This is a genomic window from Candidatus Thiodiazotropha sp. AKIB8 (assembly GCF_058244675.1).
The window spans coordinates 115344-173014 of sequence record NZ_JBSYOO010000049.1; the positions used below are offsets into that span (position 1 = coordinate 115344).

Here is a 57671-nt window from a genome sequence, read left to right on the forward strand (position 1 = left end):
TATCAAATGATAACTATTTTAAGGGATAACCCTTATACAATGTTGTTATTGCAATTAATATCGATATTTATATTTTCAATCGTTATTTTATACTGTTATTTTATGACTATACTGAAACAAAAGAAGATATTGTGATCATATGATAACTTTCTAACGATATCGTGATATCTTTATCTCACCAAATAATCAGTTTGGAAAATCTCCTAGGCCCGAGGCGACCCTATGACCATCAAAATCGACCTGAGCTCCCAATTCGATCTCCCCTCTGAACTGAACCTCTCCCTGGAGGAGGGTCGCATACTACTGAGTGACCAACGCATGATCATGCTCCACGTTGGCGCCATGGGCTCCCTGCGTAAAGAGTTAATTGAGACTCTGGGCATCGAACGGGCACGGGGACTACTCACACGGTTGGGTTATGCTTCCGGGGTTCGCGATGCCAAACTCGCGCGCAAAATGATGCCAAACGCCTCCGACGAAGAGCTGATGCTGATGGGCCCCAAGCTCCATATGCTGGAGGGTATCGTCAAAGTCTCTCCCATCAAAATCGACATCGACATCACCAATGGTAAATATTTCGGCGACCTGATCTGGGAGAACTCCTACGAGGCGGATGTACACATCGAACAGTTTGGCGTACATACCGAATCGGTCTGCTGGACCCAGGTCGGCTACGCCACTGGCTACACCAGTGAGATTGTCGGTCGCTTCATCCTCTACCGCGAACCTGAGTGCTGCGGCATGGGAGATCGTCATTGCCGCAACGTGGGCAAACCGATCGACGACTGGGATGGCGACGTGGAAGGAGATCTCAAATACTTCAATCCCGACCATATTGCAGATCAACTACTGAAGCTGCAGGAGGAGGTGGCACATCTCCGCTACTCGCTGGATGAGGAGACAGCCCCCGGAGACATGGTAGGCAGTGCTCCAGCCTTTCTGAAGACCTGCGAAATGCTGAAGAAGGCCGGGGAGAGCAATGTTACGGTATTGCTGCTTGGTGAGACTGGTGTCGGCAAGGAGATGTTCGCCCGCGCACTACACGGCATCAGTTCCCGCGCAGAACGCAACTTCATCGCCATCAACTGTGCAGCAATTCCGGAGTCGCTGATCGAGTCTGAGCTCTTTGGTGTCGAAAAGGGAGCCTATACCGGCGCTCAACACTCAAGACCAGGACGCTTCGAGCGAGCCCACGGCGGCACACTTTTTCTCGACGAGGTGGGAGAACTCTCCCCCGCCGCCCAGGTCAAATTGCTGCGGGTACTGCAAGAGGGGGAGTTTGAGCGCATCGGCGACAGCCGAACCCGAAAAGTGAATGTGAGACTGATAGCGGCCACCAATGTCGAACTCCAACAGGCCGTGGACGAAGGTAAGTTCCGCGCAGACCTCTACTATCGCCTTAACATCTTCCCTATTCTGATCCCCGCTTTACGGGAGCGCGATGAGGATATACCAGCCCTGGTCAACCGTTTCCTGGAGAAGTACACGGCGCTGCATGGTAAGCGCATCCCTGGCATTACCGAGCGGGCACTACACTCCCTCAGGAACTATAACTGGCCAGGTAATATCCGTGAGCTGGAGAACATCATAGAGCGTGGCGTGATCATTGCCACCAACGACACTCATATCGATCTTCCAAACCTATTTCCAGGCATCAACATCGACTCCTCTTCAGCAATCACAGCAGAAAGCAGACAGACCACAGACTCCCCTACCCCACAGACAGCTGGCCTGCCCCTTGATCAAATGCTGGATCAACTGTTAGACCAGAACATACCTCTGGCATTGCTGGAAAACAGTTTACTCGACAGGGCAGTTGATCGGGCGAGGGGTAATCTTGCTTCCGCTGGTCGCATGCTCGGCCTTACCCGACCGCAGATAGCCTATCGTCTTAAGAAGTATGGTGCATGATGTAAAGGGCACCCGATAAAAAACCGACATATGGGCACCTCTATTAACTGCTTGTGCCCATATAAATAACCGGGGCCACTTAAAGACTAAACATTCCATCCAGGCGCACAACCCCGCCTTTATAGTTATTTAAACATTCGCAGCCTTTGTTACATGCTCTCCTTTCAACTGGAACATCAAAGCCACCTTCTCTCATGGAAAGCTTTATCGCACCGTAAGCCATACTGAAATAATCTACCTGGTGTTGATCTGTTTGCAGCTTCGGATCATCGATTACAACCCTGTTCAGATAGCTAAGAAGTGGTAATTTTCCAGCGCAATGGCGAAAAACCACCATATGATCAAAGCTCCCGTATGAAAAATTACTCTCCAAGTCATTGGCAGAGACAAACCATCTATTCTCATGGTGAGTACTATTGTCCCATTCCATAGGATTGCTTTTTGTAACCCAGACCTTTCCTGTAAATGTGTTTTTGATGATTTCTATATCAAGCTCGAATAACACAGGACCATGACTATGTGCTTTGTTAGCACTTTTGTGTATATCCAAGGAATCAGCAAATATATCATTCCTATCGCTATAACTATTACTGCTATGACTTGGCTTCAGCATCGTCCTTTGTGAATCAAGTTTTTCAATATAGTCACGTGACATCAAGCAGCGATGCTTAAGGAAAAGGCATGTATTCTCAACACTATCTGCATGCCATATTGATGAAACGCCTTTATCTTTTAGAGTCTCATAGATCCTCTTAGGTAGAATTTCCATTGCAATGTTCCAGCCTGATAATAGTAGTTACCAAGGAAATCTATAAATGATCATGTACGAACAAATATGTTAAAGAGTTCCCTAAACCGCAAATCTATTTGCAGTTGCTATTCATTAGCATCCAATATGATATCTTGTCATTGTCCAACATGGTTAGACACTAATCACAAGTTAAGGGAACCTCTGCGTGACCTGAAACAGAATGTTTGTTCCATTCTCAAGCATCACAACGCAGCAGATGCGTGCTACAGGGCTTTAACATTCAGTGAGTCACAACAGGAAGAGAGCATTGATTAGAGATTCTGTTTTCCCTGAACCATCCCCATGATCAGGTAGTTTTAAGCGACAGACCACCATACATATTCATATCTGAATTCATGCAAATCTTGAACCTAAAAAAATCAGTTGAACGTTTCAGGTCTCTAGGCTGGCACGGTGCGGTTTGCCGCCCAGCTTCTCAGATAGGCGATCTTCTCCGCCATCAATATCGAGAGAGGCTTGGTCTGTTTGATCTCTTGCAGAATAAGATCTGTATCTAGCGGCTCCTTGGTGGCGTGTGAGGCGTAGAGGGCGGCCACCACCGCCTGTTCAATCTCAGCCCCGGCGAACCCCTCGCTGGCAGCCTGTAGCAGAGTAAGATCAAAGGCGGCAGGGTCCTGTCCACGTATATCCAGATGGATGCGAAAGATCTCCTCGCGCACCGCTGCGTCCGGCAGATCGACAAAGAAGATCTCATCGAAACGTCCTTTGCGCAGCAGCTCCGGCGGCAGCATCTCGATATCGTTGGCCGTGGCGACCAGGAAGACCCGGGATTTTCGCTCTGCCATCCAGGTGAGCAGGGTGCCGAGCACGCGCTTGGAGGGGCCGCTGTCACCGTCACCCGAGATACCTTTTTCGATCTCGTCGATCCACATCACACAGGGTGACATCGACTCGGCTGTCCGCAGGGAGTCGCGTAGATTGCGCTCGGTCTCACCATAGTACTTGTTGTAAAGGGTGCCGAAATCGAGACGCAGCAGGGGTACGCCCCAGCTGCCGGCGACCGACTTGGCTGCCAGGCTCTTGCCACCTCCCTGCACCCCCAGTAGCAGCACTCCCTTGGGGGGATCGAGTCCCACCGGAGGCTGCTCCGCGAGGAAAACACCCCGCCGCTGCTCGAGCCAGCGTTTCATGTTATGCAGACCGGCCACATGGTTGAATTTAGCGGTGTCGAGCTCCAGGGAGAGCACCCCTTCGCCATCGAGTAGCCGATATTTTGTCTTCGCCAGTGTGTCCAGATCCTGCTCGGTGAGCATGCCATCGTCGTAGATAGCGTTGCGAATCAGCTGCCTCGCATCATTGAGGGTGAGCCCGGTGAGGTTGCCCAGTAGGGTGTCGACCACTTCCTGCCGCGCCTTGACGCTGCGCTTGTTTTGTCGGCCCCAGGCCTGACTCTCTTCCTGCAGAAGCTCTTCCAGGGCTTCCCGGCCAGGCAGAGAGAGCTGGAATTTGGCGGCAAGGGAACGTAACTCGTCGGGTATCTCGGCGGCATGACTGACCAGAACAAGGGCTTGGTTGGGGTTGCCGAGAGCGATCTCTTTGAGCTGTCGCAGAGTCAGAGGATCGTCGAGCCAGTGATGAATATCCATCAACAGGTAGATAGCGCTCACTGTGCGGCCTGCCACCTCTCCAAGAACCTTGGAAGGTTCCCGTATGTCGAGATGGCTGGTCTGATTGTTATGCAAGTTCTTCAGGCCGCTCGCGACGGACCAACGCCAAAGCTGTCGTCCCAGCCGGGTGGCGAGACGTTCGAACAGGGCTTCAACCTGCTTTTCGTCGTCGGTTTCAATGAAGAGTAGAGATGTTCCGGAACTGATAATCAGTTCTATGTCCTGTAAGTCGCTCATTTGGGTCGAGGTTTGTCTGCGTTGGTTTAGATCATTACAATGCCAGTTCAGTCCGGCCAATCTATCCGCTCCTCTGCGTTGGTTCAACCTTGAACCGAAATAGAGACGGATTGCAGGCCATCTTGTTGCGTCACTTCAGGGATTCGATAATGAAGAAAATGCTTGCGCTAATGACCTGTCTCTCGCTCATGCTGAGCCTGCCGCTGCTCGCTGCACCGCAAACGGTCAGATTCGAGGCGATGAAAAAGCAACTTGCAGGGACTCCTGTAGGTGACATCCGGGCAGGATCGACCATCAAACTGCCTCTAATCACTTGGGGGGGCGATATTGCCACCATTCTGGCAAACGGCGATGCTCGCAAGACTCGCCAAGGTAGTATCTTTGCCAAGGCCGGGCTTAATTTCGAACTGGTTCGAGAGGATGTCTTCGCCAACCAGGTCAAGTCCTATATGCGAGGTGAGTCGCCCTATCTGCGCGGCACATTGGGCATGATCAATATGGCCAGTGAACTGCTTGCAGCCGATCCCCGCACCAAGCCAGTAGTGGTCTATCAGCTAACCTGGTCCGCTGGCGGCGATGCTCTGGCGGTCAACAGTAAGATCCGCACCGCCGCTGACCTCAAGGGTAAGACCATCGGTGTGCAGGCCTACGGCCCCCATGTCTACTACATGAGCCGGCTGTTGGCTGATGCTGGATTGAGCCTGAAGGATGTCAAACTGAAGTGGTATCCCGACCTGACCGGCACCGACAACACCCCGATGGCAGCGATGCAGACAGGAGAAGTGGACGCAGCCTTCGCCATCACGCCGGATGCCATGCTGCTGACCTCGGGAGGTACCGTCGGTACCGGTGCGGAAGGATCTGTACGTGGCGCCCGGATTCTGCTCTCCACACGAACCGCTAACCGGGTGATCTCTGACGTCTATGTGGTACGTAGTGACTATTTCAAACAGCACCGTAAACAGGTGGAGGCCTTTGTCGGCGGACTGATGCAGGGGGCCGAAGAGCTGCGTGAATTGGCTGCCAGTAAAGGCAGTAGCGGCTACAAGAAGACCTTCACCACATCCGCCGAGTTACTGCTCGACAGCTCGCTGGCTCTGGCCGATGCAGAGGGTCTCTATGGTGACTGTCAGTTTGTGGAGTGGAAGGGTAATACGGATTTCTTCGCCAACCCCAACTATCCTCGTTCCCTGGAGCAGCTCTCCTCTGAGATTCAGACCAGCCTGATAGGCTTGGGCCTGTTGAACGGGCGTGTGAATCTTGCTCAGGCGGGATGGGACTACAACCTTTTTAAACAGAAACTGCGGTTTACTGATCGCAGTGAGTCACCCCGTTTCGATAGCTCCCAGGTGACCTCAGTGATCGCCCGCAAGCAGCAGCAGGGAACACTGCAGGAGGGTGAGCTCTTCTCCTTCGAGATTTTCTTTGAGCCGAATCAGAATACCTTCGCAGTCGACCTCTATCAGAGTGCCTTCGATAAGGTGATTCAGTTTTCCGCCACCTATGGCGGCGCCCTGATCACAGTGGAGGGCAACAGCGATCCCCTGGGTTATCTGCGCAAGAAAAAGTCTGGTGAGTCCTCCATCGTACTCGGCAGGGTCAAACAGGCGGCGAAGAACCTCAGCCTCTCACGCGCCATGGCGGTACGCGACAATATCACTCACTATGCGGGGCAGAAGGGTATCACCCTCGACCCGAGTCAGTTTGCGGTGGTGGGTCACGGCATCTCCAAACCCAGGAATGGCGTCTGTGGTCAGGATCCCTGCCCACCGAAGACAGAGAAGGAGTGGCGCGACAACATGCGTGTTGAGTTTCGCATCCTCCAGGTCGAGGCGGAATCCTCGGTCTTCAATCCACTCTAATCCGCTAGCCAAGGGACAATATCAATGGCAACAAAGAAAAAGGGAAACTGGGGCGGCACTCTGATTGTTGCCGCTGCCGTACTGGCTTACATCTATTTTTCTGAAGAGAACAGCCCAACAAATACCGTGGCAAATCAGGCGCCAGTCCCTAGCGGTCTCGACAAAGTCGAACTGAACTCCTACGGACTCAACGCAGTGCGAGATGACTGGCCCAAACTGGCCGACACCAGCGTACAGGATCAGCAGGACAAGCTTGCAAAAAATTACTATGTCATCCTTGATGACTCAGGCAGTATGAAGAGTAATGTCTGCGCCACCGGCCATGCCTCCCGATTGAGTGCGGCCATAGACGCCTTGTCGGCTTTTGCCGAGGGACTGCCGCAGCAGGCGAATCTGGGTGTAATGTCCTTTGACGGTGGGCGCTTCACTGAGTTGCTACCCATCGGCAGACAGAATCCCATGGCAATCGGTGGTCTCTCTCGGCGTATGGTGGTTGGTGGCAACACGCCTCTGGCGACGGCGATCACCCGCGGATATGAGGCCCTAAACCGACAGGCTTCGATACAGCTTGGCTACGGAGAGTATCACCTGGTGGTGATTACCGACGGCGAGGCCAGCGAAGGGGAGTATCCAGACAAGATCATTAAGAGGATCCTCACCGAATCACCTGTCGATGTGCACACCATCGGCTTTTGCATCGGCAGGCAGCATGTGCTCAACCAGCCCCGCTATCTCTCCTATCAGGCAGCAGACAACGTGCAGGCCCTGCGACAGGGTCTGCAGGACGTGCTGGCGGAGTCCCCAGCTTTCACTGTCTCCAGTTTTGAATGAGCGGCCTGTCGGCTGGGTAACGGAGGCATAGAGCGGGCATGAACAAACACCTCAAGATCTTTCTTGGCCTACTGGTTGTGGGCATAGTGGTCATTGGGGCACTGCGGCTGTTGCTGCCCTACTGGACCGCCTTGCAACAGCGCTCCACCTCAGATGCCGCCGCCACCCGTGGGGTATTGCGTATCGGTGTCGACAACTGGATCGGCTACTTTCCCCTCTGTTCACCAGAGATGAGGCGCAATCTACGCAGCCACGGCTATACCCTGCAGTGTATCGATGATGCGGCGAACTACGCTGAACGATTTGACAAGTTGGCGGATGGCAAACTTGATTTTGCTGTCGCCACAGTCGACTCCTGGCTGTTGAACGGCTCCAACAGAGGTTACCCGGGGGTCATCGTCGCCGTCATTGACGAGTCCAAGGGGGGTGATGCCATCATCGCCCGCAGCGAGCGGATCGCCGACCTCAACGCCCTCACCCAAAGCAAAGGTTTGAAGATTGCTTTCACTCCGGCTTCTCCGAGTGAGCATCTGCTGAAGTCCGTGAACGCCCATTTCGATCTCGGTCTTTACAACCGTGGCAATGACAAGTGGCAGTCCCCAAGCGACGGTTCCGCCGCCGCCCTGGATCAGCTACTCAATAATAAGGTTGATGCAGCCGTACTCTGGGAGCCTGATGTCTCCAGAGCACTGGCCAAGAGGGGCATGGTTAAGTTGGTCGGTACAGAGGATACCGATAAACTGATCGTCGACATCCTGATCGCCGGTCGGCGTCAGGTCTCTCAGGACGCGGACGCGGTTCAGGCCCTGCTGGATGCCTGGTTCAAAACACTTGAGAGCTATAGTGCCAGCCGGGGCACATTGATTCAGGATATCCTTGACGAGACGGATCTGAAGAGGAATCAGGTCGATCCCATGTTGGAGGGGGTGGCCTGGGCCGGGTTGGCTGAGAATGGCACCCTCTGGTTTGATGTGCTGCAACGTCAGACATTCGGTAATGACGGTCTTATCGAGGCGATTCAGGCAGCTGCCCAGGTATTGGTGGAGAATGGGGATTTTGACCATTCGCCGGTGCCAGGAGACGATCCCTACCGGTTGACCAGCAAGCAGTTCATTCAGTATCTCTATCAGCAGACCTACCCCAACGGCGCCAGCGTTTCCCGGGAAAACTCCCTCAGCAACGATTTCAAACCGCTCAGCGATGAGGCCTGGGCGGCGATGCGCCGGGTGGGTACCCTCAAGGTGGAGCCGATCAGCTTTCGGCGTGGCACCGGGCTGCTCGATCTGGAGGGGAAACGAACCATCGACCTGATCGTGGAGCGGTTACGCCGTTATCCCAGCTTTCGCATCCTGGTCGAGGGTCATACTGGCCTGGCTGGAGAGCCGCAACAGAATCTCAAGCTCTCACTCTCCAGGGCCGAGGCAGTCACCCGTTATCTAAAGGTAACCTATAGTATCGACGATGACCGCTTGCGAGCGATCGGCTATGGGGCATCTAAACCCCTGTCCAGGCAACCGGGAGAGTCGAACCGAGCCTATTCCTACCGTCTGCCACGGGTTGAGGTTTCGCTGTTGAGCGGAGGCCGCTGATGCCGGGAGAGTTTAAGAAAGCGCAAAAAAACAGCCGCTCCCTGCCCGACTTCTCCCGCCGCGCCATCACCCGCCAGGTAGTCACTACCACAGCGCAGAAGCCCTATGTGCTCTACCCACTGGCGGCAGGCTTATTGGGTGGTCTCTCGGCCCTGCTGCTGGGTACACCCTTATTACCTGCCCTGATTGGAGGCGGTGTCGGACTCTTTGCCTGGATTCTAGACAATACCCTGCGCCGGGAACATCATGCCAACGATTATGTCAGCAAACTACATGAGATACTGGAGCGACGAACCCACGCTTCCCTTGCCTCCCTGGAGGCGGAACTGAAAGAGGTCGGTGAAACCGACGGGTATGAACAACTTAAGCGCCTCAAGCAAAAATACGAGACCTTTGACACTCTGCTACGACGCAAGCTGAAACCGTCTGAGCTAACCTTTGGACGCTACTTGGGCATGGCTGAACAGCTCTATTTGGGGGGGCTCGACAACTTGAACATTGTCGCCCATATCCGGCGGGGTCTGAACGCAATTAATCTTTCGCATATCCAGCGACGGGTCGATAAGATCGTTCGCGACGGAGAGGTCGATGCCGCCGAGAAGCAGGAGATGGAGGCACTCTCCCAGCGTCAGGCGCTGATGTTGCAACAGAACGAGCAGATTGCTTCCCTGTTGGCGCAGAATGAGACGGCGATGACCAAGCTGGATGAAGTGATGGCAGCAATCGCTCCCCTCAATCTGGGTGACCGGCGGGCCACTATGGATATAGAAGAGGCGATGTTGGAACTTGAAGAGCTGGCGCTCCGCAGTGGCGATTATGAAACCGATAGCTGAATGATCTGTCGGGCATCTCCAGCACAGACATTTAAATTGCCCGCAATGGGGGCGTGTTACAATCAGCACGACTATGCTGAGGAGGAAGTTAATCCATGAGCGGACAGGACAACGAATTGGTCTTCGCAGATAAGGAACGACTAAAGACGGAGTTGGATCTCAAGGATCCATTTGCCGTACCGCAGGATACAGGCAGCGACGTGGACAGCAAACTCGAGGCCCAGGCGGAGGATGTGGTGGCACGTATCATCTCCACCGATCTCAACGACAATGCTGGTCAGGAGCAGGTGAAGGCGGCAGTTGAAACTATCGGCATGAATCTGCAGAGAGAGGCCGCTCGGCGCAGCGCCATGCTTAAGCAGCCCTTGTCGAAAATGATGAAGGACAGCGAAGAGGGCAGTACGGTTGCCAGTTCGCTGATCGATCTGAAAATGCAGGTCGAGGATCTCGACCCAGCCCAGATCAACCTCGAGGCAGGCTGGGTGACCCGCGTGTTGGGTTACATCCCAGGTGTGGGTACCCCAGTCAAACGCTACTTTTCCCGCTTCGAGAGTGCTACTACCACCATTGATGCCATTATTAACTCACTGGAAGCAGGACGGGAGCAGCTCAAACGGGACAATGTGACGCTGACTGCCGATCAGCAGGCCATGCGCGAGCTGACCCACAAGCTGGATCGCACCATCCAACTGGCTCAGCTGATCGACCGACAACTGCAGAACAGACTTGATACCGAAATCCTGCAGGACGATCCACGACATAGGTTTTTCTCCGAAGAGGTGCTCTTCCCCCTGCGTCAGCGTACCCAGGACCTGCAACAGCAGTTGTTGGTAAATCAGCAGGGTTTCCTAACTACCGAGATGATCATCCGCAACAACAAGGAGCTGATGCGGGGTGTGAATCGGGCGCTCAATACCACGGTCAGCGCGCTGCAAGTCGGGGCGACCCTAGCCATGGCATTGGCCAATCAGCGTATCGTGCTGGAGAAGGTGGAGGCGATCAACACCACCACCGAGAATCTTATAGCCTCAACGGCGGAACGCTTGAAGACACAAGGGGCACAGATTCAAAAGCAGGCCTCCAGTTCTCAAATCAAGGTGGAAGTTCTGAAACAGGCCTTCGCCGATATCAAAACCGCCCTGGATGATATCAGTAGCTACCGGCAGAAAGCACTGCCTGAGATGGCCGCCAATATTCTCGAAATGGATAAGCTGTCGAAAGAGTCCGAGGAGCAGATCCGGAAGATCGAAAATGCGGAAGAGACCATGGGTGACTTCCCACTGGAAATCATTGAATAGGAGATGAAGATGATTAAACGAGTACTGCCCCTGTTGCTGGCCCTGATGGTGCTGGCGCCCTACTCGCTGCAAGCCAAGGAGAGTTTTCGAGTCGCCTGGTCCCACTACACCGGTTGGGAACCATGGGGTTATGCCAATCATGCCGGCATTCTGAAAAAGTGGGCTGATAAATATGACATCGATATCGAGCTGACACTGGTGAATGACTATATCGAGTCGATCAATCTCTATACTGCCGGTAAATTTGACGCCTGCGCCATGACCAATATGGATGCGCTGACCATCCCGGCAGTGGGTGGTATCGACAGCGAAGCGGTGGTGGTCGGTGACTTCTCCAACGGCAACGACGGGATTGTGATAAAGGGTGGCAATACAGTGGCTGATCTCAAGGGTCGTACCGTCAATCTGGTCGAGCTGTCTGTCTCTCACTATTTACTGGCCAGAGCACTCGACATGAACGGCCTCTCCGAGCGTGATGTCAAGCTGGTCAATACCAGTGATGCCGACATCGCCGCACTGTTTGTCTCCGATAAGAACGGTGCTGCTGTAACTTGGAATCCACCACTGATGCAGGCGCGCAACGCTGAGGGGGCGAAACTGGTATTCGACTCTTCCAATATTCCAGGTGAGATCATCGACCTGATGGTAGTGCGCAGCAATGCACCAGATAGTCTTAAGTTGGCACTGAGTGGTGCTTGGTACGAGACCCTGGCTGTGATTACCGGGAAGGATGCTGCCGCTGAACAGGCCATGGAATATATGGCCACAGCCTCAGGTGCCACTTTGGCCGAATTCAAAGCCCAGCTGGCAACTACTGCCATGTTCTACAAGCCCGCCGATGCAGTCGCCTTTGTCGCTTCCAGCAAACCCATGGAGACCATGGAACATGTCCGCCAATTCTCCTTCGCCAAGGGGCTTTATGGCGACACTGCCGAATCGCCCGATTTTGTCGGCATCCAGTTCGATGATGGTAAACTGCTGGGTGATGACGGCAATATCAAACTGCGCTTTAGCAGCAAGTGGATGAAGGTTCAGCAGTAGCGGAGATAATAATGGGCTTGGAAACAACATGAGCAACCTTTTCGGGATCCATGCAAAGCCTACAGGTTGGCTGAAGTGGCTGCTTGCGATTTTACCTTTTGCTCTGATGCTCGGGGTATACCTTACCGCATCTGAAATACGTCACCGGGAGAATCCCAGCGACAAGCTGTTACCGAGTATCAGTCAGATGACCAACGCAGTAGAGCGCATGGCCTTCCAGGAGAATAAGCGAAACGGTAAATACCTGATGGTTGCGGATACTCTAGCCAGTTTGAAAAGGCTGCTTATCGGCCTCTCTATGTCGGCGGTGACCGGTTTGCTACTTGGCCTCAATATGGGGCTTTTCCCTGGTTTGGACCGTGGTTTCAACCCTTTTCTCACATTCATCTCCATGATTCCGCCGCTGGCGATACTGCCTGTCCTCTTTATCAGTTTTGGTGTCGATGAGTTGGCCAAGGTGATGCTGATCTTTATCGGTACCTTTCCGCTCATCAGCCGGGATATTCGTTTGGCGGTGAGGCAGATTCCTCGGGAGCAGATCACCAAAGCGTTGACACTGGGTGCCTCCCAGCTGGAGATCGCCTATCGGATTATGCTGCCCCAGGTGATGCCCAGACTACTGATCGCAGTGCGCCTCTCGCTCGGTGCGGCCTGGCTCTTTCTCATCGCCGCAGAAGCCATCGCCGCGGATGAGGGGCTGGGTTACCGGGTCTTTTTGGTGCGTCGCTATCTGGCGATGGACGTCATTCTGCCCTACGTGCTCTGGATTACCTTCCTCGGTTTCCTCTTTGATTGGTTGTTACGCATGGCCGAACGACGCTTCTTCCCTTGGCATGTAGGGGAGGAGAATTAATTCTAAGATCATGAACACCAGCAATCGCTATCTTATTATCGAGGATCTCTACAAGCGCTACGGCAACAAGTTGGTGCTAGACAATATTGACCTGTCGGTGGATCAGGGTGAGCTTTGTACCCTCGTCGGTCCCAGCGGCTGCGGTAAATCGACTCTACTGCGCATTTTGGTGGGTGAGGAGCAACAGAGCGAGGGCCGGGTTCTGCTTGACGGAGAATCGATCAGCACCCCCGATGAGAAGCGTGGCATCGTCTTCCAACGATACTCTCTCTTTCCCCATCTAAGTGTGCTCGACAACGTCACGCTGGGCTTGCGTCTGGGCGGACGGGCCGGCTCCGACAAGTTGAGTAACAAACAGATTGAGGAGGAAGCCCGCAGCTACCTGAAGCGGGTACGACTGGAAGCCCACGGTCATAAGTATCCCCATGAACTCTCTGGTGGTATGCAACAGCGGGTCGCCATAGCACAATCATTGATTATGAAGCCCAAACTGTTACTGATGGATGAACCCTTCGGTGCGCTCGACCCCGATACCCGTGAGGATCTGCAGCTGTTTCTAATCGAGCTCTGGGAAGAACAACAGATGACCATCTTTTTCATCACCCATGATCTGGAAGAGGCAGCCTTTCTAGGTACCCGTCTACTGGTACTGTCCCAATACTATCGAGACGATCGTGGTGATGGCCAGGAGATCAATCGCGGTTCCAAGGTGGTTGCCGATCATGCACTACCCCGCTACATGAGCAGTACTGCGGTTAAACATAGCACTGAGTTTGGTGATCTGATACAACAAGTGAGAGAAGAGGGGTTCAACCCGGAATATCTTCAACATGCCAAGGCATTCAATTTGACCCATCCCAACGCCTACCAGACACTGACCGAAGAGGAGTTGAGAGAGAGTAATGAACGAAGTAAAAAACAGTGAAGTAAGCTGGCGCGATTGGATAGTACCGCTCAGTGAAGAGAGTAAGACATTACGCCAGATATTGAAGGAATCATCCCATCTCAAGGCGGGTCAGGACGATATTCCTTTGATTATCCAATTGGTAGAGAATCCTAAATTCGATATTCCGGGTATCGATCTTTTCAATGGTGCTGTTGATCTTGAAACCCATGATTGCATCCATGTGTTACTTGGTCGGGGAATGCTACCCAAGGATGAGGCTTTCGTGATTGGTTTTACCATGGGCAGTACCAATCGAGTCAGCTCCACAGAGGAGCGACTCTTTTCCCTCGCAGCAAAGTATCTCTACCCTGGGCCGTATAAATTCAACGAGGAAGAGATTGAGGTCTTCAAGGACGCCACCAGACTTGGCTTTATTTCGGATTGCCACCCGCTTTCTGCGGTAAATTATGATCAGTACATGGATATGCCAGTCGCACAGATCCGCGAGCGAATCGGATTGGAGCCGGATCTGCTCAAAGCCTACTATAGAATCGAGAAGAGTAGATATCCGACGGACAAAGCGAGTAACCGGCTTATAAGTTTTTAACCCTGCACCTTAATAGCCATGTTCAGCCGAAGTATGTGCCTGCCAAAAGTTCGTCAGCAATAAAAAACTACTCAGACTTTGCGCCAGGCAGTGGACACTCCGCCATCTCCGACATCCGTGCTGCGATACCTTGTATGGTGACAATACCCATATATTGGCCTGCATCCACAACGAAGAGATAACTGGTATCGTTCTTCTCCATAAATGCCAGTGCCTTGATAGCAGGGGCTTCGGAATTGATAAACCGGCCGGCATCACGAACATACTTATCGACTGAAGAACAAAGCACCTCCTTAACCTTCTCCTCCGCATTATTCACACAGGAGAGAAAACTACCCAGAAGTGGCGCCATATCCACCATATGCTCCGGCAGACATGAAAATTCCATAATATTCTTCAACGTCACCCGACCGCTGATCGCTCCTTTACTATCAATGAACGGCAATGCCTGAACATGTGCACGGCCACACTCCGCAAATACATCACGCACGAGCATTCCGCTTTTGACAACCTTGGTTTGAATCATGACATCACTTACCAGCATATTACTAATCAGACCATAAGTGTTATGACACTCAGCCGTAGCGTATTGGCTGACAGCATCAAAGATATCGAATATAGAGATAGATACTTGCTATTGCAACGCTCAGCAACATCAATGGGAAAGCCATCGCCATGAAAGGCAAAAAGCGGATTCTATGACCTGCCCGTTCAGCAAAACCAGCCACAATCAGATTCGCACTGGCACCAATCAAAGAGCCATTGCCACCCAGGCATGCCCCAAGGGCCAGTGACCACCACAACGGCATAAGATTCTCAGCACCACCAAAGGTTGACGCCATCGATTCGATCATCGGGATCATGGTCGCCACAAAGGGGATATTATCGACCACGGCTGAGGCGACGGCAGACACCCAGATAATCGAGATCGCTGTCACTGCCATGTCGCCACCAGTCAGACTAATAACATAATTTGCCAGCATACCCAGCAAACCAGCATGCTCAATTCCGCTGACTACGATAAATAGACCGATAAAGAAGAATATGGTCACCCATTCCACTTCGCCAAATGAGTGGTGCACATCTTCAGTCTGCTCCTCTGCCTTTTTACCAATATTCACCAAAAACATCAGCATACCAGCACCAAACATAGCTATGGTCGCAGGTTCAAGCTGTAGTGGATGCGCAAATACAAAACCGGTAACGACCAGGGATAAAACGACCAGCGACTGTTTTAGTAACAGGCTATCTGTAATGGCATCGCGCTCTCTGAACTGCATTATCCGATGGCGCGCCTCATCCGTTGCCTGCAGATCCTTCCCCCATAGAAAGTAAAATAGAACCAGCATCACAACCAGAATCAACAATGAAATCGGACCAAGGTTCAGTAGAAAATCATTGAAGCTAAGGCCGACAGCAGAACCGATCATGATGTTCGGTGGGTCACCAATCAGTGTTGCCGTTCCACCGATATTGGAAGCGAAGATTTCGGCAAACAAATAGGGATAGGGACTAACATCCAGCTCTTCGGTGATCAGCAGAGTAACCGGCGCAATCAGCAGGACGGTAGTCACATTGTCGAGGATTGCTGAAAAAAATGCCGTTACCACGGACAACATCAGCATGATACCCCAGGGACTCGCCTCCACTTTCTTCGCCGACCAGACCGCGACAAACTGAAAAACCCCACAACGCCGGGTAATCGCCACAATCACCATCATGCCGGTTAACAGCCCCAGGGTATTAAAGTCCACACCAGCAATCGCCTGCTGTTGATTCAATACACCAAGGCTAATCATCAGTCCTGCACCAAGCCCTGCAACAATCGCACGATTGATCTGCTCGGTCACAATGACGGCATAGGTGACGAAAAAGATTATGGTTGAGACCCACAACGGGTCCCATCCAAAAACAACCTGGGAAACGATTTCTAGCTCTTCATGCATTAGCGATCAGGTCTCGCTCTCAGAACTTTTATCGACGTTCTCTTCTGCCTCTGCATTCACAGAATCTCCACATATATGTTGCAGTTCTCCATCCTGACTCCCTGAAACCATATTCATGACCAATTTATCCAGTACATCCCAAGAAGATATCATTCCAACCAACTTTCTATTTTTACCTTTCACAATAATCACTGGCAAGCTGGTATCCATATTTTGATCTAACAATTCCAGTACCTCGGGAAAGGTCGCAGATGGTTTACAAAACACCAACTTTTTCTTTTTCTCAAGATATTCCGTAACTGGCTTTTGCCCGATATCACCCAGCCGCTTGTATAACTCTTCCACCTCATCAGGCATAAAACTCAAGTCTTTCAGGCCGTGGTCAATCTGAGCCGCTTTCGGTAGCAACAGTGAGATGATCCGGCGGATGCCGAACAGGCCGATAAACTGGCCTTCGTCATCCACCACAGGGAGATTACGTATCTGATGGGTATGCATTATCTGCAGAGCATCGCACACCTTATCATTCGGACTGAGCTTTCTCAGCCGAAAGCTCATTATATTTTCTGCTGTCACGAATCTGAGTCCTCATAAAGTATGCGGTAGAAGGGGACCTCTGATAAAGCCTGAACTGAAGGGATTAGTGATCAGAACCTGTCAATCCGAGGTTCAATTACACCTATCCGCCGACTATTGCGACGAAATTGAACAGTAAAAGGCAGACGGCGCCCCAAGATGCGAGTTCGTGATTCGTTCAGAGGATCCCTAGGCACAGTATAGACTGCGATCGTAATACTGAACACCATATAGAAAGTACCCGCTAAGGAAACGAATAAAATACTAGGGTTATTGCTTATATCCCTTTTCGAAATTCGACTATATGATGCCGCGACGGAAGAAATCTATTATCAACTCTTAAATTGTTAAAGTAATTTTATAGGGATATTTATGAACAAAGGGACACTGCTTCGCTTATCATTTCTACTGCCACTTGCACTTATATTCGCTCTTCAAGGTTGTGGAGGAGGTGGCGGTGGTGGCGGTGATGATGATAATGACAACTCAAACAATACTGATGTCGAGGATACCACTGATGTCGACGATTCCACTGATGACAACAGTGTTAGTGATCTCAGTTCAAAAATTTGGATGTCTTCAAATTGTATCCAGGATAGTGCTGGCGTCTATTTTAAAACATTGTATAAATTTACGGCTAATGGTGAGGTTCTAGAGGGCTACCAAGACTTTCAAGACACCAGCTGCACAACACGTAAAGATGAAACTTTCTTACCGTCCAGCCTCATGACAACCTACACAAAAGGGGCGAGTGAAACGCTACAAGATGGCGCAAATGGCTACTTGATTACAATCGCTTTCAATAACGTCACTGTTGATGGTTACTACACGATTACCAGTCAAGACAACCTCTGTTTTACAAGTAATTTTTCAATCAACACGGCAGATTTTTCGTATGAGATCATTCCCTCTGCTCCGATAGACTACAATAACTGCCTGACCATCCACAGCGATGCAAATGGTCAAGACCCTAATCCAAACCCCAACCCAAATCCCAATCCTCAAAACAGTGATTTGCTTGGCATGTGGTGGTTACAGACATTATGTTATGCCTTTGACACCGGTGGTACTTATAACATTATCTTAAAATTTACCGAGGACAATAAAGTACTCTATGCAACCCTTCCCTATGAGAGTAATGATTGTTCTGGAAATCCTTCCACCTCATCAACCTTTATGGAATTTAATTCGCCAACAACTTACTCAGATCTCGGAGAAACGACACTTGCTAATGGAACGCTTGGTCATAATCTAAGGTTCAGTTACGCTTCTGCGGGCACTGATGATGGATATTATATATTCAATGCCCAAAACTACCTTTGTTTATCCTATAATTTATCGGGATTCAGTAATAATTACACTACCGATATCGATTATGATAACTGCATGAAAAAGCTAAACACAGATAACTAGTTTTAGTGGACTGATATCTATGGCATGAGGCAGCCACAATAACCATTCAATCGATGGTCATTTGGTTGCCTCAATCTTAGCTACTATTACCAGGTGATTATTGTAACGGGAATTTATAGCAAATTATGGATCTACCCGGTTGATCCCGTTTACTTGCAACGCTACCGGAAAGTCACATGCACGAATAAGAATGGAACCATCCTCTTCATAAACCCCGTTTTCTATCAGTGTTCTAGCCGCATTTTGAATATCGACTCGATGCTGAGCTACAAACTGCATAGGTTTCAAATCTGAGGGGCCGAATTGTTCTTTTAAAATCTCCAACGAGATCCGGCAAAGCACGCGTGTTTTGTCAACATCTGCTGCAATAGTTGCCACTTTGGAAGTGGTATTCCAACATTCTAGCCTCGGGAATAAAATCACTTTGTCTCCTTAAACAGGGCAACCGTATAGTGAATCCTGCTTACTAGGGCCTGTTAACACTAATCGAATAGGCCCTAGTGCATCACAATTCAAATGCAGTTACAGCAAGATACAAAACAGTCTGTTTCAAAGTCATGCATACGACCTATCAGCCCAAAAAATAATCGACTTGCCCGATCCTTCCCAATGGTGATTGGGTTTGGCTTTTCAACTTCTCTACATCCTTGGGGGGCGCATTTTGCAGCGGTTAGTCGATCCAGGTAGAACCATAGTACTCCTTACCCGACTGATTGAGAACATAGTGACGAGAACCAACTGTATCACTGGCAGCTCCACATGCAGCCAACGCGTCACTGAAGGGATGGAACTGAGATAGCAGGAGTCACTGGTTAGAACATATATCCAATCCAACCAGGATCTTCTCCCTATCCGAAAGGTCACCGATAATCCGTCTCATCGGTTGCGGTAGCTTCTTGATCAATACTGGTGTTGCTAGAATCTTCTCCTCCTCAGCCAAGGATGGATTATCGAGCAGATTGATCACCTCAGTATCGTAGGCATTACTGAATTCCGGTTGTTGACATAGCAGTTTGAGATTTTCTATAGCACGCTGTGCGATGGGGGTAAATCCGACGATATAGAGCCTAACGATCTGCTTTGTCATATTCAGTCCCTTAATCCTCTCATGGTTTTCCGCTGATCAACCACCTGGCTGGCCTGGCGCTGTAACTCATCTAACTGATGCATCAAATCGCGTTTCTGCGAATCGAATTCAGCTTCCAATGCCTTCTGTTTTGAGTCATAGGCTGCTTGCATTGTAGATAATGCCCGTTCAACCTGCTCGAGTTCGTGCCGCTTTCGTTCTACCTCCTGCTGATCCTGTTTGATACGCGATATCTTTGCGCTACCGATAACCAGTTCACCTTCACCGATATAGGGATCTTCCAGCACAATACCGCTCTCTCCAATAGTGAACTCCTTTACTTGATTGGAAGTTTTGCAGCCCCGTGATTTAACTACGTTGATCAGGCGGTTAAGCTCGCCATTACTCTCTACCTGACGCAATCTGAACCAGGTATCCACCAGGCTGGATATGGCCAGTTCACTGTAATCGTCAGATGCATCGGGTAGAAGTTCGGTAAGTACCAGTGTCGTGCCCAGTTCCTTAATATAGGAGATAAAGCGGATCATCAGCATCTTTACCATGCGTGACGATCCCATATCGATCAACGCGGAGACCGGGTCAAGCACCAGCAACTCCGGTGACTCCTTTTCAACCAGATTGATAATGGTAATCAGATGATCCTCTAATCCCATCTCGATGGCTCGGCCAGTGTGGATTATCAACTTTCCCGCATCGCTGTGGGTAGAGAAATCGATCCCCACTGATTGCAGATTACGCTTTAGATCGCTCTCCGATTCTTCGAAGGAGACATATATCGCCTTCTCACCATTTTTTAAGACTTGATTCAGGAATGTGCTGGCCAAAATGGTCTTACCACTGCCAGAACGTCCGCTGATCATCAGGCCAGCCCCTTTGAAATAGCCTTCACCTCCCAACATGTTATCAATTCGCTGATTACCGGTACTGACCCGATCCAATTTCATAGCGTTTTTTAGGTGAGTTGCCGTGATCGGCAGCAGAGAAACACCACTCTGTGTAAGGCTGAAAGGGTAGTTGTTGGAACCGTGTGCCGAGCCCCGCATTTTCACTACCCGCAGGTATCGAGTCATCAGCTGGTTGTCGAGTGTCTGGTTCAAATGGATTACACAATCCACCGCATACTCTTCTAACAGGCTTTGTTTGATCTCCTGGGAGGCTGACATGGTGACCAGAGTAGAGACCCCTTTCTCGCGAATCCAATCGAAAAGCTCCAATATCTCTTTCCGTGGCTCATTTACCCCAAGTCCCAATAAAAGGTTTTGCAGTGAATCGATAACCAGTATCTCTGAATCACTGCGTTCAATGGCATGGCTTATGCGCAATAGAATCGGTGAAAGGTCATACTCACCTACCACCGTTTCGCTCAGGTTGGGGCGAAAATCGAGGATTATCAGCTTGCCTGAGGCATGATGATCTGTACCTGCCATGCCGAACTCGTCCATATAGCCGACCAAGCGTTCGGGGGATTCTTCACAGGTTACGATTATCGCCGGGTTGCCCTTTTGCAGCTGGGCATTTGCAAAGCTCAAACTGAATACTGTTTTTCCGGTACCTGGCCCACCTTTCAGCAGGGTCGGACTGGCCGCCGGATAGCCTCCCTTTAATATGGCATCGAAGCCTTTAAGCCCGGTGGTTACCTTGTTGTTATTCATCCGTCCTCCCGTTTTTTCTACTATTGCCACCAAGCTTAGCGTAGTGGTTCTATCTTATTGCGCATATCTGACGCCTGTTTGCTCATTTTACTTGCTTCCTGAGCAAAACCTATGGCGATGATGAATATTTCAGATTGGGAAAGGTCACCAACAAATCGGTGCCGAGAGTGCTCCGGTGTCTCAATCACCAATGTTGGTACCGCAATGATATTTTGTTGCTCGAATTGTACCGGGTTATCCTGAAGATCGACGAGTTCCAAGGTATAGGCTTCAATTAGATTATCGCAGCAGATTTTGGCTAGTCTGTCAGCAGTAGAGTTAGATTTTGGCTTCGATGAATCTATATAGAGTAGAAAATGGTATTTCTCGACACTGCTATTAGATTTCTTAGATGACATGTCGATATTCTACTTCAGCACACTCGTTTAACCTAGAGAAAGAAGTTGGTAGCGTCTCATCACAACCAGTAATTTACTATCAGAATAGAGCGACAACTACTTTTCCAGGTTTGAGGGCACCTCTATTAATTGCTAATGCCCTTAAGTGTAGATTACTATTCAGCCACTGTCGTCGACAAATGAACGCACCTCATCTCCCAGTGCTTAACCCTGAAATTCCTCGGGCAGGCATAAAGTTAACTTCACCACACTAACCAGACTTTGAATCTGTTTTGAGAAATAACCTTATATAGATGGCTCTCAAAATATATTGTAAAACTTTAGAATATATCCTTCGAATATTTCTTGCAGTTAATCTGTATTGGATTATCAGTGGTGAGAAGAGTTGAATGCGAGTTGATCTTTCTTGGTTTCTGAGTTCTGAAAACCATTACCTGGCACAGTATGAGAGACTGAGAAAAAAGCAAAAATCATCAGCGTGTCAAATATGATCAGTGCATATAGTGCAGCCGATTCATCGTTTACTCCCCTCCCCCCTTCGTGGTGGAGGGGTATTTACTCACGTTTCAGGAGTAGGTGAGTAGAGTAACAGCAGCCATTTAACTTACCGAGTTATGGTTTCCAACTCTCTTATTATTTCTTTGGTTCTTATGTCTGCTTTCTTTGCGATACTGGAAAGTACTCTAGTCGGCGCTATCTTATCCTTTTGATTGCCATATTTTGGCATGACTGATGAGCTTTCCTCTGCTTCTTCTGCTTCAGCTAAATCAAATTCTTGATTTAATCCTTCAGCCTTCAGAGAGAAAATTGAAAATATCATTAAAAAGAAGATACAGTTTTTTTTCATTCCGATTCCTTTCGAACCTGCCGATTTCTGCTTTCTTCCACTTTTGGCGCGTTGAGCGCTGTAGGATACAATAAGATCCAACTATAAATAAAATCTATGGTTAACAAAAAATAACATTCTGCGAATAATAAGTTGTTCCAATTTTTGCAAACAGGTCTATAAGTTTAGTAAGAGACTCTATTAACACCTGAATACATAGCAGTATAGTTGGGTATTGGTTGGCTACTTACGCCCAGCAAAATCACAAAGTCATCTCAGAAGCCAGGTTGAGAAGGGTTAGATGCAAGGTATTCCACATCTAAGATCCGAAGTTCTCGCAACCCTGGGATATAAGGATCTATCTCTTATCAGCGAGACAGAGATTTTTTTAATCTACCGCGTTCGCTCGCCTGATATTCGTCCTGTTCTGGTAAAAACAGCCCCGATTCTCAGACTGCCGGTGGCAGTGAGAAAACAGCTCGATCATGATCGGGATGTTATCGACTTACCTGGAGGATGAGGCCGGTGAGATCGAGGAGGCTTACCAGTTCTGTACGACCGCTTGGCTTGCGTGATCGTCTCAATATGCCAGAAATGAAGGGTATGGTGCTGAACATGATCAACCGGTACAGCAGGCATGGAATCTTGAATTTTCAAGCAACAAGCATAGCGGGTACCAGGCAAAACATGACAACAAACTCATTCGAAAATAATCCTGTAAATAAACCATGAACCCTTCAGATTACAACAAGATATTGGTTGTTGATGACAACGCCGGCAATCTTCAGCTGCTGATCGAGCTATTGACCGAGAAGGGTTATACCGTCTATCCCGCCATCAACGGTGAACTGGCAATGGAATTTGTCAATTCGAGACTGCCCGATCTCATCCTGCTGGACATCAAGATGCCAGGACTGGACGGCTATGAGGTTTGCCGACGACTAAAAGCTGATGACAATACGCGACAGATCCCGATTATTTTCCTCAGCGCCCTGGAAGATGAAAGTGATAAAGTGAAGGGCTTTCTGGCAGGCGGCGTGGACTACATCACCAAACCGTTCCAGCCTGAAGAGCTGCTTGCCCGAGTTGGTGTCCATCTACGTCTGCAAGAACTCACCAAAGGATTGGAACAGGAGGTCAGCGCTCGCACCTTAAAACTGCGGATTGCCAACAAACACCTTGAGGAGGAGATCAATCGGCGCCAAGAGATAGAAGAGGCGTTGCGCGAAAGCCGACTGCGATTGGGAAACATCGTCTTCAACAGCCCGGGCGCCATCTACCGCTGCGCCAATGACGAATACTGGACCATGGAATTCGTCAGCGCAGCTATCTCACAGATCAGCGGGTATCCAAGCGAAGAGTTTCAGCACAACCAGATACGCTCGTTTGCCAGCATCATTCATGCAAACGACCAAAAAAGCGTTACCGATGCAGTAACAACTGCGCTAACAAACAAAGATCGTTACCAGGTGGACTTCCGCCTGATGGCGGCAGATGGCACTCAGCGTTGGGTGCATAACCAGGGCCTGGGCGTCTTCGGCTCCGATGGAAAGCTACTCTACCTGGATGGCATCATAGTCGACATTACTGCCCAGCGAAAAGCGGAAGAGATGCTCAAGCTCAGCGCAGAACGGATGGAGACCCTGCTGCAGCTCTACCAGATGAGTGATGCCAGTCAGGATGAACTTATGCATTTCACCTACGAGGCGGCGATCCGATTGACCCACAGCAAGCTGGGCTATCTTGGATTGATGAATGATGACGAAACCACCCTTAACGTCAAATACTGGTCCCCGGAGGCCATGGCAGGGTGCGATGTTGAAGGCACACCGCAGATATTTCCTTTAGAAGGCTCGGGGCTGTGGGGCGAAGCCATACGCCAACGCCGCCCGATTATCACCAACGACTACATCGCACCAAACCCTTGGAAGAAGGGCACACCGGAAGGACATGTGAAGCTGATCCGCCACATGAATCTACCCGTGATCGTTGACGATAAAATCGTCTTGGTTGCCGGCGTTGGAAACAAAGAGGAGGACTATAATGAAGGTGACGTACAACAGCTTAGATTGCTGATGGAAGGTATGTGGCGTCTGATCGAGCCTATGTGCACAGAGCAGGGAGATAGCGTGGTACGCCATAGCTAGTTCTGATGCGTTTAGAGGTGGATTCAGATGCCATCGACGTATGTGATAGCCACCCACGTTATTATTCCGCCAGCAGAGTCTGCACGGCGGGATTGAGGCTAATGTGAAACATATTGCCCCAACTTACCAACCACTCCCGCTAACTCAGCCGCAACAGAACGAGATCGTCTTCCGCCATCTGACCATAGGTGACGGCCTCTCGGACAATTCGGTCTATCATCTTCTGCAGGATCGTCAGGGCTTTATCTGGGCCACCACCGTCTGTGCGATTAAAAAGTATGGCGGTATGGTTTTGGGAGAGGAGTTATTGCCCTTGTCGCAGACAGACTACTCTCCAACGATGCGTATAAGAAACTTTGGAAAGCTGGAAGATTAGCTCTATGAGATTCTTCAACATTACTACCATTCAATCGAAAATAGCCTTATGGACAGGCATTTGTCTGCTGGTAAGCGGCATCGCTATCGTGGGCTATGCTGTCGTCATCGCCCGATCATCATCGATCCAGACTGCGAATGAGCGCGCACTCTCTGAAGCCCGTGTCCAGGCAGGTATCGTTAAGTCGGAGATTGAAACAACTCTTGATGCCACTCGTACCCTCGCTCAGGCATTAATGGCGGTAAAAACACCAGCGAATAAATTGAATATCAGCCGTGATCAGGTCAATGCCATGATGATCCAGGTATTAATCGAGAACCCGCAGTATCTCGGGGTATGGACCCTATGGGAGCCAGATGCCTTTGACGGCCAGGACTCCCGTCATACCAATACACAGGCGTATGGTAAGAGTGGACGATTTCAGCCCTATTTTCACCGCGGAGTTGGAAAAATTATGGTGGAAGCGCCTACTACCGATGAGGGTGACTGGTACCAGGTACCCAAAATAACGCAGCAGGAGTATATCTCGGATTTATATGCATACCCGGTGGCGGGAAAAGATACGCTGATGGTCACCATCGTGGCTCCTATTGTTGTCGACCAAGTTTTTTACGGAGTGATGGGAATAGACCTTCCCGTCGGCTTTATGCAAGGTGTTGCAGATAAAGTGAATATCTACAATAAAACAGGGAAACTGCTTCTGATCGGAAACAACGGAAACATCATCGCGGCGACCGGTCAACCTCAACTGAGAGAGAAACTGATCTCAGAATTGAGTGACAGAGAAACGAACAGGGCATTTGAAAATACTATAACAACAGCGAAAGAGAACACTCTGTTTACAAAGGACCACCTGATAGCGATTGTCCCCATTCATTTTGGGAATGTCGCCAACCAATGGGCAGCTGTAGTTCGCGTGCCACTCCAGATCATTATCGCTCCAGCAAATGCTTTGATGTGGAGATTACTGGGAATTTCCCTGATCATGATCTTGATCGGTGAGGTATCGCTCTGGTTTTTGGCCCGGCAGATTGCACGTCCCATTCGTAATGTTGCAGAGGTGGCCAGTCAAGTAGCCACCGGTGATTTAACACGGACAGTAGATATTGGAATGCAACACAACGAGTTAGATGTCCTGGCACAAAATTTCAATAAGATGACTCAGCAGTTGCGATCCCTATATGATTCGCTTGAACAGCGTGTATCAGAACGTACATCCCAATTGCAAGTCGCCAAGGAGAAGGCCGAACGAGCCAACCAGGCCAAGAGCGTCTTCCTGGCAAACATGAGTCATGAGTTGCGCACACCGCTTAACGCAGTGCTCGGCTTCTCCCAGGTGATGAAGAATTCCGCAGATGCCACCCTCAACCAGATAGAGAATCTGAACATCATTACCCGCAGCGGAGAGCACCTTCTGAACCTGATCAACAACGTGCTGGATATTTCCAAGATCGAATCGGGCCGGGTGGAGCTGGAGGAGTCACATATCGACCTGGTTCGTTTACTGGAGGAGATAAAATCGCTGATGGACGTGCGAGCCCATGATAAAGGATTGAGCTTCGCTGTTGATCACTCCCCTGACCTCCCCCGACATCTCAATGCCGACGGCGGCAAACTGCAGCAGGTGCTGCTCAACCTTATTGAAAATGCCATCAAGTACACATCAAGCGGCAGCGTCACACTGCGCGCCATGGTTGCTGAAACGAGTGACTCTGAGCCAATACGCTTACGCTTCGAGGTTGAGGATACCGGTTCTGGCATCCGCGAGGAGGATAGGGAGCGGATATTTTCTCCCTTTGAACAGCTGGAGGATCGAGCACCCTCCGAGGCTGGAACCGGCCTGGGACTCGCCATTGGCAAACAGTATGTCGAACTGATGGGCGGCACAATCGGTATCAGCAGTGAATGGGGAACAGGTTCGATCTTCTACTTTGATATTCCAGTGACAATAGTTGCCCCCGAGGCCGGAACCCTGGAGCCCAAACACGGCCGGGTCATTGGTATCGAAGATGGACAGCCCCGCCAGCGTCTGCTGATCGTCGAAGACCAGCGGGAGAACCGTCTGCTGCTGCACAAACTGCTCGGACCTCTCGGTTTCGATCTGCAGGAAGCGGTCAACGGTGAGGAGGCGGTGGAGCTCTTCACCAAGTGGCACCCCGACCTGATCTTCATGGATATACGCATGCCGATCATGGACGGGCTGGAGGCGACCCGCCAGATCAAGGCGACCGAGCAAGTTGCGAAGACCAGGATAGTTGCCCTCACCGCCCATGCGCTGGAAGAAGAGCGGCGTAAAATCCTCACGGCGGGCTGCGATGATTTTCTTCGCAAACCTTTTAAAGATACCGATATATTCGATGCCTTGACGAAACACCTCGGTACCCGCTTTATCTACGAGCAGGATACCCATCCCGCAGAGGAGGTTGCACAACCGCTGACCGCAGCAGCTCTGGCTGGGATATCTGCCGGGTTACGCAACGACCTGGAAGAGGCTCTTGTCAGCCTTGATGCCGTAGCACTGCAACATTCGATAACGGCAATACGAGAGTATGACCCAAGCCTTGCTGATGCATTGGCTGTTGTTGCCAAAGAGCTGCAATATGGTCGTATTCTCGAGTTAATCGAGGCTGCTGATGACAAAAATAGAGAGCGAGATGCCATATGAAGACGGGGAACATGGGAGCCTGTATAACGACTGACTGGCACTTCGGAGTCGTGTTGCTCTATCGAAATGCACAAAGGAGTGGATCCATTCTTCGAGGATGTGGTGTGCGACTTGATCGAACGTCCAGAGACGGCTGAACACTATACTCCGGAAGGTTATTGATTCAACCTAAAAAAATCAGACAGCTATGAATAGAAAAACCAACTTTTCTCAGTCAGGCACAATCCTTGTTGTGGATGACAGCACGGCCAATCTTCAACTGTTGATGGGCATTCTCAAAGATCGAGGCTATGTTGTGCACCCAGCCTCCGATGGCAAGCTCGCTTTACGATTTCTGCAAACCACCTTGCCCGATCTTATCCTACTGGACATTAAGATGCCCGGAATGGATGGTTTTGAGGTGTGCCGACTGCTCAAACAGGATGATAGGACGCGTAACATCCCGATCATTTTTATCAGTGTCCTGGAAGGGGAGAGCGATAAGGTCAAGGCGTTTCAAGCAGGGGGGGCAGACTACATAGCCAAGCCCTTTCATCCGGAGGAAGTGCTTGCTCGCGTGGAAAACCAGCTGCAACTGCGGGAGCTCACCGAACAGCTGGAGCGTAAAATCAACGAGCGTACAGAAGAGCTGACGAATACAAATCAGCGCTTGCAAGCAGAGATTACAGAACGCATGCGGGTGGAAGAGGCGCTGCGAAAGAGTGAAGCACTGCTGAATGCCACTCAGCGTCTGAGCAAGGTCGGCGGTTGGGAGTACAACGCTAAAACAGATAATTATTTTTGGACCGATGAACTCTACGCTATCCATGAATTACCCAATGATCCCAGTACAGATCATTTGAAGTTGGGTCTTGACTGCTATGACCCAAAAGACAGGCCAGTCATACTGAAGGCGTTTCAAAACGCCTATGAGAAAGGTGAACCCTACGATCTTGAATTTCCATTCACCACCATAAAGGGGAGGCGTTTATGGATTCGCACAACAGCTCAACCTATCTATGAAGAAGAGAGGGTTGTAAGTGTTGTCGGGAATCTGATGGATATCACCGACCTGAAGCAGGCTGAGGAGGCATTGCGCCGCTATAAAGATAAGCTGGAAGACGAAGTCGAGCAACGTACTGCTGAACTGGTCGTGGCAAAACAAAATGCCGAAAAGGCCAATCAAGCGAAAAGTATTTTTCTCGCCAACATGAGCCACGAACTGCGTACTCCATTGAACGCCATCCTCGGATTCTCCAGCCTCATGCAGAAGGACCCGCAACTTGCAGAGAGCCAAATACATTACCTCGACATTATCAACCGCAGCGGCGAACACCTGCTGCACCTGATAAACGATATCCTTGATGTGGCGAAGATCGAAGCAGGAGAGGCAAAACCCGATAACCTACCATTCGACCTGGAATCAATGGTACGCGATATTACCGACCTGATGCATATACGTGCCCAAGAGAAACAATTGGAACTGCACATTGACCAGTCATCGGAATTCCCGCACTACATCGTCGGTGATGAAGCCCGACTACGACAGATATTGATTAACCTGCTGAGTAACGCCATCAAATACACCCAACACGGAGAAGTGACCCTGCGCCTGGCGACAGAGAATGACAACACCGCCAAACTGTTGATAGAGGTTGAGGATACCGGTGCAGGCATAACACCTGAAGAGCAGCAGCGCATTTTCGAACCATTCGTCCAACTCCGTCCGCATAATGGCAATAGTGGCACCGGTCTCGGTCTCACCATCACTCACCAGTTTGTACAGATGATGGGGGGTAGCATTACGCTTGAAAGCACGCCAGGAGAAGGCTCACTATTCAGGGTTGATTTACCCCTTATCGAAGCAAAGCAGAGCGATATCGTCAAAATGACATCTACAGAGATGGGCAACGCGGAACGGTTGGCACCAGGTCAACTCGAATACCGCATCCTGATTGTGGAAGACCAGCTTGAAAATCAGTCACTGCTTGTCAGGCTAATGGAGTCTGTGGGTTTCCAGGTCAGGACAGCCAACAACGGCGCACAAGGGGTGGAGCTGTTTCTTAGCTGGCATCCTCATTTCATCTGGATGGATCAACGGATGCCGGTAATGGACGGTACTCAAGCGACGCGGCGTATTCGTCAGCTACCCAATGGCAGGGAGGTAAAGATCGTCGCGGTGACCGCCTCCGCTTTTGCTGATCAGCGCAGGGAGATAGTTGCTGCCGGTATGGACGATTATGTGAGCAAACCCTATCGAGCGATCGAAATATACGATTGTCTATCAAGACACTTGGGCGTGAAGTATCTCTATGCAGACAAGCCAGAACCTCAACAGCAGAGCTTGACACTAACACCGGAGATGATGAAAGTCTTGCCCGAGGCATTGCTTAAAGAACTCAGGGAGGCACTGCTCAACCTTGAACCTGGGCGTATTTACGCAGCCATCCAACAGGTTGAGTCGTATGACAAAACACTGCAACAAACGCTGAGCCGTCTCGCTGTACAATTTAACTATCCAGCCATCCTGCAGGCATTAAATAAACAGCATCATTTAAGCTAAAAAAGTTGACTGCTCCGTTCCAATAGCATTGTACTGACCTGAACATGCAGTGCTTAACATTACTCTTTTTTAATCAGCCTACCCCTAAATACAATTTGTTACACAAGTCGTATTGAGTAATACGTCTTTACACAGATACTATTCACACATAGGGTTAGAGCGTTACTGCAAGTATGGAATTTCAGATGGAGCAGGAAACTGACGAAGGCGAATACTCTATTTGTCATTGGCAGTTAATAGAGGCACCCTTATTATTACTTCTTCATGGAGGAAAAATGGTTAGTAGAATCATCAATGGATTTATCTCGCCAGGTTGCCTGCTACTCATCCTGACTGGCTTGGTCAGGGTTGCTAGCGCTGAGGAGACGGAACACCTGGAACAAATGACCGTAACACCAGACCAGGAACCATCAAGTCTCGAGTCAGCACCTCCCCTCGGTTACCACATTGATAGCAAAACCCTGGAAAAGATACCTGGTGCTGGCAGCGATCCAATGCGCGCCATGCAGGCACTGCCGGGAGTGATCGTCAATGACGACACCAGCGCCGACCCAGCGATCCGTGGTTCCCGCCCCGAGGATAATAGCTATTTTGTTGATTTCCTTCCCTCAGGTTATCTGTTCCACGCCGGCGGCACTGTAAGTGTATTCAACCCACAACTGGTAGAGAGCTTTGATTACTACCCGGCTGCCTACGGTGCCGAATATGTCGGCGGAACTGGTGCAGTGATCGATACCCGCCTGCGTGATCCGAACAACGATAGCTTTACCTCTACCTTTGACGTCAGCATGCTCCAGGCCGGTGTGTTGCTTGAAGGTCCAATCAGTGAAGGTCACTCATTCTATCTGGCGGGACGTATGAGCTATATGGATCTGCTACTAGAAGATGTGGTGGAAGATAACGAGGATGGTATCGAATTCGTACAATTTCCCCGCTACACAGACTATCAGGGAAAATATCTCTGGCAGCTGCAAAATGGCAGTCGCATCAGACTCCAGGCTACTGGAGCAAGTGATGAAATGGAGGTGAAACTTGCTTCCGATAGCAAAGCAGCTCAAAACGAACCAGTACTGGTTGGCACTCACAGCAATGACATCGCCTACCACAGCCAGGGATTGGTTTGGGAGGGCACTCCCGGAAGCAACACTCCAACACTTGCTATCGGCCACATGAATAGTGAGATCACTGCTCAAGCTGCATCAGTAGGCGATTGGGATCTGGAAACAGATACAATATACGCCAAAGGGCGATGGACCCAACCCTTAGGCACCGACCACCTTCTCGCCCTTGGCGGACAGGTGACCCGATTACGCGCAGATTACGACATAAAGTTCCGTGATACAGGGTGCACTGAGTTCGATGTCGATTGCAGTTACACCGAGTCTGACCAACTCAGTAGCGAAGCTCAGATAGAAGTTACCTCTGAACAACTCTACATCGAAGAGAATTGGTATCCCACTCAACAACTCGCACTTACAGCAGGCCTTTCAGGACAACATGAAGACTATCTCGATGAGAGTTTTCTCGAACCACGTTTACATATCGAATACTCCCTGCCATCAGACTGGACTTACAGTGTTGGTTACGGGCGCTATCATCAAATGCCAGCTCTTAACCAAGTGGAAAAGGTCTTTGGTAATCCTCAACTGACTCATTTTGACGCCACACACTACGTGGCGGGTATCGAACATATTGGCGTGAATGGCTGGGAGTGGAAATCAGAAATCTACTACAAGGTGATGGAGAATCTGGTCAGCAGTGATCCAATCACTCGATATAACAACTCTGGAGAGGGTAAAGCTGCCGGTGTCGAGTTATTCCTACGCAAGATGCGCACAGATCGTTGGTCAGGCTGGCTTTCATTGGCCCTATCCAAAGCAGAGCGTACCAATACCGCAACAGATGAAAGCTTTCCCTTCGAGTACGATCAGCCCGTAGCAGTTACCCTGGTCGGTAATTACCATATCAACGATAAGTGGGAAGTCGGTGCAAAGTGGTGGTATCACTCTGGTGCACCCTACACCCCGATCACTGGTGCAACCGAAGATCCTGATAGAGATGGTCGCTATATTGCAGTCTATGGCGATATCAATTCGGAACGCATGCCGAACTATCACCGATTGGACCTGCGATTGAGCCGCAGCTTCAGTGAGAAAACAACTGCCTATGTTGAGTTAATCAACGCCTATGGTCAGAAGAATGTCAGTGGTTATGAATACAGTGCTGACTACACTGACAGAGATCCAATCTACCAGTTGCCTATGTTAATCTCGTTTGGCATCACCACAAGCTACTGAAGGGGTCGCCTGGCAAGGGTCGGAGTCGAGAGCTTCCATAGCCTGAGTCACCTCAAAACAACACAAGTGCATTTCTCTAGCAAGTCACTCCACTCTAGATTCGATTCCGACCCCGGAGGTATTAAATAATATCTTATAAACATTGTATTTTGGTTTGCCTTTTAAATTTATTACAGACTAACAAAGTACACGTTTTGCTTGATAAGCTAAAATTTAGTACACTGATTGACAATCCAACCAAATTTTGTCTGTATCTGCAGGAATATTTTACAGATAAATCCCTTCCATAAGCCTTCGACAGCTAATCCAATTAGTCGCCATCAGACTCAACACTACGTTTTCTTTGGTGAGAATCAAGATTGCAAGTGTTACCCAATCCGGGTTGTGTATTGATGTCACAGGCCCTCTAGGTTACAGCTGAACTCAATGAGCAAACTCAACGAACTGAAGAACATAGACTGGACTGCGATCGATTGGCAGAAAGAGCTGAAGAACAACATAAATTCAATCGACTCCCTGAAACAGTATATTGAATTATCAGATGAAGAGGAGAAGACGTTAAAAGAGGTGGTTGATAATCACCCTATGAACATACCGCGATACTACTTAAGCCTCATTGATGAAACTGATAAAGGGGATGCGATCAGAAAGATGGCACTTCCCAGTGAAGAGGAGCTGGTGGTTGCCGGATCGATGGGAGAAACAACCCAGGATCCTTATGGTGATGAAAAACACAACAAGGGTAACGGTATCCTACACAAGTATCCCTACTCTGCACTTGTTGTAGCCACTGACTACTGCTCGATGTATTGCCGACACTGCTTTAGAAAAGCGATTGTTGGACTGCCCAATGACAGAACAGTAGAGAATTTTCAACGTGCCGCAGAATACATCAGGGAGCACAAGGAGATAACAAACGTCGTAATCTCGGGTGGGGATCCTCTGTTGATCAACACCAGCAGAATCAAGAAAATTCTTGAGAGTCTAGTGGATATAGATCATCTCAATTACGTTCGGATCGGCACCAGAACACCCGTGGTCTACCCGATGCGGTTCTTCGACGACGAGTTACTTGATACTTTCAGGGAATTCAACAGGCAGAAGTCCCTCTATTTGCCTACTCACTTTAATCATGTAAGTGAAATTACAGATATAGCGAAAGAAGCCGTGCTCAGAATACGTGAAACAGGCGTTACAGTTAATAATCAAGCGGTATTTCTGGAAGGGGTCAACGATAGTGTCGACGATATCGAATCCCTGATGAACGGTCTGGTTAAGATTGGTGTTAATCCATACTACCTCTACCAATGTATGCCGGTTTCCCGTGTCAGGCACCATTTCCAAGTACCATTGAGAAGGGGCGTGGATATTGTCGACAAGGCCAGAGAGCGACTGGATGGTTACGCAAAGCGATTCAAGTTCATCATGGGCCATGACATCGGAAAAATCGAGATATGCGGTAGAGTCGACGACAAGTTGATTTTAAAACACATCCACTCCAGACCAGAAAAGCCCCATGAAGGGAGCCAAATAAAAATCATGCAGTTGGATGAAAAGGCCGGATGGCTTGACGATATGCAAGAGATCAGCCTGTAACCTGAAGGGGTCGGAGTCGATAGCTCCTATAGCGTGAGCCTCCTCGAAACAAAACAAGTGCATTTCTCTAGCAGCTCAGTCCATTCTCAAGTCGACTCGCCCCCCCTTTAACAGTGATTGGCCCAAATCTTTAGGTATGCATGTGTCACTTCTGTAAACAGCTACTTGACTCTGTAGGCGGAAAATACTTCGTCAACAGGCGTGTCAAAGTAGTGGTTACTGTAATTACTTAATATTTTTACCGAGACAGCTAAAGTAATGGCCAGAATTTCTTTCTCACTATAACCCGCCTCGAAAAATGCCTTCACTGTTGCAGGTGAAGGGTGTCCCCGGGTGTTTGTGATTTCAACCGTCATGGCATAAAGCGCAGCCATTTTGCCATCTTGTATAGGACTGTCTGATCTAATGGACTCTAAAACATCCATCGGCACTCCTGAGTAGTTGGCTGCTAGAGTGCTATGTGCAGCAGTACAGTAGTTACAACCATTCTGTTTGCTGACGGCAAGAAAAACTACCTCTTGCTCAGCGGGAGAAAACCCTCCTTGTTCACGAAAAAGTCTATATCCATGGAGATAAGTGTCGAGATAACCCGGTAGGTTTACCATGCCACGGTACATATTTGGGATGAAACCAACTGCTGCCTTAGCTTGAGCCAGCAGTTTGGCTTGAGCAGGTGTTGCACTATCACTTTGAACGGGTAGTAGTTCTTTAAATAAATAGCCTTCAGTCATCTCTGTTTCCTTCCCAATTTGTGGGATAAATATTAGCAGTGACTGCTATTTTAGAGGTAATACTTGAATTATATGTCACATTAAGTGCATTATACTTGTCATTTCGTACCAAATTATGGAGCTGCATGGAAGATCGACTCTCCGGGCTACTGGCCCAGTTTAGCCTCAAGGCGAGTACCTTTTATTCTGGAAGTCTGTGTGGCAATCATCACTTTCCGAAAGAGGGTGTCGGCCACCTGCACCTTTGCAGGGGAGGAGAGCTGCAGGTCTCTCATGCAGGTATATCAGAAGTTCTGGCCTCACCAAGTGTCGTCTTTTACCCAAAGGCTATTGATCATACAATTTGCACTGACTCCAACAGTTCGGTGGAAGTGATTTGTGCCACAGTGAAGTTTTCCAGCGCAGAGTACAACCCTATAGTCCTGAGTCTTCCCGATATGGTGCTACACACGGGAGAAGGTTCTCAACTACTCACATCGACTATTAATTTACTGTTTTATGAGGCCCTGCAGCCAGGTTGCGGGCAAAGTGCCATAGTGGATCGCTTGTGTGAAATCCTCATAATTCAATTGATTCGGTTGCAGATTGAAGAGAGCTCTATTACCGATGGTGCCTTGGCTGGATTGGCTCATCAAAAACTCTGCTTAGCGCTTATGGCAATGCATGATGATCCATCTAAGAGTTGGAATTTGGATATGTTGTCCAAGATTGCCTTAATGTCCAGGACCCAGTTTGCTAAAACCTTTCATTTGGTGGTTGGACAGACTCCGCTTGCATATCTGAATCAGTGGCGTATGAGTCTGGCGACTCAATCACTGACAAATGGTCAATCCATAGGGAGAGTTGCACTGGATTTAGGATTCAATAGTCAATCTTCATTCAGCCGCTCATTTACACACCATTTTGGAAAGAGTCCACGCACTTGGTTAAGTGAACAATAAAATTGATAAGAATGATAAATTTGCATTCGAAAATGAATAAATTGGAGCGCTATTTTGAAGTATTCTGATCCAAAATTTCCGAGAAAGCGTTTTATAGCTGGCTTGCTTCTTTTCTTATTGGGTTTGTCTGGCTTTGTCGGTATGTTGGTCAAACGAATTATTGCCGGTCAAGGAGACCGATTTTATTTCGAGGCTTTAGGTTATCAGTTCAGCTATCTCGGTACATTGAGCTTAGTGGGGGTTGGAGTAGTGGTCGTTGTGTTGGTAGTTTATCTTCAAATACGCCCAGACCATGAGGAGCGTTCATTTATTCACTACATGGAGCAAAAACAAAAAAAATAGAAATCAGCATGCCGCTTGATTGTTTCTTTGAACCCAGGATCAGTTCCGTTCAAGCTCAGTGAACTCATGTATTGTTAAGAGTGTATTCTTTCCGCTTATCTGGTCGGATCACAGAGCGGGATGATAAAGTAGGTGGCAATCTGCATGCTGGCATATGCGATGCGTTACAGCATTCACTTGACCAAGGATTATCTGAGAAAGACATCTCTCATAAAAATAATATCAATATGGAAAGAAACAACCGCTGGGCATATCCAGCTCTCAACAAAAGAGATCTTCGTCTGGACTTCATGCGTGGCCTGATCATGATTTATGTGGTGATAGTGCACTTGGAGTACTACTCGCTGTTTTCTTTACTGGCTTGGGAGCGCCTTGGCATCATCTCTAGCGCAGAAGGCTTTGTGCTACTCTCAGGCATTGTTGTGGGAATAGTCTATGGAAATCGTGCAAAGACCGAGGGACTGCTTCCAACATCCAAATATCTTTGGCGACGTGCGTTCAAACTATACCGTGTAAATATTTTCGTTATCCTGAGCATCCCCCTCTTAGGTCTGCTGTCTTTTATCGATGTGCACGATGTAAGTCATTGGTGGGTGCCAGCAGTACGAACCGAGGCTTATGATCTCTATCCAGTATTACCGACCCCGTGGTGGACATGGTTATGGAAAACATTGATGCTGAAAATTGGCCCCCATCAGTTCCAGATCATCGGACTCTATGTTGTGTTGTTAAGTCTGGCGCCATTGGCAATCCTGGCCTTGATTAAAGGCTATGTCGTTAGACTCCTATTGATATCCTGGGGTCTATATATAGCCAATTTATTCTTATTCCTTCACCTCACTCCCGCACGATTCGAATTGGGATTTCCACTCTTAACATGGCAGTTACTGTTCTTCAATGGAGTGATTGTCGGCTTTTATCGTGAACAGGTACTGGGTTGGCTGGTAGCGGAAAAATCTAGCTGGATGGGACGACTGGCAGCAATAGTTTGCCTGGGATTTATCCTCTTGGCCTTCAATGCGCCAGATCCTCTTTTCTGGCCATGGCCGACCTTGTCACTGATTCCCTCCAATACTTACCTCTATCTGCACGGCTTTTGGTTCGACAAAACTCTCCTTGGACCGGGGCGCCTGTTGAACAATGCCGCACTGTTTATCACCATGTATATCCTATTATCCCGTTACTGGTCGATCTTTGACAAAGCTCTGGGCTGGCTACTGATCCCTTTGGGCCAAGCCTCTCTGTATGTGTTTACGATACATATATATGTGATTCTGCTGGTAAGCAATCTACCGATTCCTCTTGAGGGTAACTTTTTATTGGGTACCATGGTGCATGCTTCAGCAATTGCGCTGATCTGGCTGATGGTTAAACATCGTATTCTATTCAATTGGATACCACGTTGAGGTGGATGTCACTTATTTTCAGCAATCTCAGTGCATGCAACAGCATCGCTTAGTGTGCAGGCTAGGACTGGTAGAAAATGACTCTCTACCAACGACGCTCACTTAAGAAAAATAACCGTAGCTATTTGCAAATGACCTAAACACGGAAATCCATATTTCGAGTTTTTTTGCGGAAAATCTTCCTGGGTTAGTTTATGAGGCACTACTTATGACTGAATATATCAGGAAACTAAATCCCCCCCTGTGTATTTGCTTACCATTAGGGCTTCACACACTGAATGCCTGCATATGATATCACTGAAAACATACTATATTTCAATAACATAACAAAACCATTTGAATGAAATTAGCGTTAACCTGAAAAGGTGAATGATAGCTGAGTTTCACTGAATCCTGGCGTATAAATATCCTTCTATCTGTTACACTCAAGTTATAGAAACTCATTTCATTGGTAGCTACTGTGCATTCTGTAACTACAGAGAATAGTGTCACTTACCGTTTTCGCGATCTCGTTGATATGCCGGCATTCACACGCATGCTGGAAAGTTTCTTTCAGGCAACTGGCATACCTAATGGTGTAGTAGAAGCAAATGGCGAATTGATATCCATGTCGAGCAGGAAAAATGCCTGTTCGCAATTTCATCGATGCCAACCCGAAACCGAAAAGCGCTGTCGAGAAAGCAATCTTCTTATAATGAACGGCCTCAGTGAAGGACACGTAGTCGGTGGGTTATGTAAAAATGGCTTGATGGACTACGCCACTCCAGTGATTATCGAGGGCCAGCAACTGGCGACCTTATTTCTCGGACAGGTACTTCACGATCCACCGGATATGAACTTTTTTAAAAGCCAAGCCGAACATTTCGACTTTGATGAGAAAACCTATCTGGAATCCATAGAGGCTATCCCCATAGTAAGCAAGGAACGTATTGAATCCTATATGGGGGTTATGGTCGAAATGGCAAAAATGCTTGCAGCCAGTGGACTAGCAAGAATCCGCCAGAGCTCACTGGAACAGGATCTCAACGCGCATGCCGAAAGACGTGTGCAGCTCGAGGACATTTTGAATTTCTCCCCGGTTGCCATCGGATGGTCAAATGATGAAAAACGCATCGAGTATATCAACCATAAGTTCACTGAGTTATTTGGCTACACACTTGATGATTTGCCGGATCTTGAGTCCTGGTTTCGACGAGCCTATCCCGATGTACTCTATCGAGACACAGTGGTCCGTGAATGGAGTAAACAGGCAGACCTGGCTCGTGATACTGGCTCTCGCCCTCCCGAACTAGAGACCGATATTACCTGTAAAAATGGAGATATCCGACGCACCATCATACGCCCTTCGTGGGTTGGCCGACATAGATTAGTCAGTTTCTCAGACATTACCGAACACTGGCAGTTGGAGCAGCGCAAACAGGCACGGGATGCAATACTTGAAATGGTAGCCCGAGGAATCGGCTTAAGCGAAATTCTGAATGCCATTGTTCTACAGATAGAGCATGAGAATAAGGCCTTGAGGTGCAGCATTCTATTGCTCGATGAAGACGGTAAACACCTGTACAATGGCGCGGCCCCCAACCTCCCAGACTTTTATAACCAAGCCATAGATGGACTTGAAATCGGCTTGGGCATTGGATCCTGTGGTACCGCAGCCTATTTGGGTGAGCGTGTAATCGTTGAAGACATTCGAACTCATGAATACTGGCAACTCTATGTCAAACTGGCAGATCAGGCCAATCTGGGAGCCTGCTGGTCGGAACCGATCATCTCCTCACAGGGTAAGGTTCTAGGCACTTTTGCTGCCTACCATACTGAACCTCAAAGTCCGCTTGCTGATGACACTGAACGTCTAAGCTTTGCTGCAAATCTCGCTGGAATCGCTATTGAAAATCGATATGCCTATGATGAGTTGGAGCGCCGTGCTTATACGGACTATCTGACCAATTTGGCTAATCGGCGCTATTTTCTGGAACAGGCAGAAAAAGAACTTAAACGACTGCATCGTCATGGTGGAAAGCTGTCAATTCTTATGCTGGACATTGATCATTTCAAACAAATCAATGACTGCTATGGACACAAGGTAGGTGACACAGTTCTGAAACAGCTAGCACAAGTCTGTCTCACCTGTTTGCGTGATTTAGACATTGTAGGTCGCATTGGCGGTGAAGAGTTTGCCATACTGATGCCTGATACCGATATCGATCACTCTATACAGGCTGCCGAACGTCTTCGTGCCACAATAGCCTCAACACAAGTATCACCCAACGGAGTAGAACCATTTCACATCACCGTCTCCTTAGGGGTAGCAACACTGATCGACAAGGACGCTAGCATCGACACATTACTCAATCAGGCTGATCAGGCCCTTTACCAGGCTAAAAATGAGGGACGTAACAGGGTCATTAGTTACCGGCCGAAGTAGCTGAACAACTCTGCCCCTCGAGGTTGATAACCCATGAAGGATATTCAAAGTCTAAAGAGATAAGGAGCAGCCTGAATTCAAACTGTGTCGAGGTCTGAATCGGACTGACTGTCAATTTACTCGTTATTTTAAACTGTAAAGTTGACTGTGATTCCTATATATCCCCCTATCCTATTTTCTACACACTTGCAGCTTATGTTGTTAGCTATTTAATGGATAAGATTACTCCATCTCCAGTGTAAATAGTGCGAAATACCTTTGAATTTATAGATCACTCATTGTAAAAGCTTAGATGCAAACCTTAAACACATCATAATAGTCTGAATATCCTTATCTATCCCCAGTTACCTGTGAATCCAGGAGCACTAAGCTTTATACAATGAGTGGCCTTATCAAAACAACATCCTTAATCTATTAACTGATCGCCAAACGTCAGGGTAGAAGTATAGAAACTTAAATAGTTAGTTCAAATACAAATAAAACTACCACTGATCATTGCTGGATACAGACATTTTCACCCACTGGAAATTCGTCAACAACCATTTGCAACTGATTACCGTTTGTTACGATATGTGCATTCAATTCATTGAAATCACTGAATTCACTATAGACACCAGCGGATCGCAGGACCGGGTTAACAGTAAAATCTAGCTGTATGTCGTTGCCGGTACGAAAATAGATACCAACCTCGTTACGCTCAATGATGGGGCTGCTAGACCCGTGAGGATAGAAATTCCGTTGGCGAAATGCCTGACCCGGTACCAAAGAGTTAAACTCGAATGTGTTTTCATAGACACCTGCTTCAGTGACTTGATCGGGACAGACGAAGCGAAGATAGTTACTTGTGGCATTATATCGGTGGCCGGCCGCCTGACAGAACATTTCAATTGGATTGGATGAACCATTCTCGATTACTTCCCCAGAGGCATCGAAATACCGAATCATACCTAGCGTGTTGGTCTGTTGGATATTACTCAAGTTGAACTGTGCCTGAAAGGTTCCAACCCCCGGAATAACATATGTTGCATGGGCATCAAAGTATGTCAGCCCACCCCATGGCCGCGCAGTATAATGGCCATTACCGGTAACCGTCTGATAATTATTCAATCCGAAATTGAGTGTAAGCGTCCCATCATCTCTAAAATCGAAAATATATGTACTACTACTAACTTGATTCGTATTGCTATAGTAGAGACCGCAGGTAAAAATCTGATCTACCGGTATTGTTGGCAAATCGAATTGTGAATTATTGCGATACCGCTCTTTCAATAAGTCATTGAATCGCTTAAGTTGCAACTCCTTTAGAACTTCATATATATCTGCTTGTGCCGTATGAGATAATGAGAAAATGCAGATTGCGATACTAGCAACAATCCATTTGGACCTATTCGAATCACGTAGTTTCATTTGACGCCACCTTGGTTAGTAATCACATCGTGGATGACATTACTTCGGTTTTTTTCCTTTGTCTGTGACATTTTCACGTTTACAACGAACACTCGTTCCTCTGTAAATTTTGAAATATTCAAACATTTCGCCGCGGGAGAGCTTGCACTGATATCCAGAAACAGTGACAAACTGGGGCGTTTGGGGGGAGAGGAGCTCTGCCTGTTACTACCCAGCACCAATGCTGAGCTGACTGCACGCATGGCTGATCCACTACCTGACAGAATAATAAACAGCAATGAATCAGTTACAACCGTAATAGTTAAAGTAAGTGGGACAGTGGACACTGCCCCCCTATTCTGCTTCGTACCGCTCAAGCCTAAGCGCTATGGAGGAGAAGAGTTTATAATCATTCCGTCCGATACCGACCGCCATGGTGAGAAGTTCCGCAGCGCGGTGGAAGTACTGGCAATTAGACATGAGCACTCCTCAGCAGGTATCGTGGTTACCATGAGTGCCGGCACTGCTTCCATGGCACCCTAGGCTGAGGGAGGCTCCGAACACCTACTTCGCGAAGCAGATATTGCTCTTTGCCAGGTAAAACGGATGGGGTGCAACCAGGTATATGGCCCCTAAGGTTGCAGTGGAACACTGCTAATTTTTTCGTCACAGATCGAAGTAGATGAACAATATAAGCCCTTTCCCCTGCCAATCAAGATTAAATTTTACTCTCGCAAATAACATCAGTCATAGATAGACATTTCATTCAAGGTAAGCAACGAAATGAGACAAATTCATAGATTCTCTTTAGCAATCATACTGGTCATGTTTACAGGCATAGTGAGTGCACATACAGGTAGCGGAATATCTGGAGGCTTGCTCAGTGGTTTTACCCATCCCATTAACGGATGGGATCATGTTGTTGCCATGGTGGCGGTAGGTCTGTGGGGCGCATTTCTCGGTACGCCTGCAATATGGGTTCTTCCTGTCGTCTTTCCACTGGTTATGGCATTCGGTGGTGCACTTGGCGTGATGGGGATACCTATTCCTGCAGTTGAAACCGGCATTGCAGCTTCTGCGATTATATTGGGTATGATGGTTGCCTTTGCAGTTCGTCCACCTATCTTGATTGCAGCTGTTATCGTTGCTGCATTTGCTATATTTCACGGCCATGCCCATGGCGCAGAGTTACCAAACGCCGCTGATCCACTTGCATACAGTGTCGGTTTCGTCGTAGCAACGGGGTTACTTCATCTGTCAGGCATCGCTTTTGGATTATTGGTTCGGTGGCCGGTTGGAAAAATTGCAGTCCAAGCGGGCGGAGGGATGATCGCTTTGGTTGGTGTGGGTTTCCTAACCGGAGTTGTATGATCAACGGATTGCGTACAACAGTGACATGGATATTGCTTGTCACACCCAATTTGGCATTTGCGCATAGCTCAGTTCATGGCCTTAACAGCTTTATCAATGGTCTGTTGCATCCTCTCTTCGTACCGTCTCATCTTCTGTTGTTGATTGCATTAGGACTCTATCTCGGCCAGCAAGAGTCAAATAATAATTTAAACACATTAAAGATATTCTTAACCTCATCAGTAGTCGGCGTTGCAGCTTCCGCTTACGCTACTGGTTGCGAAGTTGATATAATTCTACTAGGTGAGACATTGATTATCGGTTTACTGGTAGCAACTAAACCCTCGCTTACTCAGCATTGGCATCTGTTTTTCGGAGCTTCGGCCGGTTTTATACTAGGACTGGATTCAGTACACGACACAGTGGCAGGAGTGGACAAATTGATATCTCTACTTGGCAGCCTCGTGGGACTCTCTATGCTGTTACTACAACCGATGGCCTTTGCAGACTATTTCAAGAAACATTCTTGGCAAAAAGTAGGGATAAGAGTACTCGGCTCATGGGTAGCGGCGAGCGCATTATTGGTGTTTGCGCTAACTGCTTCCACTAGGGCCAGCATATAGCCCTTCATTTTCCAAATCGTTAAATAGGTTTAAATGATGCGCAAGCTCCTCTATTTAATTTTACCTCTTCTGACTGCGTGTAATGGATCATCCCAGAACCTAGCCCTGGGAACGCTGGAACGTGATCGTATTGCGCATACAGCAACTGCCAGCGAAATAGTGGTTGAGTTGCCTGTCCCGGCAGGCACCCAGATAACAAAAGGAACGCTGCTGGTAAAGCTTGATGATACCCTTCAGCTGGCCGAAGTAGATAAAGCCAGCGCTGAACTCGCGCGGGCAGAGGCAAACCTTGAAAAACTCAGAAATGGCGCCAGGGAAGAAGAAGTTGCAGCGGCAACTGCCAATGTCGAAGGTGCCCGTGCATCTCTGACTGAGAACCAATCCAACTATGCCCGAATCCTTAATCTGAAAAAGCAAAAGCTGGTGAGCCAGTCAGAGCTGGATAGAGCACTCTCTGCAAGAGATGCCAGCCAGGCCAGCTTACAAAGTGCTCAGGAGGCCCTACTGATACTCACCAATGGTACTCGCGAAGAAGATCTGCGGGCAGCAGAGGCCTCTCTGAATGGTGCAAAAGCGACCTTGGCAATTGAGAACAAACGTCTGGCAGATTTAACCATTATCGCAACCCGCGACGGCATCCTGGACAATCTGCCTTGGAATCTTGGTGAGCGGGTTTCTATCGGTAGTCCCCTGGCAATTGTCCTGGCGGGCAAAACACCCCATGCACGCATCTATGTCCCAGAGCCCTACAGAGTAAAGCTAAAAGTGGGGGATTCTCTTGTTGTCCATGTTGATGGTATTGAACATTCCATAACCGGCCATTTGCGCTGGATTGCATCGGAGCCAGCCTTTACACCCTACTATGCACTGAATCAGGAGGAGCGGTCCCGGCTAATGTATCTGGCAGAGGTTGAGTTACCCGACAGCCAGTCAGGACTACCGAATGGTATCCCGGCACAAGTCGAACTGCCATGAGCGACTTTGTCATCAGAGCGGAGAAACTCAGCCGCAACTTTGGTGATTTAAAAGCGGTGCAAAACCTCGATCTAGAAGTGGAGAAAGGGAAAATATATGGCTTTCTAGGCCCCAATGGTTGTGGTAAAACCACCTCCATCCGTATGTTGACCGGACTGTTAAAACCCAGCTCTGGAATGGTTCAGGTTCTAGGATATTCACTCCCCGATGATGCCGAGAAACTGCGTCTGCATATCGGTTATATGACCCAAAAGTTTTCGCTTTACTATGACCTCACCGTACTGGAGAACCTAAAATTCATTGCCAGCATATACAGCCTATCAGTCCGCACCCAAAAATTGCGTATCGAAGAGCTATTGACTGTTTATGGCTTACAGAGCAAATCAAAGCAGTTAGCCAGCAGTATGAGCGGCGGCCAGCGTCAGCGACTCGCCTTAGCAGCTGCAACACTGCATAAGCCAGAGCTTCTCTTTCTCGATGAACCCACCTCGGCGGTGGATCCTGAAAACCGCCGTGAATTCTGGGAGCAACTGTTTGACCTGAGTGACCAGGGCACCAGCATTCTTGTATCTACCCACTACATGGATGAGGCAGAACGCTGTCATGCATTGGCGATTTTGGAAAATGGCATTAAACGAGCTGATGGCAGCCCTGATGAGCTGATGCGTGTGATGGGTGCAAAAGTTGTTGAGATCAGTTCATCAAACCTGCGCAAGTTAAAACAGACGCTCATTTCTCAACCCGAAATAATCTCTGCGGCACAGCTGGGTGCACGTTTGAGAGTCCTGATTAACGACAACATTGCCGATCCAATTAGCTTTTTATCCCAACAGCCATTGGTTAAGCCGGAAGATCAATTATCACTGGTTCGTCCCAGCTTGGAAGATGTGTTTGTGACCTGCACAGGAGAAGGGAGAACCAGACCATGAATCCCTTTGTACGGATAGGCGCCATTGCAGCAAAAGAGCTTCTACAGTTGAAGCGGGATAAAATGACCTTTGGCATGATCGTCATGATTCCGCTTATCCAACTACTCCTTTTTGGTTATGCGATCAATACCAATGTCCGCCACCTGCCAGTGGGGGTTGTCGACTACAGCCACAGCGGTTTGAGTCGGGTTTTAATTCAGACTATCAGTGCCACACAAGTGGTAACATTCACCAAACACTTTAGCGATATAGCTACAGCAGAAGAGGCAATCGCCACTACTGAAGTACGGGCAGTTCTGATCATTCCCCAGGATGTCAGTCAACGGCTTGTGCGTAACCCCAGTGTTGGCTTGGGTTCACCGGCATCCACTGATGCGGAAACCAGCCGGCCTGTTGCTCAATGGTTAGTCGACGGATCAGATACCATTGTTGCCTCGGCGATCAAAAGCCTCAGAGGGATGCCTTTAGTTGAGTTACTGGATAAACCGGCCAACCGATCGACTCCCACCTTTGAAGTTACACTACTCTATAATCCTGAGCAACGTACCGTGGTCAATATCGTGCCGGGGCTGGTCGCTATTATTCTTACTATGACCATGATCATGTTTACATCTGCCGCCATTGTCCGGGAGAGAGAGCGGGGAAATATGGAGATGCTGATCACCACTCCGGTTCGCCCGATCGAATTGATGATTGGTAAAATCGTCCCCTATATTATTATCGGGGCGGTCCAGGTCTGTATCATACTGGGATTAGGGCATCTTCTCTTTAATGTCCCGATCAATGGTACTCTATTGCAACTGGCAGGCGCGACCTTGTTATTTATCACAGCCAGTCTGACCCTGGGACTGATTATCTCGACCATTGCTTCGAACCAGCTGCAATCGATGCAGATGACTATATTTGTCTTGTTGCCATCTATACTGTTGTCCGGTTTTATGTTCCCATACGAAGGGATGCCTGTAGCTGCACAATATATCGCCGAAGCACTGCCTGCAACCCATTTCATGAGATTGATTCGAGGTGTGGTTTTAAAGGATGTTGAGATTATCAATATGGCACCGGACATCTACTGGTTAGCGTTATTCACACTCGTCGGACTGGCTATTGCGTCACTAAGATTCAAGAAACGATTGGATTGATAAGAGTGAAATAGTAGCGTAAACACGTATAAGGCTGTTTATGACTGAGCTATCATATCTCTTATTCTCCTGCGTCTCATTACAGAGACAACATAAAACCCTGTTGAAGCCAATGCCATGCAACGTTACAGCATACTCCACCGCACCTACTACACCTTCTTAGAAGAAGTAATACTTGGCCCTCATCGGCTAAGACTGCGGCCACGGGAGGGCCACGAACTGCGGATTGAATCCTCCACACTCGAAATATCCCCTTCTGCAGAACTACACTGGCAGCGGGATGCTGAGGATAACTCTGTAACGATTGCAACTTTTGACCAGCCTGCCAGCCAATTGGTCATAGAGAGCAAAGTCATAATTCAGCAATATAACGAGTCTCCCCTCGACTTCCTGGTCTCTGACTATGCCATCAATTTTCCATTTGACTATACGCATGGTGACAGGAAAGTACTCTCACCTTATCTGAAGGCACCACAGGGAACTTCGTGCCATGCGCTGAAGACCTGGATCGATAACCTGTGGCAAGCAGATGAAAAGTTGCAGAGCTATGAACTGATATTGCGACTAACCCGCCACATAAACCAGGCCATGCGTTATCAGATCCGTGAAGAGCCGGGTGTACAGACAGCAGAGAACACCCTGACACTGGGTAGTGGGTCCTGTCGTGACTTTGCTGCACTTTTAATGGAAGCTGCGCGTGAGCTGGGCTTGGCTGCCCGCTTCGTTAGTGGATATCTCTGTACCCCACCTTCTCCCCAAGACTATGGCGCGACCCATGCCTGGACTGAGATCTACTTACCAGGCCCTGGCTGGAAGGGGTTCGATCCCACCACAGGGGAGATCGTTGGTAGTGATCATGTATCGGTAGCTGTATCCCATTCTCCAGCAGATGTCCCTCCTGTGGAGGGGAGCTATGTCGGCCCAGGAAATGCAAAACTTGAGGTAGGGGTCTGGATGACCCCGCTATAGTCGATTGAACAAACTGTGTAACTGAAAACTCTACACTTGACATTCTGCATCAGCAAAATTCCAATAACCTTTTTGCTCTTATTTTCCTCGCCACAATAAATAGAGTCATTCCAAGTAAATCAGGTTTAAGTAATTACTATTATGTCTGATGCTAAATTATACTAGAAGCACGGTCTATGCTTGAAAGTATATAGAGAGATATCATGAAGAATCTGATTAACAAGGCATGGCTTTTCCTACTAGCCATCCTTATGATGCCATCTGTGAGTTTTGCAAATTCATGGATCTGCCACTATGGGGAGTTAACAAGGAACGTGGTTATCTTCTATCCAAACGAACCCAACAAGTTACCCTGCAAAGTCTATTATACAAAGCCCAATGAAAACGTCATGCCGCGTACATTATGGAAAGCTGAAAATGATGATACTTATTGTAAGCGGAACGCTGTTGAGTTCATTGAAACTTTAGAGTCGAAGGGCTGGCAGTGTTCTCTTGATAGTGATTGATATCCCAACCGAAAATATTTCAGCACTTTCAACATTTATTGTAGCCCTGGCCAAATTGCAGAGCGAGACTGCTTTATGTCTATCATCAAGTCTTCAACATTCGGGGACATCCAAAAAATCCATTGCGAAAAATCCAGACCTTGGAATTGCACACGAAACACTCTTTGAAGGGCTACTCAACATCCCATACGAAAACCATATTCGGATGACCAACCCTGATCACGGTGATAAATCTGGGGTGAATTTTTTGTGAATTTAGTTAGATGACTTAATTTATAATTCATGAACCCACTCAAAAAAACCGACAGGCGTATCACCTGCCGGTTTTTCCATCATGTGCTAAAGGCTCAGTCGAGTGCTATGCGATAGCTCACCAGCAGACTGCGTCCCGGGGCATAGAGACCTGAGCCATGGGTCTTGTATTCCTTGTCGCCCAGGTTCTCCAGGGTAACCAGCAGCTGCTCGTCCAGGGTACGATTGTAGCCTGCCTTGAGGCTCAACACCCCATAGCCTGGGGTGCCGCCATCGGGTATGCGGGCATCGCTGATGTCGCCGTTGGAGAGCTGGTCCTGCCTCATGGCAAAGAGTCCATCCAGTTCGGTCCACAGCCGGTCGTCGTGGGTATAGCGAAGCCGCAGACTGCCGTTGAGTGGAGGGATGCGGCGCAGCGGTCGATCCGTCTCCTTGTCTTCACCCTCGGTCCAGGTGGCGGTGGCGGTGAGGCTCCAGTGGTTGTCAAACCACTGGCTCAAGGCCACCTCCACACCGTGAATCCAGGCCTCACCGATGTTCTGGCGCTGCTGTATCCCATCGGCCACCTCGACCCGTTCGATCAACTCTTTGTAGTCGGTGCGATAGTAGTAGACCTCTCCAGTAGTGTCCCCACCCCGGTATTTCAGGCCGAGTTCCCAGCTGAGGGACTCCTCTGGCTTCAAATCCGTGTTGGGGATCTCGCTGAAGAAGTCCACCCGACCGAAGAAGTCCTCCATGTTGGGCGCGCGAAAGCCCTGGGCGACGCCCCCCACCAGATTGAGCTCGGGGGTCAGGATAAAGCGCGCGTTGAGGCTACCGGTAACCTTGCTGGTGTCGAGGCTGAGGGATTCGGTCTGGGTGTCGGTCACCAGGGTGCCGTCCGCCTCGAAGGAGCTGTAGCGCAGGCCGAGTATGGCATCGGTGCGCTCGCCAAGACTGATCTCGTCCTGCAGGTAGAGACCTAAGCTGGTGTATTCCGCACCGTCGGGCGTTCCGGGGATCACCGAGGTCACCACACCCGTGGTCAGATCCTCTACATCCTTCTTGGTGTCGTATTCATCCCGATAGTACTCCAGGCCGTATGTCAGGCGGTTGGCAGCGTTCAGGTTGTTGGATAACTGCAGGCTGGCGCCGAGGGTCTTCACGTCGGTGAGCTCCCGGGTCTCCAGGGTCGGCGCGTCCCCATCGATAATCTCCTCCCCCTCTTTCTGGCGGTTGTACGAGAGGTTCGCCTTGACCCCACTGAAAAGTGTTAGATCCCTTCCCTGGTACTCCAGGTAGGTCAGGTGGCGCTCCTGTGGCTCGTAGTTGAATTTGAGCTTGTCCCCCAGGGTCACCTCGCTGGTCTTGGGCACGTCGTACTGGCGCATATATTGGCTGGCGAGGATGAGTTCGTGCTGTTGACTAAGCCGCCAGTTGAACTTGAGATCCGCATCCGTCTCCCCATAGCCGCTGGGCGTCTGTTCGCTGATGTCGCCACCCCCCTCCAGATCGTCCAGATATCTGCGGCTGACGCCGCCGATGAAACCAAAGTTTCCACTGTTGCCCTCCACCTGAGCGCGGGCCGAACCGCCACTCACAGAAGAGTCATACAAGCCGTGCAGCAGCCCATCTACATCCTGGGAGCTGAAGAAATCGTCGCGTTTCTTAGTGATGATGTTGATGGTGCCGCCAAGAGCGTCACTGCCGTAGAGCACCGAGGTGGGACCGCGCACCACCTCGATGCGTTCGATGCTATTGGGATCGATGCTGTTGAGATACTGGTGCGGACCAAAACGATAAAACGAGTTGTTGAGCCTAACACCGTCAACCAGAATCACCACCTGCTTGCCGGTGAGGCCGCGTATGAATGGGGAGCCGCCGCCCAGATTGGTCTTCTGGATATAGACTCCGGTTGCGAAGTCGAACAGATCCGGGGTGCTGGGGGCATTGGTCTGTTCGATCTCCAGCGGGTCGATCAGGGTCACCGCCTGGGGCGTGTAGAAAAGCTCACGCTCACCACGGGTGGCGGTGACTGCCATTTCAGGCAAGGCCTCTTCCGCAGTGCCCGGGGGGGCAAGCAGGGTTACTCCAAGACCTATCAAGGATGTTGAAATCAGTAAACTTCGGTGCATCGTCATTCTCACTTATCAAAACCTGCTCATAGCTTCCCTACGATTGCATAGGCTTCCCTACATAAGCATGGGGCGGGAATCTTTCGATCCACGCCCCCTGCCTATTTTGCCGCTATCAATTAAAGGTCGGCGCCTTTAGTCGATCTTGGCCGAGTCCCAGCGGGAGTGGATTCTCGGATACGGTTGATTGCCCATCAGGCCTTCCCAAAGGATCTTGTTGTAGTGCATCGGGATAATCAGATCCGCTTCGGAAAAGTCGAGATGGCTGGTCACACTGGCCCAGTATTCCGCGTCGTGAATCGGCTTGACCACGGGCCCCTTCGCAATGGCAGTGCCTGCCAGGTCCAGGTCCGTATTGATCAGAGCGGTCGAGGCCACGGCTTCATAGTTCCATTTCGGTGAAGAGTGGATATCGAACACATCAGCCATCGGCGGCAGACTGGCGGTATTCAGGTTGATATGCGGCGCACCAAGGATGTCCTCGATGGTACGCAGCACATTGACCTGGGTGTAGAAGGTACCGATGACCTTGCCTTGCTTCACGTACGGGCCGGCCATGTAGGTGGTGGTGCGATGTGAATCCACATGGTCCGGACCATCCTGGCAATCGTCCTGGATGCTGATGATCAAGGTGTCTTTCCAATAGGGGCTGTTGGCCACCGCCTCAACGATCTTGCCTAGGGCCAGGTCGTTGTCAGCCTGCTGAGTCTCCGGGGTATTCACCCTGGCGAGGGCCGAACCGAAGCTGCCCATGTGGTCGTGACTGATTCTGACCAGTGACAGGTTGGGCAGTTTGCCATTCTCGACATACATGTCGAACTCACGCTTCCATTCGGCGTAACGCCACATATCTGGATAGGCCTGGTCGTAACCGCGGAAGTAGACGTCGGTGCTACCGGCGGGCAGCTCGTCACCGGTGCTGGTGAAATCGGCGCGGGGTAACGAGGAAATGCGCGAACCCACCTGAACCTCTCCGGCGTCATACGGATTTTCCACCCGGTCTCCGATATTATGCACCGGGAAGCCGTAGTTGCGCACGGTTCCGCCAGCCTCAAGCACGGCATTCCAGATGAATCCCTCCTGTTCACCAAAAGACGCGTCTGTGGAGGCGTGGTTGCCGGTACCGGCCAAGAGGTTTTCTACGCCACCCGGCAGATCTTCGGCGGTAGCCGCATCGGTGTAGACGGTCGTTCCTTCAGGACCCACAACCGCATCCCGTTCCTCGATGGTCTCCAAATTGACCGGCACGTTGCGGTTGCTGCCTTCCGATTCATAGGACAGACCGTGGCCGCCGTAGTTGATCTGCTGGGTCAGCCCCTGGGTGCTGGTGACGCGGCCCTGCATGGTCCAGGACCAGCCGTCCATGCTGCCGTCACCCGGGTCATAGAAGTTGTCCAAGGTGATGAACTGGCGTGCCAGGGCATGCTGGCTCGGGGTGATGTCCTCACCGAAAATGGCCAGGCGGGGTTCACCGTCGGCGCCGTTATCCAGATCGCCCAGCACCTGGTCGAAGGTGCGGTTTTCCTTCACCACATAGATGATGTGTTTGATCTCATTTCGAAGAAAATCCATGACCCTCTTGTTCTGCTCGTCCTGTTCCGAGGTGTAAGAGTTGTTTTGCGCCACCAGCTGGGTCAGCTTGCGCAGTGTGTGCTTACCAGGTACCGGAGCGCTGACCAGGGAGGACTTCTCCAGCTGGAACTGGTAATCGTTGGTGCCGCGGGCATTGTCGCGGGCGAGCACGTTGTCAGCCGCACAATCCGGGTCAGCCAGACAGGCGTCAGGCAGCGGATAGCTGGAGGTCTTGACCGCTTCAACGGGTTCACCGTTTTCATCCAGCACGACGCCGTCAGCATAGCGGCTGCTGGTCACACCGTAGGTGTATCCGCTCAGATGACCGGGATTGGGGCCGGTGACGCTCTTGCCGTTGATGATGTACATCCATTTGCCGTCAGCGCTGAAGGTGATGTCGCGGGGTGCATAGCCGGTGGGGATCAGGCCGATGACCTGGTTAGCGCGTTTACCCTTCAGCGGGATCACCGCAATCGAGTTGGCGCCGTCGTTGACCGCATAAAGTGTCTTGCCGTCCGGGGAGATGGTCACGGCGAAGGGAGATACACCGGTGTGGCGCACGGCTTTTTGCTCGTCATCGTCATCGTCATTGTCATTGTCCCTATCGCGCTTGGCTTGACGCTCGTCGTCATCATCGCCTTTGCCTTTGCGTTTGCGTTTGCGTTCGGACTTGTCACCACCGTCCATTTTCGCCAGCACTTCAGCCGGGGCGCGGGCATCGATGACTGCGATGATGCTGTTGCGTTTGGTATCGATCACGGCGACTTCGTCCGAGTTGTCCTGGGCGACATAGAGTTTCTTCTGCTTTTTGTCCAGGGTCATGCCCAGAGGGTTGCCGTTGAGCTTGATGCGGGTGATCAGACTACCGGCCTCGGTGGAGGAGATATCGATGACCACCACCTCACGATCGCGGTTGGCGGTGACATAGGCGGTGTCGTTGCCCTTGATAAGGACCGCGAAGGGGAAGGTGCCGCCGGGGACACCGTCGATACCTTCATTGTTTTCGAAGAAGGGGCGCAGGTCGTGATCGTAGCGAACCGTTTCATTGACCGTATCAATCACGCTGATGGAGTCGTTGTAGTTGTTGGCCACGACCAGGGTCTTGCCGTCATCAGAGATGGCCAGGCCGCCGGCGTTGGGCAGTACGCTGATGCCGACACCTTGGAGGTCACCCGCCGCGTCTACATGGTTCAGGGCAATGGTGCTTAGCAGATCACCGTCTTTGGAATAGACATAGACGTTGTCGTCCCTGCCACCGGTGGCATAGAAGGTTTTGCCGTCCGGGGCCCAGACCAGACCGGTATAGGTATTCTCCTGCTGAATGACCCGTTTCTGCACGGGCTGTTGCTTGTTCTTACCGGCGACGTCGTAGAGAAAGATGTACTGGGTTCTGGTGTAGCGATCACCGTTTGGTGTATAGACATTGTTGTGACCAGCGACGACGATTGCCAGGGTCTTGCCGTCCGGACTGAGCTCGGAGTTCAGCGCACCGCCGGCGATGAAATCCGGGTAGTCTTCGAGGCCGGGATTCAGCAGCTGCTGATTCGAGCCAGGCACGGCCAAGGGTGTGATGTAGTGGCCGGTCGGCAGGAATTCCGCGGCGATGTAATCCATGTCACTTGAACTTTCGTGTTCAGACGGACTGGCAGCCAGTCCGCCCGACGCCATGACGAGCATGGCACTCAGGGTGGCGTGTGTTATTTGCTTTCGGAAGGGAGTGAGTATGCCCATGTTTAATCCTCTTAGCCTACTTATGGCTGTTGATGTTGCACGTCTAGCAGCGTTGGGTTGGCAACGTATGACCTGCTCCAGTGATATGGAGGAGTAATTCAGAAAATCAGTTATCGGTCTGTCCTTGCCGAGGCGTATTGTGGAATTAAAATCTGTCAGTCCCGTGATGGATCATTGAAGAATTAGGTAAGCTTTTATGAAACCTGATGAAAGAGATCGGGGCGCTGGTGGATAGTTCTTTAGTATCTATTCAACACTCATCGGAGGGGAATCGTATCTTCCCCCCATCGTGGTGGAGGTTGGGAGGGGTGACCGATGGTGAAGCAAATAATTTCAAAAATAATTCAAGCATTAATTCAAGGACACCCCATATTTAATAGTAACTGATATCTACAACATGTAGATTTCGCAGTGATATATATCCCATCAAAACTTCTAACAAAATATTTTTTACGGGTGTCACATAACTGTTAATAATATTTAATCGATTCATGTTTCCATTTCGCTACTCAATGGGAGCCTATCCGCATTAAATTCGGGAAAGTCATCGTGAATGGAAACGAGCATAAAGTATAGAATAAAATCGATTGGTTACGAGAACCTATGATTCATTTCATCGGCATCGGTCTGTTGGTGTTTATGGTAAACGATCTACTACCGAAGGACAGTGTTGAGGAGAATCTCATTGTCATAGACGATCGGGTCAAACAGGAGATGATCCAGGAGTTTCTGCAGTAAATAAGCAGGCCACTCTCTGAGAAGGAGATCAATAAACTGTTAGATGCCTGGTTGCAGAATAAACACCTAGAGCCTGTACCGCAGTTTGAACAACTCGAACCACTGCTGAAACGGGATTGGAAAAAACAGCAACAAAATGATCAAGGAGTTGCATGACAGTTACACTATCCTTCACCACTCATTAACTCCGGGGTCGGGGTCGGAGTCGAATCAAAAACGTATTGAACTGCTAGAGAAATGTGCTAGCTTTTTTTCGAGGTGATACGCGCTATGGAAACTCTCGACTCTGACCCCTCATTTTCTTATGTCACGACCCCAGATGTTCTTTTCGAGCTGATTCGTGCTATGGGAGCTCTCGAACTCTGCCCTCTGATGTTATAAAACAGGTAGACAATATGATAATGGAATATCCAGAGGCGTACAGCGCGATCTCATCTCGCGCGTCACCCTCTACAAAACGAACTGGCTTTTGGTTCTTAGCTTCTGCTGACACGCAGGCGCATCGATATAAGTATGCATTGAGTTTACACAGCAAGCCCGAAAATCAGAGCCATAGGCTTGTATAAGTTAGTACTATGGCAACATACATGCTGATTCATAAACCACTGGATTTATGAGTAAATTTTATTAATAAAAAATATTGTGTAAAAAATCTCGACGAAAGAGGAATAATATCCTGATTACATAATTGATCATGAAAAGAGTGATACAGTTCAACTGCAAATACCAGAGACACCAAAATTCGGCGGGTAATCTTACTGCAGCTCTGGTCATATCTGGGCATCGTTATTTAGAAAATAATCTAAATAAAAACGAAACGACAGAACAGATAAACCTGGCCCAGGGTGTCGCAAAAAATGAAACAATTCCAGGTAACAATCTGGAAGATAACAGGGGAACCTGTTATCGCACTTTCAAGATGAGTTAGTGCGGCTATTAACAAAATTCAAAGAGCGGGTTCGCCCAAGTCATTCATACCCTAGAAAAGTCAATAAACGCAATAGTAGGCGTTACTGGATGCATTACAAATGTAGTTTGTAATTTACTGGTTGTTGCTTAATTTACCACCATTGGGGGTCTATCGGATTACATTGTTCATAAAATGAAAGATAACTCGGTGAGTTTTTATATCAAATTGTAATCAAACAACGATTTGAAATTTCAGCGGTTCTGCCTCGGGTTCCGAGCCACATACTCTCAACATGAACCCCTGAACATAAGCTGCATGACAGAGTACTAATAACCAAATATCGATGGTATTATCGGTTGAAAATATGCATCAACTTTGAGGAAAGCTGTTATTCAACTAAACGCAGTAATCTAAAGAACAACGTGGAAAGTTCTTAAAAACAGGCAAGGATGCTTTTCCAAAGCCCAGTCCAACTTCCCGCAGTTCATTAAGATTCACTCTCTAAACTGGGGAAAGTTCACGATGAGTCTGCAACAAGCCAAGCGCCAGATACGCATCAATACCCCCTTGGGACCCGATAAACTGCTGGTCGACAGCCTCCATCTCCATGAAGAGCTGGGGCGTCTGTTTGAATGCCGCGCCGACCTGTTGAGCGAGGATGACTCCCTCGCCCTCGACGACCTGCTCGGCAAACGGGTCGATCTCGAACTCGATTACATCGATGGCGGCATTCGGATTTTCAACGCCTTCGTCACCGAGTTCATTCAAGTCGGGATTATCGGCGACCTCTTCCACTACCAGGCGATACTCCACCCCTGGGTCTGGTTCCTCACCCGTACCAGCGACTGCCGTATTTACCAGAACCTCGACACCCCGACCATCATCCAGGCGATCTTCAGCGACAACGGTTTTAGCGACTTTGAACTGCGACTGAGCAACAGCTACCGGGTGCGTGAGTATTGTGTCCAGTTTAGAGAGACCGACTTCAACTTCATCAGCCGTTTGATGGAAGAGGAAGGCATCTACTACTTCTTCACCCATAAAGCCGGCAAACATACCCTGGTATTGTGCGACAACTACGCCTCCCATACCCCGCTGAGCGGCGGTAGCCCTGTGCTCCCCTTTCAGCCCCGCCCCGGCCTCGGTGGTCAACGCGCCCAGGAGATCGTCAGCAACTGGCGCATCAGCAAAGGGGTGCGCTCAGGACGTTACGCCCACACCGACTACGACTTTAAAAAACCCAAGGCGGATCTGCTCGCCATCGCCTCGATGCCCCGCAGCCACCCCTATGGTGACTACGAGATCTTCGACTACCCCGGCACCTACGAACAGCACGGCGACGGTGACCAATACGCCCGCAGCCGTATCGAAGCGCTGCAGGCGACTCATGAACAGCTCCAGGGTGAGTGTGATGTCCGCCACCTCAGTGTCGGCGGTCTGTTCAACCTCAAGGATCATCCCCGTGGCGACCAGAACCGCGAATATCTGGTCACCCAGGCCGCCTACCAGATGCAGGCCGACAACTACCGCTCCGCCACCGCAGGGGGAGAGTCCGAGACCTACCACTGCGATTTCGCCTGTATCGAGAGCAAGGTCAGTTTTCGCACCAGCCGCCATACCCCCAAGCCGATGGTGGAAGGCCCCCAGACCGCTGTGGTGGTCGGCCCTGCGGGTGAAGAGATCTACTCCGATGAGTATGGCCGGGTCAAGGTACAGTTCCACTGGGATCGCTACGGCGAACTCAATGAGAACAGCTCCTGCTGGGTGCGTGTCTCCCAGGTCTGGGCAGGCAAGAACTGGGGTGCGATGCATGTGCCCCGTATCGGTCAGGAGGTGATTGTCGAATTTCTTGATGGCGATCCCGACCGCCCGATCATCACCGGCCGCGTCTACAACGCCGAGCAGATGCCCCCCTGGTCACTACCGGCCAACCAGACCCAGTCGGGTATCCTCAGCCGCTCCAGCAAAGGCGGCTCAGGGGCCAACGCCAATGCCCTGCGCTTTGAAGACAAAATGGGTGAAGAGGAGGTCTGGCTCCACGCTGAGAAAGACCAGCGTATCGAAGTCGAGAACGATGAGTCCCACTGGGTCGGTCATGACCGCACCGAGACGGTGGATAACGATGAGACCATCACCGTTCACAACAACCGCACCGAACGGGTCGATAAAAACGAAAAAATCTCCATCGGTGTCAATCGCACCGAGGATGTGGGGAAGGATGAAACGATTTCGATTGGCAGCAACCGCACAGAGACGGTCGGCAAGAATGAAACCATCTCCATTGGAAAAAACAGAAGCGAGACTGTCGGCAAAAACGAAAGTGTCAGTGTCGGCGGCAACCAGTCGGTAACCGTTGGCAAGGCCAAAAGTGAAAGTATCGCCCTGGCCAAAGCCCTCTCGATTGGACTGGGTTATCAGGTCTCTGTGGGTGGTGCAAAAAACACCACCGTCGGCATGATGGCGGCGGAACAGGTAGGCCAATCCAAATCCACCAACGTCGGCAGCACCTACTCGATAACCGTCGCGGATGAGTTGACCATCACCGTGGGCAAATCGGTTCTGAGCATGAAGTCCGATGGCACGATCAGCCTCAAAGGGGTTGATATCTCCGTCATGGGCGACGGCGAGATCAACCTCAAGGCAAAGCAGGACATTGTCATGAAGGGACAGAACATTCTGCAAAATAATTAACACGACACACGAGGTAAACCTGAATTCCTGGCATGAATTGACTGTGGATTG

The 57671-nt window shown here is 49.6% G+C and carries 46 protein-coding genes; 32 read left to right on the forward strand and 14 right to left on the reverse strand.

What is annotated here, in order from left to right:
• The first annotated feature begins 222 nt into the window (after window positions 1-222).
• Window positions 223-1911 carry a sigma 54-interacting transcriptional regulator gene (locus AC4IFB_RS17315; RefSeq protein ID WP_490777820.1) on the forward strand — a complete coding sequence of 563 codons (1689 nt, stop codon included), beginning with the start codon at window positions 223-225 and terminating at the stop codon, window positions 1909-1911.
• Window positions 1912-1990: 79 nt separating this feature from the next.
• Here AC4IFB_RS17315 and AC4IFB_RS17320 read toward each other — a convergent pair whose 3' ends face one another.
• Complete coding sequence (locus tag AC4IFB_RS17320) at window positions 1991-2680, reverse strand: hypothetical protein (RefSeq protein ID WP_490780832.1); 690 nt, start codon at window positions 2678-2680, stop codon at window positions 1991-1993.
• 422 nt (window positions 2681-3102) lie between these two features.
• Window positions 3103-4626: an AAA family ATPase gene (locus tag AC4IFB_RS17325; protein WP_490780833.1), complete on the reverse strand. Its 1524-nt coding sequence runs from the start codon at window positions 4624-4626 to the stop codon at window positions 3103-3105.
• Window positions 4627-4715: 89 nt separating this feature from the next.
• On the opposite strand from AC4IFB_RS17325, the gene AC4IFB_RS17330 reads away from it, so the two are divergent.
• The 9 genes from AC4IFB_RS17330 (at window position 4716) to AC4IFB_RS17370 (ending at window position 14366) form a co-directional block, all read left to right on the forward strand.
• Window positions 4716-6428, forward strand: coding sequence for an ABC transporter substrate-binding protein (locus AC4IFB_RS17330; RefSeq protein WP_490780834.1), 1713 nt, complete (start codon window positions 4716-4718; stop codon window positions 6426-6428).
• A 24-nt stretch (window positions 6429-6452) separates the two neighbouring features.
• Window positions 6453-7259, forward strand: a complete 807-nt coding sequence (locus AC4IFB_RS17335; RefSeq protein ID WP_490780835.1) for a vWA domain-containing protein — start codon at window positions 6453-6455, stop codon at window positions 7257-7259.
• A 38-nt stretch (window positions 7260-7297) separates the two neighbouring features.
• The gene (locus AC4IFB_RS17340) at window positions 7298-8848 is read left to right on the forward strand and encodes an OmpA family protein (RefSeq protein WP_490780836.1); all 1551 of its coding nucleotides are present in this window, start codon (window positions 7298-7300) and stop codon (window positions 8846-8848) included.
• Window positions 8848-9681, forward strand: coding sequence for a hypothetical protein (locus tag AC4IFB_RS17345; protein ID WP_490780837.1), 834 nt, complete (start codon window positions 8848-8850; stop codon window positions 9679-9681). Before AC4IFB_RS17340 ends, AC4IFB_RS17345 begins: the two co-directional genes overlap by 1 nt.
• Window positions 9682-9776: 95 nt before the next feature.
• Complete coding sequence (locus AC4IFB_RS17350) at window positions 9777-10979, forward strand: toxic anion resistance protein (protein ID WP_490777813.1); 1203 nt, start codon at window positions 9777-9779, stop codon at window positions 10977-10979.
• A gap of 9 nt (window positions 10980-10988) precedes the next feature.
• Window positions 10989-12020, forward strand: a complete 1032-nt coding sequence (locus AC4IFB_RS17355; RefSeq protein WP_490777812.1) for a putative urea ABC transporter substrate-binding protein — start codon at window positions 10989-10991, stop codon at window positions 12018-12020.
• A 28-nt stretch (window positions 12021-12048) separates the two neighbouring features.
• On the forward strand, window positions 12049-12873 hold the full coding sequence (locus tag AC4IFB_RS17360) for an ABC transporter permease (protein ID WP_490777811.1): 825 nt from the start codon (window positions 12049-12051) through the stop codon (window positions 12871-12873).
• Window positions 12874-12883: 10 nt separating this feature from the next.
• The gene (locus AC4IFB_RS17365) at window positions 12884-13798 is read left to right on the forward strand and encodes an ABC transporter ATP-binding protein (RefSeq protein ID WP_490777810.1); all 915 of its coding nucleotides are present in this window, start codon (window positions 12884-12886) and stop codon (window positions 13796-13798) included.
• Window positions 13776-14366, forward strand: coding sequence for a hypothetical protein (locus tag AC4IFB_RS17370; RefSeq protein ID WP_490780838.1), 591 nt, complete (start codon window positions 13776-13778; stop codon window positions 14364-14366). The genes AC4IFB_RS17365 and AC4IFB_RS17370 overlap by 23 nt, the downstream gene beginning before the upstream one ends.
• A 67-nt stretch (window positions 14367-14433) precedes the next feature.
• Here the strand turns inward: AC4IFB_RS17370 and AC4IFB_RS17375 are convergent, their stop codons facing one another.
• The 3 genes from AC4IFB_RS17375 to AC4IFB_RS17385 all read right to left on the reverse strand — a co-directional run bounded on the left by AC4IFB_RS17375 (window position 14434) and on the right by AC4IFB_RS17385 (window position 16870).
• Window positions 14434-14892 (reverse strand): CBS domain-containing protein, encoded by a 459-nt coding sequence (locus tag AC4IFB_RS17375; RefSeq protein WP_490777808.1) that lies wholly within the window; start codon window positions 14890-14892, stop codon window positions 14434-14436.
• A gap of 76 nt (window positions 14893-14968) precedes the next feature.
• Complete coding sequence (locus tag AC4IFB_RS17380) at window positions 14969-16312, reverse strand: ArsB/NhaD family transporter (protein ID WP_490780839.1); 1344 nt, start codon at window positions 16310-16312, stop codon at window positions 14969-14971.
• Window positions 16313-16318: 6 nt separating this feature from the next.
• Window positions 16319-16870, reverse strand: coding sequence for a CBS domain-containing protein (locus tag AC4IFB_RS17385; protein WP_490780840.1), 552 nt, complete (start codon window positions 16868-16870; stop codon window positions 16319-16321).
• Window positions 16871-17260: 390 nt separating this feature from the next.
• On the opposite strand from AC4IFB_RS17385, the gene AC4IFB_RS17390 reads away from it, so the two are divergent.
• Window positions 17261-18301: a hypothetical protein gene (locus tag AC4IFB_RS17390; RefSeq protein WP_490777805.1), complete on the forward strand. Its 1041-nt coding sequence runs from the start codon at window positions 17261-17263 to the stop codon at window positions 18299-18301.
• A 123-nt stretch (window positions 18302-18424) separates the two neighbouring features.
• Here the strand turns inward: AC4IFB_RS17390 and AC4IFB_RS17395 are convergent, their stop codons facing one another.
• The 5 genes from AC4IFB_RS17395 to AC4IFB_RS17415 all read right to left on the reverse strand — a co-directional run bounded on the left by AC4IFB_RS17395 (window position 18425) and on the right by AC4IFB_RS17415 (window position 22285).
• Window positions 18425-18724, reverse strand: coding sequence for a DUF1488 family protein (locus AC4IFB_RS17395; protein ID WP_490777804.1), 300 nt, complete (start codon window positions 18722-18724; stop codon window positions 18425-18427).
• Between the two features lie 382 nt (window positions 18725-19106).
• The gene (locus tag AC4IFB_RS17400) at window positions 19107-19388 is read right to left on the reverse strand and encodes a circadian clock KaiB family protein (protein ID WP_490780841.1); all 282 of its coding nucleotides are present in this window, start codon (window positions 19386-19388) and stop codon (window positions 19107-19109) included.
• Window positions 19389-19390: 2 nt separating this feature from the next.
• Entirely contained in the window at window positions 19391-21040 is a 1650-nt protein-coding gene (gene kaiC, locus AC4IFB_RS17405; RefSeq protein WP_490777802.1) for a circadian clock protein KaiC, read from the reverse strand.
• Between the two features lie 35 nt (window positions 21041-21075).
• Window positions 21076-21438, reverse strand: a complete 363-nt coding sequence (locus AC4IFB_RS17410; RefSeq protein WP_490777801.1) for a circadian clock KaiB family protein — start codon at window positions 21436-21438, stop codon at window positions 21076-21078.
• A gap of 604 nt (window positions 21439-22042) precedes the next feature.
• Window positions 22043-22285: a hypothetical protein gene (locus AC4IFB_RS17415; RefSeq protein ID WP_490780842.1), complete on the reverse strand. Its 243-nt coding sequence runs from the start codon at window positions 22283-22285 to the stop codon at window positions 22043-22045.
• A gap of 280 nt (window positions 22286-22565) precedes the next feature.
• Here AC4IFB_RS17415 and AC4IFB_RS17420 point away from each other — a divergent pair, with 280 nt between their 5' ends.
• The 7 genes from AC4IFB_RS17420 (at window position 22566) to AC4IFB_RS17450 (ending at window position 33887) form a co-directional block, all read left to right on the forward strand.
• Window positions 22566-22784 carry a hypothetical protein gene (locus AC4IFB_RS17420; protein ID WP_490780843.1) on the forward strand — a complete coding sequence of 73 codons (219 nt, stop codon included), beginning with the start codon at window positions 22566-22568 and terminating at the stop codon, window positions 22782-22784.
• Between the two features lie 208 nt (window positions 22785-22992).
• Window positions 22993-24411, forward strand: a complete 1419-nt coding sequence (locus AC4IFB_RS17425) for a response regulator (RefSeq protein ID WP_490780844.1) — start codon at window positions 22993-22995, stop codon at window positions 24409-24411.
• A gap of 103 nt (window positions 24412-24514) precedes the next feature.
• On the forward strand, window positions 24515-24787 hold the full coding sequence (locus tag AC4IFB_RS17430) for a two-component regulator propeller domain-containing protein (protein WP_490780845.1): 273 nt from the start codon (window positions 24515-24517) through the stop codon (window positions 24785-24787).
• Between the two features lie 4 nt (window positions 24788-24791).
• On the forward strand, window positions 24792-27452 hold the full coding sequence (locus tag AC4IFB_RS17435) for a hybrid sensor histidine kinase/response regulator (protein WP_490780846.1): 2661 nt from the start codon (window positions 24792-24794) through the stop codon (window positions 27450-27452).
• Between the two features lie 187 nt (window positions 27453-27639).
• Entirely contained in the window at window positions 27640-29994 is a 2355-nt protein-coding gene (locus AC4IFB_RS17440) for a response regulator (RefSeq protein WP_490780847.1), read from the forward strand.
• 275 nt (window positions 29995-30269) lie between these two features.
• Window positions 30270-32291 carry a TonB-dependent receptor plug domain-containing protein gene (locus AC4IFB_RS17445; protein ID WP_490780848.1) on the forward strand — a complete coding sequence of 674 codons (2022 nt, stop codon included), beginning with the start codon at window positions 30270-30272 and terminating at the stop codon, window positions 32289-32291.
• 426 nt (window positions 32292-32717) lie between these two features.
• Window positions 32718-33887: a KamA family radical SAM protein gene (locus AC4IFB_RS17450; protein ID WP_490780849.1), complete on the forward strand. Its 1170-nt coding sequence runs from the start codon at window positions 32718-32720 to the stop codon at window positions 33885-33887.
• Window positions 33888-34048: 161 nt separating this feature from the next.
• Here AC4IFB_RS17450 and AC4IFB_RS17455 read toward each other — a convergent pair whose 3' ends face one another.
• Window positions 34049-34618 carry a carboxymuconolactone decarboxylase family protein gene (locus AC4IFB_RS17455; protein ID WP_490777789.1) on the reverse strand — a complete coding sequence of 190 codons (570 nt, stop codon included), beginning with the start codon at window positions 34616-34618 and terminating at the stop codon, window positions 34049-34051.
• A 125-nt stretch (window positions 34619-34743) separates the two neighbouring features.
• Here AC4IFB_RS17455 and AC4IFB_RS17460 point away from each other — a divergent pair, with 125 nt between their 5' ends.
• The 4 genes from AC4IFB_RS17460 to AC4IFB_RS17475 all read left to right on the forward strand — a co-directional run bounded on the left by AC4IFB_RS17460 (window position 34744) and on the right by AC4IFB_RS17475 (window position 39732).
• A complete protein-coding gene (locus tag AC4IFB_RS17460; protein ID WP_490780850.1) occupies window positions 34744-35559 on the forward strand; it encodes an AraC family transcriptional regulator in 816 nt (271 codons plus the stop codon).
• A gap of 54 nt (window positions 35560-35613) precedes the next feature.
• Window positions 35614-35901 carry a hypothetical protein gene (locus AC4IFB_RS17465; protein ID WP_490780851.1) on the forward strand — a complete coding sequence of 96 codons (288 nt, stop codon included), beginning with the start codon at window positions 35614-35616 and terminating at the stop codon, window positions 35899-35901.
• Between the two features lie 227 nt (window positions 35902-36128).
• Window positions 36129-37307 carry an OpgC domain-containing protein gene (gene opgC / locus AC4IFB_RS17470; RefSeq protein ID WP_490780852.1) on the forward strand — a complete coding sequence of 393 codons (1179 nt, stop codon included), beginning with the start codon at window positions 36129-36131 and terminating at the stop codon, window positions 37305-37307.
• A 460-nt stretch (window positions 37308-37767) separates the two neighbouring features.
• Window positions 37768-39732 (forward strand): diguanylate cyclase, encoded by a 1965-nt coding sequence (locus tag AC4IFB_RS17475; RefSeq protein ID WP_490780853.1) that lies wholly within the window; start codon window positions 37768-37770, stop codon window positions 39730-39732.
• Between the two features lie 492 nt (window positions 39733-40224).
• Here AC4IFB_RS17475 and AC4IFB_RS17480 read toward each other — a convergent pair whose 3' ends face one another.
• On the reverse strand, window positions 40225-41139 hold the full coding sequence (locus AC4IFB_RS17480; protein ID WP_490780854.1) for a hypothetical protein: 915 nt from the start codon (window positions 41137-41139) through the stop codon (window positions 40225-40227).
• A 33-nt stretch (window positions 41140-41172) separates the two neighbouring features.
• On the opposite strand from AC4IFB_RS17480, the gene AC4IFB_RS17485 reads away from it, so the two are divergent.
• The 8 genes from AC4IFB_RS17485 (at window position 41173) to AC4IFB_RS17520 (ending at window position 47865) form a co-directional block, all read left to right on the forward strand.
• The gene (locus tag AC4IFB_RS17485) at window positions 41173-41661 is read left to right on the forward strand and encodes a hypothetical protein (RefSeq protein WP_490780855.1); all 489 of its coding nucleotides are present in this window, start codon (window positions 41173-41175) and stop codon (window positions 41659-41661) included.
• A 240-nt stretch (window positions 41662-41901) separates the two neighbouring features.
• Window positions 41902-42489, forward strand: a complete 588-nt coding sequence (locus tag AC4IFB_RS17490) for a HupE/UreJ family protein (RefSeq protein ID WP_490780856.1) — start codon at window positions 41902-41904, stop codon at window positions 42487-42489.
• A complete protein-coding gene (locus AC4IFB_RS17495; protein WP_490780857.1) occupies window positions 42486-43091 on the forward strand; it encodes a HupE/UreJ family protein in 606 nt (201 codons plus the stop codon). The genes AC4IFB_RS17490 and AC4IFB_RS17495 overlap by 4 nt, the downstream gene beginning before the upstream one ends.
• A gap of 33 nt (window positions 43092-43124) precedes the next feature.
• A complete protein-coding gene (locus tag AC4IFB_RS17500; RefSeq protein WP_490780858.1) occupies window positions 43125-44066 on the forward strand; it encodes an HlyD family secretion protein in 942 nt (313 codons plus the stop codon).
• Window positions 44063-44995, forward strand: a complete 933-nt coding sequence (locus AC4IFB_RS17505) for an ABC transporter ATP-binding protein (protein WP_490780859.1) — start codon at window positions 44063-44065, stop codon at window positions 44993-44995. The genes AC4IFB_RS17500 and AC4IFB_RS17505 overlap by 4 nt, the downstream gene beginning before the upstream one ends.
• Window positions 44992-46137, forward strand: a complete 1146-nt coding sequence (locus tag AC4IFB_RS17510; protein WP_490777779.1) for an ABC transporter permease — start codon at window positions 44992-44994, stop codon at window positions 46135-46137. Before AC4IFB_RS17505 ends, AC4IFB_RS17510 begins: the two co-directional genes overlap by 4 nt.
• Before the next feature lie 117 nt (window positions 46138-46254).
• Window positions 46255-47106: a transglutaminase family protein gene (locus tag AC4IFB_RS17515; RefSeq protein WP_490780860.1), complete on the forward strand. Its 852-nt coding sequence runs from the start codon at window positions 46255-46257 to the stop codon at window positions 47104-47106.
• 492 nt (window positions 47107-47598) lie between these two features.
• On the forward strand, window positions 47599-47865 hold the full coding sequence (locus AC4IFB_RS17520) for a hypothetical protein (protein ID WP_490780861.1): 267 nt from the start codon (window positions 47599-47601) through the stop codon (window positions 47863-47865).
• Between the two features lie 94 nt (window positions 47866-47959).
• On the opposite strand, the gene AC4IFB_RS17525 is transcribed toward AC4IFB_RS17520, so the two are convergent.
• Window positions 47960-49984: a TonB-dependent receptor plug domain-containing protein gene (locus AC4IFB_RS17525; RefSeq protein ID WP_490780862.1), complete on the reverse strand. Its 2025-nt coding sequence runs from the start codon at window positions 49982-49984 to the stop codon at window positions 47960-47962.
• Between the two features lie 129 nt (window positions 49985-50113).
• The gene (locus AC4IFB_RS17530; protein WP_490780863.1) at window positions 50114-53281 is read right to left on the reverse strand and encodes a bifunctional YncE/alkaline phosphatase family protein; all 3168 of its coding nucleotides are present in this window, start codon (window positions 53279-53281) and stop codon (window positions 50114-50116) included.
• A 603-nt stretch (window positions 53282-53884) separates the two neighbouring features.
• Between AC4IFB_RS17530 and AC4IFB_RS17535 the strand changes: the two genes are divergently transcribed.
• Both AC4IFB_RS17535 and AC4IFB_RS17540 read left to right on the forward strand, forming a co-directional pair.
• Window positions 53885-54019, forward strand: a complete 135-nt coding sequence (locus AC4IFB_RS17535) for a hypothetical protein (protein ID WP_490780864.1) — start codon at window positions 53885-53887, stop codon at window positions 54017-54019.
• 1432 nt (window positions 54020-55451) lie between these two features.
• Window positions 55452-57620, forward strand: coding sequence for a type VI secretion system Vgr family protein (locus tag AC4IFB_RS17540; RefSeq protein ID WP_490780865.1), 2169 nt, complete (start codon window positions 55452-55454; stop codon window positions 57618-57620).
• Window positions 57621-57671: the final 51 nt, after the last annotated feature.

What these genes read in the sequence shown, in the direction of transcription:
- AC4IFB_RS17315 (WP_490777820.1), top strand. Translation starts at nt 223, where the DNA reads ATGACCATCAAAATCGACCTGAGCTCCCAATTCGATCTCCCCTCTGAA.
- AC4IFB_RS17320 (WP_490780832.1), bottom strand. Translation starts at nt 2,680, where the DNA reads ATGGAAATTCTACCTAAGAGGATCTATGAGACTCTAAAAGATAAAGGC.
- AC4IFB_RS17330 (WP_490780834.1), top strand. Translation starts at nt 4,716, where the DNA reads ATGAAGAAAATGCTTGCGCTAATGACCTGTCTCTCGCTCATGCTGAGC.
- AC4IFB_RS17335 (WP_490780835.1), top strand. Translation starts at nt 6,453, where the DNA reads ATGGCAACAAAGAAAAAGGGAAACTGGGGCGGCACTCTGATTGTTGCC.
- AC4IFB_RS17340 (WP_490780836.1), top strand. Translation starts at nt 7,298, where the DNA reads ATGAACAAACACCTCAAGATCTTTCTTGGCCTACTGGTTGTGGGCATA.
- AC4IFB_RS17345 (WP_490780837.1), top strand. Translation starts at nt 8,848, where the DNA reads ATGCCGGGAGAGTTTAAGAAAGCGCAAAAAAACAGCCGCTCCCTGCCC.
- AC4IFB_RS17350 (WP_490777813.1), top strand. Translation starts at nt 9,777, where the DNA reads ATGAGCGGACAGGACAACGAATTGGTCTTCGCAGATAAGGAACGACTA.
- AC4IFB_RS17355 (WP_490777812.1), top strand. Translation starts at nt 10,989, where the DNA reads ATGATTAAACGAGTACTGCCCCTGTTGCTGGCCCTGATGGTGCTGGCG.
- AC4IFB_RS17360 (WP_490777811.1), top strand. Translation starts at nt 12,049, where the DNA reads ATGAGCAACCTTTTCGGGATCCATGCAAAGCCTACAGGTTGGCTGAAG.
- AC4IFB_RS17365 (WP_490777810.1), top strand. Translation starts at nt 12,884, where the DNA reads ATGAACACCAGCAATCGCTATCTTATTATCGAGGATCTCTACAAGCGC.
- AC4IFB_RS17370 (WP_490780838.1), top strand. Translation starts at nt 13,776, where the DNA reads ATGAACGAAGTAAAAAACAGTGAAGTAAGCTGGCGCGATTGGATAGTA.
- AC4IFB_RS17375 (WP_490777808.1), bottom strand. Translation starts at nt 14,892, where the DNA reads ATGATTCAAACCAAGGTTGTCAAAAGCGGAATGCTCGTGCGTGATGTA.
- AC4IFB_RS17380 (WP_490780839.1), bottom strand. Translation starts at nt 16,312, where the DNA reads ATGCATGAAGAGCTAGAAATCGTTTCCCAGGTTGTTTTTGGATGGGAC.
- AC4IFB_RS17385 (WP_490780840.1), bottom strand. Translation starts at nt 16,870, where the DNA reads ATGAGCTTTCGGCTGAGAAAGCTCAGTCCGAATGATAAGGTGTGCGAT.
- AC4IFB_RS17390 (WP_490777805.1), top strand. Translation starts at nt 17,261, where the DNA reads ATGAACAAAGGGACACTGCTTCGCTTATCATTTCTACTGCCACTTGCA.
- AC4IFB_RS17400 (WP_490780841.1), bottom strand. Translation starts at nt 19,388, where the DNA reads ATGACAAAGCAGATCGTTAGGCTCTATATCGTCGGATTTACCCCCATC.
- kaiC (WP_490777802.1), bottom strand. Translation starts at nt 21,040, where the DNA reads ATGAATAACAACAAGGTAACCACCGGGCTTAAAGGCTTCGATGCCATA.
- AC4IFB_RS17410 (WP_490777801.1), bottom strand. Translation starts at nt 21,438, where the DNA reads ATGTCATCTAAGAAATCTAATAGCAGTGTCGAGAAATACCATTTTCTA.
- AC4IFB_RS17415 (WP_490780842.1), bottom strand. Translation starts at nt 22,285, where the DNA reads ATGAAAAAAAACTGTATCTTCTTTTTAATGATATTTTCAATTTTCTCT.
- AC4IFB_RS17420 (WP_490780843.1), top strand. Translation starts at nt 22,566, where the DNA reads ATGCAAGGTATTCCACATCTAAGATCCGAAGTTCTCGCAACCCTGGGA.
- AC4IFB_RS17425 (WP_490780844.1), top strand. Translation starts at nt 22,993, where the DNA reads ATGAACCCTTCAGATTACAACAAGATATTGGTTGTTGATGACAACGCC.
- AC4IFB_RS17435 (WP_490780846.1), top strand. Translation starts at nt 24,792, where the DNA reads ATGAGATTCTTCAACATTACTACCATTCAATCGAAAATAGCCTTATGG.
- AC4IFB_RS17440 (WP_490780847.1), top strand. Translation starts at nt 27,640, where the DNA reads ATGAATAGAAAAACCAACTTTTCTCAGTCAGGCACAATCCTTGTTGTG.
- AC4IFB_RS17445 (WP_490780848.1), top strand. Translation starts at nt 30,270, where the DNA reads ATGGTTAGTAGAATCATCAATGGATTTATCTCGCCAGGTTGCCTGCTA.
- AC4IFB_RS17450 (WP_490780849.1), top strand. Translation starts at nt 32,718, where the DNA reads ATGAGCAAACTCAACGAACTGAAGAACATAGACTGGACTGCGATCGAT.
- AC4IFB_RS17455 (WP_490777789.1), bottom strand. Translation starts at nt 34,618, where the DNA reads ATGACTGAAGGCTATTTATTTAAAGAACTACTACCCGTTCAAAGTGAT.
- AC4IFB_RS17460 (WP_490780850.1), top strand. Translation starts at nt 34,744, where the DNA reads ATGGAAGATCGACTCTCCGGGCTACTGGCCCAGTTTAGCCTCAAGGCG.
- opgC (WP_490780852.1), top strand. Translation starts at nt 36,129, where the DNA reads ATGGAAAGAAACAACCGCTGGGCATATCCAGCTCTCAACAAAAGAGAT.
- AC4IFB_RS17480 (WP_490780854.1), bottom strand. Translation starts at nt 41,139, where the DNA reads ATGAAACTACGTGATTCGAATAGGTCCAAATGGATTGTTGCTAGTATC.
- AC4IFB_RS17485 (WP_490780855.1), top strand. Translation starts at nt 41,173, where the DNA reads ATGACATTACTTCGGTTTTTTTCCTTTGTCTGTGACATTTTCACGTTT.
- AC4IFB_RS17490 (WP_490780856.1), top strand. Translation starts at nt 41,902, where the DNA reads ATGAGACAAATTCATAGATTCTCTTTAGCAATCATACTGGTCATGTTT.
- AC4IFB_RS17495 (WP_490780857.1), top strand. Translation starts at nt 42,486, where the DNA reads ATGATCAACGGATTGCGTACAACAGTGACATGGATATTGCTTGTCACA.
- AC4IFB_RS17500 (WP_490780858.1), top strand. Translation starts at nt 43,125, where the DNA reads ATGATGCGCAAGCTCCTCTATTTAATTTTACCTCTTCTGACTGCGTGT.
- AC4IFB_RS17505 (WP_490780859.1), top strand. Translation starts at nt 44,063, where the DNA reads ATGAGCGACTTTGTCATCAGAGCGGAGAAACTCAGCCGCAACTTTGGT.
- AC4IFB_RS17510 (WP_490777779.1), top strand. Translation starts at nt 44,992, where the DNA reads ATGAATCCCTTTGTACGGATAGGCGCCATTGCAGCAAAAGAGCTTCTA.
- AC4IFB_RS17515 (WP_490780860.1), top strand. Translation starts at nt 46,255, where the DNA reads ATGCAACGTTACAGCATACTCCACCGCACCTACTACACCTTCTTAGAA.
- AC4IFB_RS17525 (WP_490780862.1), bottom strand. Translation starts at nt 49,984, where the DNA reads ATGACGATGCACCGAAGTTTACTGATTTCAACATCCTTGATAGGTCTT.
- AC4IFB_RS17530 (WP_490780863.1), bottom strand. Translation starts at nt 53,281, where the DNA reads ATGGGCATACTCACTCCCTTCCGAAAGCAAATAACACACGCCACCCTG.
- AC4IFB_RS17535 (WP_490780864.1), top strand. Translation starts at nt 53,885, where the DNA reads ATGATTCATTTCATCGGCATCGGTCTGTTGGTGTTTATGGTAAACGAT.
- AC4IFB_RS17540 (WP_490780865.1), top strand. Translation starts at nt 55,452, where the DNA reads ATGAGTCTGCAACAAGCCAAGCGCCAGATACGCATCAATACCCCCTTG.